Annotated in this window: 49 protein-coding genes, 1 riboswitch and 1 other annotated feature (2 of these 51 only partly in view); of the genes, 8 read left to right on the top strand and 41 right to left on the bottom strand. The window is 29.5% G+C overall.

Annotated elements, in window-relative coordinates:
- The 6 genes from H8S20_RS02640 to H8S20_RS02665 form a co-directional block, all read right to left on the bottom strand.
- Nucleotides 1–656 carry the start of an efflux RND transporter permease subunit gene (locus H8S20_RS02640; RefSeq protein WP_032119752.1) on the bottom strand. 1,423 nt of this gene lie to the left of the window's left edge, so the window shows 656 of its 2,079 coding nt (coding positions 1–656); its start codon is at nucleotides 654–656; the stop codon falls past the left edge of the window.
- A 321-nt stretch (nucleotides 657–977) separates the two neighbouring features.
- Nucleotides 978–1,811 (bottom strand): NAD(+) diphosphatase, encoded by an 834-nt coding sequence (nudC, locus tag H8S20_RS02645; RefSeq protein WP_032119753.1) that lies wholly within the window; start codon nucleotides 1,809–1,811, stop codon nucleotides 978–980.
- Between the two features lie 88 nt (nucleotides 1,812–1,899).
- Entirely contained in the window at nucleotides 1,900–2,730 is an 831-nt protein-coding gene (locus H8S20_RS02650) for a Cof-type HAD-IIB family hydrolase (RefSeq protein ID WP_186859227.1), read from the bottom strand.
- A 280-nt stretch (nucleotides 2,731–3,010) separates the two neighbouring features.
- Nucleotides 3,011–3,634 carry a DUF47 domain-containing protein gene (locus tag H8S20_RS02655; RefSeq protein ID WP_032119755.1) on the bottom strand — a complete coding sequence of 208 codons (624 nt, stop codon included), beginning with the start codon at nucleotides 3,632–3,634 and terminating at the stop codon, nucleotides 3,011–3,013.
- A gap of 48 nt (nucleotides 3,635–3,682) precedes the next feature.
- Nucleotides 3,683–4,735 (bottom strand): inorganic phosphate transporter, encoded by a 1,053-nt coding sequence (locus H8S20_RS02660; protein WP_032119756.1) that lies wholly within the window; start codon nucleotides 4,733–4,735, stop codon nucleotides 3,683–3,685.
- Between the two features lie 117 nt (nucleotides 4,736–4,852).
- The gene (locus H8S20_RS02665) at nucleotides 4,853–5,734 is read right to left on the bottom strand and encodes a LysR family transcriptional regulator (protein ID WP_032119757.1); all 882 of its coding nucleotides are present in this window, start codon (nucleotides 5,732–5,734) and stop codon (nucleotides 4,853–4,855) included.
- Between the two features lie 112 nt (nucleotides 5,735–5,846).
- Between H8S20_RS02665 and H8S20_RS02670 the strand changes: the two genes are divergently transcribed.
- On the top strand, nucleotides 5,847–7,040 hold the full coding sequence (locus H8S20_RS02670; RefSeq protein WP_032119758.1) for a coenzyme F420-0:L-glutamate ligase: 1,194 nt from the start codon (nucleotides 5,847–5,849) through the stop codon (nucleotides 7,038–7,040).
- Between the two features lie 73 nt (nucleotides 7,041–7,113).
- Here H8S20_RS02670 and ade (H8S20_RS02675) read toward each other — a convergent pair whose 3' ends face one another.
- The 5 genes from ade (H8S20_RS02675) to H8S20_RS02695 form a co-directional block, all read right to left on the bottom strand.
- Entirely contained in the window at nucleotides 7,114–8,910 is a 1,797-nt protein-coding gene (gene ade, locus H8S20_RS02675; protein WP_032119759.1) for an adenine deaminase, read from the bottom strand.
- A 153-nt stretch (nucleotides 8,911–9,063) separates the two neighbouring features.
- Nucleotides 9,064–10,851 carry an adenine deaminase gene (gene ade, locus H8S20_RS02680; protein ID WP_051986964.1) on the bottom strand — a complete coding sequence of 596 codons (1,788 nt, stop codon included), beginning with the start codon at nucleotides 10,849–10,851 and terminating at the stop codon, nucleotides 9,064–9,066.
- Between the two features lie 83 nt (nucleotides 10,852–10,934).
- A complete protein-coding gene (locus tag H8S20_RS02685) occupies nucleotides 10,935–12,221 on the bottom strand; it encodes an NCS2 family permease (protein WP_032119761.1) in 1,287 nt (428 codons plus the stop codon).
- 271 nt (nucleotides 12,222–12,492) lie between these two features.
- Complete coding sequence (locus tag H8S20_RS02690) at nucleotides 12,493–13,122, bottom strand: YczE/YyaS/YitT family protein (protein WP_032119762.1); 630 nt, start codon at nucleotides 13,120–13,122, stop codon at nucleotides 12,493–12,495.
- A gap of 212 nt (nucleotides 13,123–13,334) precedes the next feature.
- Nucleotides 13,335–14,738, bottom strand: a complete 1,404-nt coding sequence (locus H8S20_RS02695) for an NAD(P)/FAD-dependent oxidoreductase (RefSeq protein WP_186859413.1) — start codon at nucleotides 14,736–14,738, stop codon at nucleotides 13,335–13,337.
- Nucleotides 14,739–14,742: 4 nt separating this feature from the next.
- Nucleotides 14,743–14,844: riboswitch (purine riboswitch) on the bottom strand.
- A 161-nt stretch (nucleotides 14,845–15,005) separates the two neighbouring features.
- On the opposite strand from H8S20_RS02695, the gene H8S20_RS02700 reads away from it, so the two are divergent.
- Together H8S20_RS02700 and H8S20_RS02705 are read left to right on the top strand one after the other, a co-directional pair.
- Nucleotides 15,006–15,470 (top strand): GreA/GreB family elongation factor, encoded by a 465-nt coding sequence (locus H8S20_RS02700; RefSeq protein WP_032119763.1) that lies wholly within the window; start codon nucleotides 15,006–15,008, stop codon nucleotides 15,468–15,470.
- 146 nt (nucleotides 15,471–15,616) lie between these two features.
- Entirely contained in the window at nucleotides 15,617–16,120 is a 504-nt protein-coding gene (locus tag H8S20_RS02705) for a thioredoxin family protein (RefSeq protein WP_032119764.1), read from the top strand.
- A gap of 43 nt (nucleotides 16,121–16,163) precedes the next feature.
- On the opposite strand, the gene cplR is transcribed toward H8S20_RS02705, so the two are convergent.
- The 8 genes from cplR to H8S20_RS02745 all read right to left on the bottom strand — a co-directional run bounded on the left by cplR (nucleotide 16,164) and on the right by H8S20_RS02745 (nucleotide 26,634).
- Nucleotides 16,164–17,819 carry an ABC-F type ribosomal protection protein CplR gene (gene cplR, locus H8S20_RS02710; RefSeq protein ID WP_032119765.1) on the bottom strand — a complete coding sequence of 552 codons (1,656 nt, stop codon included), beginning with the start codon at nucleotides 17,817–17,819 and terminating at the stop codon, nucleotides 16,164–16,166.
- Between the two features lie 126 nt (nucleotides 17,820–17,945).
- The gene (gene fsa, locus H8S20_RS02715) at nucleotides 17,946–18,593 is read right to left on the bottom strand and encodes a fructose-6-phosphate aldolase (RefSeq protein ID WP_032119766.1); all 648 of its coding nucleotides are present in this window, start codon (nucleotides 18,591–18,593) and stop codon (nucleotides 17,946–17,948) included.
- 147 nt (nucleotides 18,594–18,740) lie between these two features.
- A complete protein-coding gene (thrS, locus tag H8S20_RS02720; RefSeq protein ID WP_032119767.1) occupies nucleotides 18,741–20,651 on the bottom strand; it encodes a threonine--tRNA ligase in 1,911 nt (636 codons plus the stop codon).
- Between the two features lie 100 nt (nucleotides 20,652–20,751).
- Nucleotides 20,752–20,981: a binding site (T-box leader), on the bottom strand.
- 197 nt (nucleotides 20,982–21,178) lie between these two features.
- Nucleotides 21,179–21,973, bottom strand: a complete 795-nt coding sequence (locus tag H8S20_RS02725; RefSeq protein WP_051986965.1) for a metallophosphoesterase family protein — start codon at nucleotides 21,971–21,973, stop codon at nucleotides 21,179–21,181.
- Nucleotides 21,974–21,982: 9 nt separating this feature from the next.
- Complete coding sequence (locus H8S20_RS02730) at nucleotides 21,983–22,894, bottom strand: ABC transporter permease (protein WP_032119768.1); 912 nt, start codon at nucleotides 22,892–22,894, stop codon at nucleotides 21,983–21,985.
- Nucleotides 22,894–23,985: an ABC transporter permease gene (locus tag H8S20_RS02735; RefSeq protein ID WP_042282109.1), complete on the bottom strand. Its 1,092-nt coding sequence runs from the start codon at nucleotides 23,983–23,985 to the stop codon at nucleotides 22,894–22,896. The genes H8S20_RS02730 and H8S20_RS02735 overlap by 1 nt, the downstream gene beginning before the upstream one ends.
- Entirely contained in the window at nucleotides 23,975–25,471 is a 1,497-nt protein-coding gene (locus tag H8S20_RS02740; protein WP_243177481.1) for an ABC transporter ATP-binding protein, read from the bottom strand. Before H8S20_RS02740 ends, H8S20_RS02735 begins: the two co-directional genes overlap by 11 nt.
- A 104-nt stretch (nucleotides 25,472–25,575) precedes the next feature.
- On the bottom strand, nucleotides 25,576–26,634 hold the full coding sequence (locus tag H8S20_RS02745) for a BMP family lipoprotein (protein ID WP_032119770.1): 1,059 nt from the start codon (nucleotides 26,632–26,634) through the stop codon (nucleotides 25,576–25,578).
- Nucleotides 26,635–26,980: 346 nt separating this feature from the next.
- Between H8S20_RS02745 and H8S20_RS02750 the strand changes: the two genes are divergently transcribed.
- Nucleotides 26,981–27,640 (top strand): cyclic nucleotide-binding domain-containing protein, encoded by a 660-nt coding sequence (locus H8S20_RS02750; protein WP_032119771.1) that lies wholly within the window; start codon nucleotides 26,981–26,983, stop codon nucleotides 27,638–27,640.
- 100 nt (nucleotides 27,641–27,740) lie between these two features.
- On the opposite strand, the gene H8S20_RS02755 is transcribed toward H8S20_RS02750, so the two are convergent.
- Together H8S20_RS02755 and H8S20_RS20765 are read right to left on the bottom strand one after the other, a co-directional pair.
- Nucleotides 27,741–28,613, bottom strand: coding sequence for a ComEC/Rec2 family competence protein (locus H8S20_RS02755; protein ID WP_032119772.1), 873 nt, complete (start codon nucleotides 28,611–28,613; stop codon nucleotides 27,741–27,743).
- Nucleotides 28,614–28,643: 30 nt separating this feature from the next.
- Complete coding sequence (locus tag H8S20_RS20765) at nucleotides 28,644–29,519, bottom strand: helix-turn-helix transcriptional regulator (RefSeq protein WP_032119773.1); 876 nt, start codon at nucleotides 29,517–29,519, stop codon at nucleotides 28,644–28,646.
- 253 nt (nucleotides 29,520–29,772) lie between these two features.
- On the opposite strand from H8S20_RS20765, the gene H8S20_RS02765 reads away from it, so the two are divergent.
- Nucleotides 29,773–31,674: an FAD-dependent oxidoreductase gene (locus H8S20_RS02765; protein ID WP_186859228.1), complete on the top strand. Its 1,902-nt coding sequence runs from the start codon at nucleotides 29,773–29,775 to the stop codon at nucleotides 31,672–31,674.
- Between the two features lie 117 nt (nucleotides 31,675–31,791).
- Here H8S20_RS02765 and H8S20_RS02770 read toward each other — a convergent pair whose 3' ends face one another.
- The 4 genes from H8S20_RS02770 to fliB form a co-directional block, all read right to left on the bottom strand.
- Nucleotides 31,792–32,619, bottom strand: a complete 828-nt coding sequence (locus H8S20_RS02770) for an aldo/keto reductase (RefSeq protein ID WP_186859229.1) — start codon at nucleotides 32,617–32,619, stop codon at nucleotides 31,792–31,794.
- 1 nt (nucleotide 32,620) lies between these two features.
- Nucleotides 32,621–33,295 carry a ribose 5-phosphate isomerase A gene (gene rpiA, locus H8S20_RS02775; RefSeq protein WP_032119775.1) on the bottom strand — a complete coding sequence of 225 codons (675 nt, stop codon included), beginning with the start codon at nucleotides 33,293–33,295 and terminating at the stop codon, nucleotides 32,621–32,623.
- 16 nt (nucleotides 33,296–33,311) lie between these two features.
- The gene (locus H8S20_RS02780) at nucleotides 33,312–34,163 is read right to left on the bottom strand and encodes a MurR/RpiR family transcriptional regulator (protein ID WP_186859230.1); all 852 of its coding nucleotides are present in this window, start codon (nucleotides 34,161–34,163) and stop codon (nucleotides 33,312–33,314) included.
- A 225-nt stretch (nucleotides 34,164–34,388) separates the two neighbouring features.
- Nucleotides 34,389–35,600: a flagellin lysine-N-methylase gene (gene fliB, locus H8S20_RS02785; RefSeq protein ID WP_186859231.1), complete on the bottom strand. Its 1,212-nt coding sequence runs from the start codon at nucleotides 35,598–35,600 to the stop codon at nucleotides 34,389–34,391.
- A 270-nt stretch (nucleotides 35,601–35,870) separates the two neighbouring features.
- Here fliB and H8S20_RS02790 point away from each other — a divergent pair, with 270 nt between their 5' ends.
- The 3 genes from H8S20_RS02790 to H8S20_RS02800 are packed head-to-tail and all read left to right on the top strand — an operon-like array spanning nucleotide 35,871 to nucleotide 38,409.
- Nucleotides 35,871–37,304, top strand: coding sequence for an NAD(P)/FAD-dependent oxidoreductase (locus H8S20_RS02790; RefSeq protein ID WP_186859232.1), 1,434 nt, complete (start codon nucleotides 35,871–35,873; stop codon nucleotides 37,302–37,304).
- Between the two features lie 5 nt (nucleotides 37,305–37,309).
- On the top strand, nucleotides 37,310–38,206 hold the full coding sequence (locus H8S20_RS02795) for an NAD(P)/FAD-dependent oxidoreductase (RefSeq protein WP_032119779.1): 897 nt from the start codon (nucleotides 37,310–37,312) through the stop codon (nucleotides 38,204–38,206).
- A 53-nt stretch (nucleotides 38,207–38,259) separates the two neighbouring features.
- Nucleotides 38,260–38,409, top strand: a complete 150-nt coding sequence (locus H8S20_RS02800; protein WP_186859233.1) for a hypothetical protein — start codon at nucleotides 38,260–38,262, stop codon at nucleotides 38,407–38,409.
- Between the two features lie 78 nt (nucleotides 38,410–38,487).
- Here the strand turns inward: H8S20_RS02800 and H8S20_RS02805 are convergent, their stop codons facing one another.
- The 16 genes from H8S20_RS02805 to hcp form a co-directional block, all read right to left on the bottom strand.
- Entirely contained in the window at nucleotides 38,488–39,339 is an 852-nt protein-coding gene (locus tag H8S20_RS02805) for a phosphatase PAP2 family protein (protein WP_032119780.1), read from the bottom strand.
- 48 nt (nucleotides 39,340–39,387) lie between these two features.
- Nucleotides 39,388–40,497, bottom strand: a complete 1,110-nt coding sequence (locus H8S20_RS02810) for an alpha/beta hydrolase (RefSeq protein WP_186859234.1) — start codon at nucleotides 40,495–40,497, stop codon at nucleotides 39,388–39,390.
- A gap of 108 nt (nucleotides 40,498–40,605) precedes the next feature.
- Nucleotides 40,606–41,517, bottom strand: coding sequence for an AraC family transcriptional regulator (locus H8S20_RS02815; protein WP_051986966.1), 912 nt, complete (start codon nucleotides 41,515–41,517; stop codon nucleotides 40,606–40,608).
- Between the two features lie 49 nt (nucleotides 41,518–41,566).
- Complete coding sequence (locus H8S20_RS02820; RefSeq protein WP_051986967.1) at nucleotides 41,567–43,630, bottom strand: DUF5301 domain-containing protein; 2,064 nt, start codon at nucleotides 43,628–43,630, stop codon at nucleotides 41,567–41,569.
- 2 nt (nucleotides 43,631–43,632) lie between these two features.
- Nucleotides 43,633–43,995 (bottom strand): BlaI/MecI/CopY family transcriptional regulator, encoded by a 363-nt coding sequence (locus H8S20_RS02825; protein WP_032119782.1) that lies wholly within the window; start codon nucleotides 43,993–43,995, stop codon nucleotides 43,633–43,635.
- A gap of 184 nt (nucleotides 43,996–44,179) precedes the next feature.
- Nucleotides 44,180–45,313 (bottom strand): deaminase domain-containing protein, encoded by a 1,134-nt coding sequence (locus H8S20_RS02830; protein ID WP_032119783.1) that lies wholly within the window; start codon nucleotides 45,311–45,313, stop codon nucleotides 44,180–44,182.
- A gap of 131 nt (nucleotides 45,314–45,444) precedes the next feature.
- Nucleotides 45,445–46,116 carry a Crp/Fnr family transcriptional regulator gene (locus tag H8S20_RS02835; RefSeq protein WP_032119784.1) on the bottom strand — a complete coding sequence of 224 codons (672 nt, stop codon included), beginning with the start codon at nucleotides 46,114–46,116 and terminating at the stop codon, nucleotides 45,445–45,447.
- 107 nt (nucleotides 46,117–46,223) lie between these two features.
- Nucleotides 46,224–47,123, bottom strand: a complete 900-nt coding sequence (locus tag H8S20_RS02840; RefSeq protein WP_032119785.1) for a sensor histidine kinase — start codon at nucleotides 47,121–47,123, stop codon at nucleotides 46,224–46,226.
- 42 nt (nucleotides 47,124–47,165) lie between these two features.
- Nucleotides 47,166–47,942 (bottom strand): hypothetical protein, encoded by a 777-nt coding sequence (locus H8S20_RS02845; protein WP_032119786.1) that lies wholly within the window; start codon nucleotides 47,940–47,942, stop codon nucleotides 47,166–47,168.
- The gene (locus tag H8S20_RS02850) at nucleotides 47,935–48,852 is read right to left on the bottom strand and encodes an ABC transporter ATP-binding protein (protein WP_032119787.1); all 918 of its coding nucleotides are present in this window, start codon (nucleotides 48,850–48,852) and stop codon (nucleotides 47,935–47,937) included. Before H8S20_RS02850 ends, H8S20_RS02845 begins: the two co-directional genes overlap by 8 nt.
- Before the next feature lie 76 nt (nucleotides 48,853–48,928).
- A complete protein-coding gene (locus tag H8S20_RS02855; RefSeq protein ID WP_032119788.1) occupies nucleotides 48,929–49,615 on the bottom strand; it encodes a response regulator transcription factor in 687 nt (228 codons plus the stop codon).
- A gap of 173 nt (nucleotides 49,616–49,788) precedes the next feature.
- Nucleotides 49,789–51,417 carry a glycoside hydrolase family 13 protein gene (locus H8S20_RS02860; protein WP_186859235.1) on the bottom strand — a complete coding sequence of 543 codons (1,629 nt, stop codon included), beginning with the start codon at nucleotides 51,415–51,417 and terminating at the stop codon, nucleotides 49,789–49,791.
- A 295-nt stretch (nucleotides 51,418–51,712) separates the two neighbouring features.
- The gene (locus H8S20_RS02865) at nucleotides 51,713–53,140 is read right to left on the bottom strand and encodes a 6-phospho-beta-glucosidase (protein ID WP_032119790.1); all 1,428 of its coding nucleotides are present in this window, start codon (nucleotides 53,138–53,140) and stop codon (nucleotides 51,713–51,715) included.
- 22 nt (nucleotides 53,141–53,162) lie between these two features.
- The gene (locus H8S20_RS02870) at nucleotides 53,163–55,007 is read right to left on the bottom strand and encodes a beta-glucoside-specific PTS transporter subunit IIABC (RefSeq protein ID WP_032119791.1); all 1,845 of its coding nucleotides are present in this window, start codon (nucleotides 55,005–55,007) and stop codon (nucleotides 53,163–53,165) included.
- Nucleotides 55,008–55,142: 135 nt separating this feature from the next.
- Nucleotides 55,143–55,979, bottom strand: coding sequence for a BglG family transcription antiterminator LicT (licT, locus tag H8S20_RS20770; protein WP_032119792.1), 837 nt, complete (start codon nucleotides 55,977–55,979; stop codon nucleotides 55,143–55,145).
- Between the two features lie 309 nt (nucleotides 55,980–56,288).
- Nucleotides 56,289–57,671, bottom strand: the 3' portion of a protein-coding gene (hcp, locus tag H8S20_RS02880) for a hydroxylamine reductase (protein ID WP_032119793.1). Its footprint extends 345 nt past the window's final position; only the last 1,383 of its 1,728 coding nucleotides appear in the window; the start codon falls outside the window, past its right edge; it ends in the stop codon at nucleotides 56,289–56,291.

Here is a 57,671-nt window from a genome sequence, read left to right on the forward strand (position 1 = left end):
CATATATTAGTTCCCATATTATATGCAATTGCAATTCCTATACTTAGTAAGAATATTACTGGCGTTAAGAAAGATTCCATAGTTAGCGCTAAAACTATCAACGAAAGAATTACAGCTATTAATATATATATTGGTGCTTCCTTATCAGCTAAATCCTTAGTATCTTTTATAACTCCTGCTATCCCACTTAAAAAAGCTTGTTTTCCAGTTATATCTCTTATTTCTTGTACAGCCTTTTGAGTATCTATATCTGCATCACTTTCACTTAATTTAACTATCATAAGAGTTGAATTATCTGAAAAGAGCATGTCCTTGACACTAGAAGGTAAAATCTCCATAGGTACTGAGATATCTAAAGCATCATTTATCCATATAACTTCATTTACCCCCTGTACCTCTTCTACCTTTTCCTTTAACTTTTCTACATCTTTATTGTCCATGTCATCTACTATAAGCATGGCTAAGGAACCACAACCAAACTGTTCTTTTAAAATTGCTTGTGCTTGTCTTGTTTCCAGATCACTTGGTAAATAGCTTAATATATCATAATTTACTTTTGTGTTAAAATAACCAAAGGCTGAAGGTATTAACAAAATGAATGCCAACACTAGTATAACTACTCTATTTTTAGCTATCATCTGTGATAATTTTTTCATAAATGTTTCCCCCTTTCTTTTACTTTTAACTGATTTTATAACACTTGTTATGTTTTTACAATTTTGATTTTTACCATTCCAGCCTCAATTATTGGTTCATTATTCCATTTTCTCTTTTCCATAACACCCGTTCTTTTTTTTACTTCAATTCCCTCCTATTTTCTTTTTCTCTTCTTTTAAGTTGGCTATTTTACTATATTTTATCTTTCGACATTTTTTCATTTTTATTTAAAGTTAATAATTTTTTCAGAAATTATGTGAAATTTTATTATTTATCAAGAAAATTAAATAATAAAAAAGAGCCGTTATAAAACGACTCTACTATATTTCACCTTTTTTAAACATCTCTATCATTTCTTTTGTTAAACTAATTCTCAATTCTGGTTCTGGTATCTCTTCTCTTTTAAGCCATACAGCTTCTGCTAATTCATCTTGGTCTAGTGTTATCTTTGAATCCCCATCTAGATCAACAAAAAATCCTGATAAAACAGACCCAGAAAGTCCCCAAGGTTGACTTTTATAATATCTAATATTTTTCACCTTAAGACCTACTTCTTCCATAACCTCTCTTCTTACCGTTTCCTCTAATGATTCCCCTATCTCATTATATCCTGCTACTAAAGCATAATTTTTATAAGGTCCTTTAGCATACCTAGTCAAAAGCATCTTATCACGGTCTATTATTCCAACTATTACTCCTGGTGATATTCTTGGGTATCTTATATTATTGCATTTAGTGCATTCTAAAGCTCGTTCTTTATGGCTATGCTTCATATTACTTCCACATCTACCACAATATCTATTAGAATCATACCACATATAAAGATGATATGATGTAAATCCAGCAAAGGCCATCCATTGAGGGTTAATAGTTCTAAATGCTTGTATACTATCCCTTACAAAAATTTCATTTTCTTTAAGATTTACATTTAGTGCTAAGAAAAACCTTTTTTCATCTATATTAAACATGTATATTAAATGTTCCAAATCATCTAATACTCCCATTACTTCTTTATACTTAGGTATTCTTTTTGCATTACCATCTTTTATTAATATGGCCTTGTTTTCTTTAAAAGCTACTATGTAATCATCATTTCTAACTTTAAACTTTCCATAAGTACTATCATACTTATGTGGTTCTATATCCTGTATCATAAACTTCCAACCCTTCCCTTAATGTTATTTCTGCTACTAAAAAATTAGCTCTGTTATACTATTAAGTATAACAGAGCTAATTTTATTTTTAATCTATATTTTTTTCTAAAATAAATTTTTCAATAAGTTCTGCAACTACGCCTTCATTGTTAGTAGCCTTTGTTGTATAATCACAAGCTTCTTTTACATATTCAACTGCATTTTGAGCAGCTACCGAAAGACCGGCCACCTTAAGCATAGCCATATCATTATAATTATCCCCTACAGCAATAGTATCTTTAATATCTATATTTAAAAGATTAGCTAAATCTATTAAACCTTGTCCTTTATCTACGCCTAGTGTATTAAACTCCATATATCTATTAGATGAATAACTTACCGAACATTGCCCTTCTGTTATACTCTTCATATCCTCTTCTAAAGACATTAAATAGTCAATATCAACATTTTGATAAATAACTTTAGATATCTCCTCATTTTCTAAGAAATCTACTGTATTATTCTCCATTCTAATATGATTTATTCTACTTAATCTTTCTTCTTCACTATCAGAAATATTATAAACATATAAATCTTTTTTGGTATAAACATGAATACATATATCTTTTTTTAATCCATACTCAAAAAGCTCTTTCATCTTACTAAAGCTTAATCCCTTAAACTGTAATATTCTATTTCCTTTATTCTCTGTTAAAGCTCCACCATTAAAAGAAAGCACATATTCATCTTCCTTATTATGAAGTTCTAATGTTTTAAGTTCCTTTTGGATTAATTCATATCCACGTCCTGTTGCAGGAACAAACTTAACACCATATTCTTCCCTTGCTTTCTTTATTAACTCGATGTTTTTTTGACATATCTCATGATTATCACTTAATAAAGTTTCATCCATATCACAAGCTATTAGTTTATAACCCATTATCTACACCTACCTCCCCTTTATTGTGTATAATTGCATTTTTAGACTGTCTACTTATATTATATAATTAATTACTATCATTAATTTTCTTTTTCTGAAAAACATCTGAAATATTCGCTAGATAAACAACAAAAAGAAGAGAAACCTTTATCTTCGAATTTTTTAATATTATTTTCCCATATAATCAAAAATATCTACGTCATTTCTGTCGTAGATATTTTTGATGCTTATTTTCTTTTTTCATTTGCCATAATCAACTTTTATCACTTGCATAACAAACCTAACTATTTTTCATCATTACACTTTCAATTCCATCCGCTACATGTTCACAAGCATCACAGCACTTTTCAAAATACTCAAAAGTTTCCTTCCAAGTTATAAACCTAATAGGATCCATTATAGATGTATAAAAGCCTTTTATGCTTTTAGTATAAATCCTATCTCCTTCTTCTTCTAAATCATTAATGTTTATTATAATCTTACTAATTTCAGATGATTTCTTAAAATTACGAAATTCTTTAATTAAAGCACTAGTTTCATTACATATTCTAACTATTAGGTTACTAAATTCTAATGCCTCTTCTCTCATAACGCTTATATTAAACATATAAATCCTAACTAAAACATCTTCTATAGCATCAGTTACATTATCTATTTCATTAGCAAGTTCTATAATATCCCCTCTCTCAATAGGAGTTATAAATTCTTTTGATAGCTTATTAAGCATCTCGTGTTTTTTAATATCTGCACTATGTTCAATCTCATGCATCTCTTTTACATTACTATCTATTTGGCTCATTCTAAAATTACTTATAGTTTTATCTAATAACGAAGCAGCCTCACACGAATATCCTATCAAGTCTACCAGCATTTCAAAATAGTCATTACTTTTCTTAACTGCCATTTAATCAATACTCCCTTCAACCTTTTTAAGATCTTAAATTATACATAGTTAGAAAACTTGAATAAATAACTTAGCCATAAAAAAACCTATAACTCCACATCCTGGAAATGTAAGAACCCACGTCAGTACCATCTCTTTAACTACTCCCCAATTTACAGAGCTTAATCTCTTAGCTGCGCCAACACCCATTATTGCAGTAGTCTTAGTATGTGTAGTGCTTACAGGCATACCCACTACCGAAGAAATTAAAAGACATCCTGCACCTGCTAGATCTGCCGAAAAACCTTGATATTTCTCAAGTTTAACCATATCCATACCTACAGCCTTTATAATCTTATATCCTCCTATAGAAGTTCCAAGAGCCATAACAGCAGAACTTAATACCATAAGCCATATAGGAATAATAAAATTATTAACATTCGCTTCTCCTCTTGCTAAGAACATACCTAGCATGAAAACCCCCATGAACTTTTGTCCATCTTGAGCACCATGCATAAAAGCCATAGCTGCTCCTCCTAACACTTGAGCATCATTAAAAAATTCGCTAGTTTTTTTTCTATCAAAGCCTTTAAATAAAAACTCTACTGTCTTCACCGTAATCCACCCTAAAGCAAAACCTAATATTGTAGATAATACTAACCCATAAATAACCTTCATCCATTCGTTTCCGTTTATTCCTTTAAGTCCCCCTTGAAGCGCTATAGCTGCACCTGATATTCCAGCTATTAAAGCATGGCTTTCACTTGTTGGAATACCAAAATACCATGCAGCTGTAGACCATAATACAATTGCAAACAAAGCAGCGCATAATGCAATTAACGCCTCGCCTGAATCTCCTCCAAAATCAACCATATTATATATAGTTTCAGCTACATTAGCATTTATTATAGTCATTACAAATACACCTAAAAAGTTAAATACAGCAGCCATCAATATAGCCGCTTTTGGTGTTATAGCCCTTGTTGATACACATGTTGCAATAGCATTAGGAGCATCTGTCCATCCATTAACCAAGATAACTCCTAAAGTTAAAATTACAGTTATTAATAAAGGTATATTATGTGTTAGTCCATATATAAAATCTATAAATGAAATAGTCATTAAGTACAGCTCCCCATCTTTAATATAATTTATTACTAATTAAAAATATTTAGATACTTAATTCTATTTTTCAACTTTATCTTTAATACATTTTTATTAATATATTTTTTATAAATCTTATTCCTTCATTATTTTTAAAAACTCTATTGCCCCTAACGATAATGGTACTTTTTTTAAATAACATGCCCCTATGCTTCTTTTAGGAATCTTCTCCATGGTATCAATTTCGTATACATAATTTTTTTCTAAAAACTCCTTAGAAAACTCCTTAATTACACAAGCGATTCCTAAGTTTATTTTTGCGAATTCTAAAAGCAAATCATATGAACCTAACTCAAAATCTGGCGATATATTAACTCCCTTAGATATCATAAAACCTTCTACATACTTCCTTGAATTTGATGACTTTTCTAAAAATATTAAAGGTAATTTTGTTAACTCTTCATAAGAAACTTTATCGCTTATTAATTTCTTATACCTTTCTCCACAAACAAATATATCCTGTATTTCTGCACAAGGTATTAACTCTAAAGAATCATCTTCTATAGGAAAATTACATATTGCAATATCTATATCTCCAGATTTTATATATGAACAAAGCTCTATTGTTGTACTATTTATGATTTTCAATTTTATGTTTGGATATTTATTATGAAACTTCTCTAAAAAGGGTATTAAGTAATATTTTGATATGGTATCTCCTACACCTATTTTTAATTCACCTGTAGAAAGATTTCTAAATTCTAATATCTTTTCCTCCCCTGCTTCAATAAGGGTTATTGCTGAATTTACATAATCAAAAAGATTATTTCCTTCAGTAGTAAATGTTACACCTTTACGAGTTCTATTAAAAAGACGAATATTCAATTCATTCTCTAATTGCATTATTGATTGACTAACTGCAGGCTGAGTCATATACAATTCTTCTGCTGCCTTTGAAAAACTACCACTCTTCCCTACTTGTCTAAAAACTTTATATAAATCTAATTTACTTATCATATAACTCCTCCTTATATCAACTATACAAATTATTTATTTTACTTATATTATATCTAATAGTATATTATAGGTATAGGAATTTTTTTGAATTTTACACAAGGGAGAGATTATTTTGGAAAGAGTTATAGGAACAGTTGTTAGAGGGCTTAGATGTCCAATTATCAAAGAAGGAGATAACATTGAGCAAATAGTTGTCGATTCAGTTTTAAAGGCAGTTGAAACAGAGAACTTAACTTTAAATGATAAAGATATAGTAACAGTAACAGAATCAATAGTTGCACGTGCTCAAGGAAACTACGCTACTATCGATCAAATAGGACAAGATGTTAGTTCTAAATTCGGCGATGATACAATAGGTGTTATATTCCCAATCTTAAGCCGTAATAGATTTGCTATATGCTTAAGAGGTATTGCTAAAGGTGCTGCTAAAAAAATAGTATTAATGTTAAGCTACCCTTCAGACGAAGTTGGTAATCACTTAGTTGATTTAGATCTTTTAGATGAAAAAGGTGTTAATCCTTGGACTGATGTTTTAACAGAGTCTGAATTCCGTAACCTTTTTGGATATAATAAACATACCTTCACAGGTGTTGATTACATAGAATACTATAAATCTCTTATTGAAGAGTACGGAATAGAGTGTGAAGTTATTTTCTCAAACGACTGTAAAACTATCTTAAATTACACTAAGAGCGTTCTTACTTGTGACATCCACTCAAGATTTAGAACTAAAAGATTATTAAGAGCTAATGGAGCCGAAAAAGTTTATGGCTTAGATGATATAATGACTGAATCTATAGATGGTAGTGGTTCTAATAAAAGCTATGGATTACTTGGTTCTAATAAATCAACAGAAGAAGCAGTTAAACTTTTCCCAACTAACTGTCAAGTAGTAGTAGATAATATTCAAGCTATTTTATACGAAAAAACAGGCAAAAATATTGAAGTTATGATTTACGGAGATGGTGCATTTAAAGATCCGGTAGGTAAGATTTGGGAATTGGCCGATCCGGTTGTTTCACCTGCTTATACTGCTGGTTTAGAAGGAACACCAAACGAAGTAAAAATTAAATATCTTGCAGATAATAATTTTGCTAACCTAGAAGGCGAAGAGTTAAAGAAGGCTATATCTCAATATATTGAGCATAAAGATACTGATTTAACTGGTAACATGGTTTCTCAAGGAACTACACCTAGAAGACTTACTGATCTTATAGGATCATTATCAGACTTAACTTCTGGTAGTGGAGATAAGGGAACACCAATCATCTTTATCCAAGGTTACTTTGATAATTATACAAAATAGTTTACCCATTAAATAATATACAAATATAAAAAATAAAGACTGTGCTATATGCCAGTCTTTATTTTTATTAAAGTTATTCAACAAATAAAGATACAAATTCAAACTTATTACAATCAACTAAACCTCTATTGGTTAATCTTAATTCAGGTAAACAAGCTAAAGGTATAAGTGCCATAGTCATGAATGGCGATACTATATCACAGCCAATTTCTTTCCATGCCTTATCTAATCTTTCAACCTTTTCTGCCATTTCTTCTAGTGGTCTATCACTCATAAGTCCTGCAATTGGTAGTGGAACCAAGCCCAAAACTTGACCATTTCTTACTACTACCATTCCTCCACCACACTCAACTAAAGTGTTTGCAGCTAAAGCCATATCTTCATCATTAGTACCTACAACTAGTAAGTTATGTGCATCATGGGCAACAGTTGCGGCCATAGCTCCTTCCTTTATTCCAAAGCCTTTAACAAATCCATATCCTATCTTTCCAGTTTCATGATGTCTTTCAAACACAGCAGCTTTCAATACATCTTTGCTTGTATCACATTGAACTTTACCATCAATAACCTCTAACTCTATATGTCTTTCATAAGTTCCAACTCTAGCAGGAATTATCTCCATAACTCTAGCTGTTACCTTATCTTTTTCTTCAGCTAATATATTAAATGACTCTACTGTTATCTTATCTTTTATATGCATTGAATTCATAGCATCTTCTGGATATTGATATTTTTCTATAGTTGTTGTCATCTTTCCGTTTTCAGCTACTAAATTACCATCTATAATAACCTTTGTTACATTTACTTTATTTAAATCATCAATAAATACTATATCTGCGCATTTTCCAGGAGTTATAGAACCTAGCTCATGATCCATTCTAAAACATTGAGCACAGTTTATAGTTACCATTTGTATTGCAACTAAAGGATCTATTCCTTCTACTATCGCACGTCTAATTATATGATCTAAATGTCCATCTTTAAGTAAAGTATGAGGATGTGTATCATCAGAAATTAAAACTGCGAATCTGCTATCAACTTCATTTTCAGTTATAGATTTACTTACTTCCTTTAAGTCATGCCATGCAGAACCTTCTCTAAACATAGCATACATTCCAAGTCTCATTTTGGCTAATGCATCTTCCGCTCTAGTAGATTCGTGGCAACATCTTACCCCTGATGCAATATATCCATTTAACCCTTTTCCTGTCTCAGGTAATGAATAATGTCCTGTAACTACTTTATTAGCCTTTAAAGTTTCACCTACAACTCCATGAGCATGATCAGTTGAAAATAAAATTCCTGGGAAGTTCATCATTTCACCAAGTCCTACAACAGAATCCCACTCCATAGTTTCTGCTACATCCTTAGGTCCAACTGAAGCTCCTGTATCTTCAAATCCTGGCATTGCAGGAACACAAGATGGTGTAGTTACCATATTTTTAAGAGGAGTTCCCTTACCATCTTCAATCATATACTTAACACCATTTAATCCAAGTACATTACAAATTTCATGAGGGTCCATATATATTCCCACTGTTCCATGAGGAACTACTGAGCGGGCATATTCACTTACACTTAACATAGATGATTCCACATGAATATGACCATCTAAAAATCCTGGTGCTATATATTGACCATTTGCATCAATTACTTTAGTTTCATCACCTATACAGTGCTTTGCATCTCCAACTAAAGCTATTCTACCCATACTAATTGCTACATCAGTATTGTCCATAACCTCTCTTGTACAAACATTTATAAGCTTCGCATTTGTAATTACTATATCAGCTGGCTTAAATCCTTGTGCCACTGCTGATAATGTTTTACTAGTCTCCCATAATGGCTTAATATTAAATTTATTAAACATTTTTATCCCTCACCTTTTTATAGTATTTAAAAATAGCAACTTATAATTTACCAAAAAACTTTTGAACATTTACGAAGTAAATATCTTGGACCGCCGTAGGCACTCTTGGTCTCGGCAAAGTCGACTTTTCACCTCCGAGCCTTAGCTCGAACTTTATTTAATAACTTCTATAATCTCTTTCTTTAAAACATCTATAACTCCAAGGTCTGACATCTTTGCCTTAGGAATTACCGGTAATGCTAAAGTTACAATTCTTAATAACGGATTTTTTATTTCTGTAAGTCCCATTTCTCTTAAAGACTTTTTCATCGTTTCTGCTTGTACAGATATTTCTTCTGCTGGTCTTGTAGACATTAATCCTGCTACAGATAGTTGTAAATTATTTTTTATCTTTCCATCTATAGAACAGCTTAATCCTCCACCTAGCTTTATCAAATCTTCTGCTACTAACATACCTTCTTCTGCATTATCAAAAACTATAGTTAAATTATGACTATCATGAGATACAGTACTTCCAACAGCACCTTTTCTTATTCCAAATCCTTTTACTAAAGCTATTGATTTAGTATATAATTTCCCATGTCTATTTATAACCACAACGAATTTTGTGTCTCCATTCTCAGGAAGCTTAACCCTTCCATTTTCAACTTCAAACTCTTCTTCTATAATTTCTGTTGAGGAAGAAGTTTGAGCTAAGTATTTTATTACATTAGCTTTAACTTTTCCTGACTCAACACCAGCTTTTAAAATAAAATCTTCAATAGATAAGTCTTTTACATGAACTGAATTTTTATTTTCTATATCAAACTCTTTATCTTCTATTTGAACTAATAATTTTCCATCCTCGGCAACTACCTCTCCATTATAGATAACAGCTTTAACATTCATCTCTTCTAAATTCTCTACTAATACTAAATCCGCAACAAAGTTTGGTGCAATTCCACCTAAATTTATTATTCCTAATTCCCTAGCATTATTTAAAGTTGCAGATCTTATAGCATCAATTGGATTCATACCGGCTTTAATAGCTGTTCTAACAACAGCATTCATATGACCGAACTCTAATATTTCATCAGCTTCTCTATCATCAGTACAAAGAGTTAAGTTTGTCTTATATCTAAAATCTTCAACTCCCTTTACTAAGCTAGCTACATCTTTAGAAATCGAACTTTCTCTAGCATCAACGTACATTCCATTTCTAATCTTATCTCTTGCTTCATTTGCAGTTCTACTTTCATGGCAAGAAACAGCTCCGCCACATAGGTATGCTGATAATCCTCTTCCACTTAAGAAAGGTGCATGTCCTTGTATAAATAATCCTCTCTTTTCAGCTGCTTCTAATATTTCAACCATTCTTGTATCGTTATCTATTACACCTACGTAATCCATAACTTCTCCAAGACCTATAACTCTATCTAATTCGAACATTCTCTCAATATCTTCATAATTAAATTCTGCTCCAGCATTTTCTAGTCCTAGTACTGCTGGTACACAAGAAGGTGCTAATACATACTGTCTCATTGGTAACCCCTCACTTGAGTTATGCATATATTCTACTCCAGCTATTCCATACACATTTGCAATTTCGTGAGGATCAGTTACTACTGTAGTTGTCCCGTGAGGAATTACAGCCTTTGCAAAATTTCTAGGAGTCATTAAAGTACTCTCTATGTGAATATGAGCATCAATTAACCCTGGAATTATATACTTTCCTTTTGCATCATAATATTTTTTAGCTTTAATTCTATCTTCATTTATATCTAAATTATCTGGGTTGCATTTTATATGAGCTATAAAGCCACCATATATCCCTACGTCACCTTCATATATTTCACCTGAAAAAACATTAACTACCTTACAATTTTCAATAGCTAAATCACATTCTCTTCTGCCTATTGCAGCCTCAATTAATCCCTTTTTATCCTTTGGTATTATCTTCATAATTTCCTCCTATACCTTATAAAACTAGCTCCTACCAATAAATAATTGATAAGAGCCATTATTTTTTATTTTCAATTTAAATATTAGATTACAAAATATAATAATAAAGGTATTGCTAACACATATATTCCCCAATTTAATTCTTTGAACTTTCCAGCTAAAACTTTAGTAAATAAGTAAGCTAAAATACCAATACTTATTCCGTTAGATATGCTTGATGTAAATATAGTAAATACTATAGTTGCAAAAGCTGGGAATGATTCTGTAAAATCATTAAAATCAATATCCTTAACTCCAGTTATCATTAATAATCCTATAAGAATTAATGCTGGTGCTGTTGCTTCACTTGGTATCATTGCTGCTATTGGTGTAATAAATAGTGTTAATGCAAAACAAATACCTGTAGTCACTGCTGTAAGTCCTGTTCTACCACCTTCTTCAACACCTGCTGCTGATTCAATGTATGTAGTTACAACTGTTGATCCAAATAATGCACCTACTATTGTTGCTATAGCATCTACTAAGAAAGGCTTGTTTATGTTTGGTAAATTACCATTTTCGTCTAAAAGGTTAGCTTTAGCAGATACACCTAATAACGTTCCTAAAGTTGAGAAGAAATCACCAACAAAGAATGTAAATGCTAGTGGGAAGAAACTCCACTTTAATGCTCCCATTATGTCTAACTTAAATGCTATTGGTGCAATTGATGGTGGCATTGTTACTAAGCTTTCTGGTACTTGAGTAACTCCTAGTGGAATACCTATTATTGTAGTTACTACAATTCCTATTAATATTGCGCCCTTAACTTTTCTAGCAGTTAAAAATACTACTACTAATAATCCTATTAAAGTAAGAATAACTCCTTTTGATGTTAAATCACCCATTGCTATTTTCCCTGCTGATGTATCCATTAATCCACCATTAGAAAAACCAAGTGATACTATGTAAAAACCTATTGCTACTCCAATTGCGTACTTAACATTCTTTGGGATTAAGTTAACTATAACTTCTCTTAAACCAAGAACTGTTAAAATTAAAAATGCTACTCCTGAAATAAATACTATTCCAAGACCTGTTTCCCATGTTACTACTCCGGCTGAAACTAATGTGTATGCAAAGAATGCATTACTTCCCATAGCTGGTGCTAAAGCAAAAGGTAGATTTGTATATATCCCCATAAATATACTAAATACTGCTCCTAATATTGCAGTTACAACCGTTACCGCACCTACATCCATTCCTGCTGCTCCCATGAACATAGGTTGTACAACCAAAATATATGCCATTGTCATAAAAGTAGTTATCCCAGCAGTTACTTCTGTTCTAACGCTGGTATTATTTTCTTTTAATTTAAATAATTTTTCTATCATCATTAGCTCCCCTTTAATTTATACTCTTCTTATTGTTTATTAATTACGAACTATATTTTATATATTATATTTATTATTCGTATATGTCAACATTTTTTCGAATATTTATCGTAAATTTCTTTATATTTTTTCGTTATATAACGTACTATTAATTATATTTAACGTTAAATATTCACATCAATAAAACATTAAATAATAACAATTTCACTATTAATATTTTCAGGCAACAAAAAAACTCCCGAAGGAGTTCTATCATAATTTTAGCCATTAACTAGCTTAACCCTTTTATTATAGATTTATGTTCTACTTTTGATGCATCAAAATTTCTTAACCTAAATACTAACTGAATACTATATCCTAAAAATACAGCCGAAATTATTGTTCCTAATCCAACAGTTCCTCCCAGTATTATTCCTAAAATAAGCACTAATATTTCCATACCAGCTCTAATATACTTAATAGGTTTCTTTAATAATTCATTTAAAACTAACATTACTCCATCTCTTGGTCCACATCCTAACCCACAACTAATATACAAGTAACAACCATATCCCATAAGTAACATTCCAATTATCATCATTATAATTCCAGTTATCATATTGGAAGCTACAGGTATTATATTTAAATACATTATTAAATCAATAAACTGCCCTATTAAAAGCATATTTAGTATAGTTCCAATTCCTAGCTTTTGCCCAAAGCACATTCCAACAATTACAAATAATACTCCAATTATAATATTAGCTTGGCCAATAGTTATACCTGTTATTCTTGATAAGCCTTGGTGAAATACATCCCAAGGAGATAATCCTAAATTAGAATTTAACATAAAAATAGTTGAACTTGCACAGAATATAAATCCTGCAATTAACCTAAAAAACTTATATATTTTACTTTTCATAATGCCACACTCTTTTCTTCTATTCTCTTTTATACTTTATTCATCCTCTTTAAAGCGTAATACTAAGCAAACTACAAAGCAACTTATTTAAGTTAATTGTTAAGATTATAGAGTTTAGAGCTTATAAATAAAGTCAGCCTAAGCTGACTTTAAAACATTATAATTTTAGAAACTGCAATGCAGCATTCTCCTCAACTATTATCTGTTAACTATTAACTTTTAGCTAAGTTTCTTCCCATCATAACTCCCATAGCTGAAGCCATCATTAGACCTCTTGTCCAACCTGAAGAATCCCCTAAACAATATAATCCTTTTATATTAGTTTCAAAGCTCTTATCAAGTTCAATCTTATTGCTATAGAACTTAATCTCTGGTCCGTAAAGAAGAGTTTCTCTACTTGCAAATCCAGGAACTACAGCATCCATAGATTCTATAAAGTTTAAAATATTTGTCATTGTTCTATATGGTATAGCTGAAGTTAAATCTCCTGCTTCAGCATCTGGAAGAGTATGTTTTATATTTGATTGATATAACTCATAATCCCATGTTCTCTTACCATCTAAAATATCACCATATCTTTGAACAATAATACTTCCATTTCCAAGCATATTTACAAGTTCAGCAACCTTCTTTCCATATTCTATAGGTTTATTGAAAGGCTCACAGAAATTATGAGAACTTAATATTGCTAAGTTAGTGTTTTCTGACTTTTTATTTTTATATGAATGTCCATTTACTATAGCTAAATCATTATCGTAATTTTCTTGACTAACAAATCCACCTGGATTTTGACAGAAAGTTCTTACCTTATCTTGGAATGGAGCTGGATAACCAATAAGTTTTGATTCGTATAAAACATCATTTACACTTTCCATAACTTCATTTCTAAGCTCAACTCTAACCCCGATATCAACAGTGCCTGCTCTATGGTCAATATTATGTTCTAAGCACATATCCTTTAACCAGTCAGCACCTTTTCTACCAGTAGCCACAACTACTTTATCAGCATAAACCTTTTCTTCTATCTTTTTAGTTCTTGAATCTGCTATTAATACCCCTTTAATAGTATCACCATCTACTATTAAATCTTTAGCTACTGTATCAAATTTTATTTCAACACCTAACTCTAAAAGGTGATTTTGAATCTTTAAATATATTTGTTGTGCCATTTCAGTACCTAAGTGTCTTATAGGACAATCTACAAGCTTTAAGTTACCTTTAATAGCCTTTCTTCTTATTTCCTTTACTGCTTCATTATTTCCTACACCTTCAACTTTAGTATCTGCACCAAAATCAAGATATATTTTATCAGTATAATCAATAAACTCTTGAACTAGGTTTGGTCCCATAAGATCTGGTAAATCTCCACCAACCTCATAGTTTAATGAAAGCTTTCCATCAGAGAAAGCACCTGCTCCTGAAAAACCAGTAGTTATATGACAGTAAGGTTTGCATGATACACATACGTTAGTTTTTTCCTTAGGACAAGATCTCTTATCAATTCTTCTCCCTGCCTCTATAAGTAAAATATTCTTTTCTGGGTTTAATGTTTTCGCTTCTAATGCTGTGAAAATTCCAGATGGACCTGCTCCTACAATTATTACATCATAATTCATCATAAAATACCTCCAACTAGCTTATAGTTCAGCTTTTTACGGTAGCTGAGTAGAAACATCCAGACCTTATTACCAGAAATATATAAGCGAATATTATTAAGTTTTGTTTAAAATTTATTCGGTTTTATTATATTGTATTTTACGAACAAAATCAATATATTTAAAAATAATATTTGTATTTTATAATAATTATTAATTACTCTTTAATTTTTTTCTATATATTATATAATATTAAGATAATCATTTATATTTTGAGAGGTAATTTTTATGAATAATATATTGACTGAAGAAAATATTAAGAAGCTAAGAGAAGAACTAGATTATAGAATGACTGTAAAGAGAGCTGAAATTGCTAAAGATAAACTTATCGCCGCTGCTCATGGTGATCGTTCAGAAAATGCAGAATATAAAGCAGCTTGCGAAAACTATAGGGAAAATGATAACAGAATACAATACTTATTAACTATGATTTCTACAGCAACAGTAGTTGATGATGCATCATTAGACAAATCAGTATTAGGAATAAACAGTAAAGCAAGAATCAGATTTGTTGAATTTGACGACGAAGATACAATAACTCTTACTACTACTCTTGATGCCAATCCAGAAGATATGCTTATAAGTATTGAATCTGACTTAGGAAAAGCATTAGCAGGTAAAAAAGTTGGAGATATCGTAGAAGTTAATGCTCCTGCTGAAAATTATTCAGTTGAAATATTAGAAATACTATAAGTCTCAAAATCTTCGATTTGGTTAGAAAAACATGATTAAGATTCCAAATTGAAATTTGGAATCTTAAAGTTAAATTATAAATGTACACCTACTAACATATGTGAGTAGGTTATTTTATTAAAAAATAAAATTTGAGAGGTTTTACTATGGTTGAAATGAATATTAAAGAATTATATGAAGTTGGTACTACTTTTGAAACAGCAATTGGTCAAGGAACTAAAAGTGAACGAGCTAGAATTCCTAAAAATTATTCTAGAATTAACTTTCCTGAAGATATGATTAATACTTTAGTTAATTATGACAAAGAAATTAACTTTCTAGTTGCTGGCGAGATTTGGTGTCCTGACTTTCAATTAAACTCTACAGTATTAAAGAAATTTACAGAACTTAATAATAATTTTGATATGTCCATAATTTCTATGGGAAGAGGTAAAAAATTTGTATTTCCTATTTTAGGAGTAGAGAATATGAAGTTTCCTTTAATACTAGTGTTAGATAAGGAATTTAATATATTAGGTATCTTCGAAGAAAGACCTAATGTAGTTCATGAGGTATCTAATTTTGAAGATATAAAATTAGATTATTATAAAGGTAGATACTTAATAGATTCTGCATATGAATTTATAGATATTATGAATAAAGCAAAATAAATACTTACTTGCCACCTACACTTTTACGTAGGTGGCTCTCTAATTACTCTAATTCAGCTTTTATTTTTTTTATTTTATCCATTAATTCAAAGTATTCCTCATCTAATTTCTTCTTGTTATCATCATTGCTTTCTATTGATAAAAGCGTAATTACTTCTGATAATCTATTTTCAAGGAGTAATAACTCATCATCCTTATGCTTCTTATCAACAGTACTTATATTTTTATTTAAGCTTTCCATATAATCAGCATACTTACCTTCAAATTCAGTTATTTTATTATCCTTAATTTCAATTATGTAATTACATACATTTGATAAAAATCGTATATCATGAGAAACCACTATTACGGTTTTATTGGTATTAATCAACGCATCTTCAAGAGCTTCCATAGTTTTAATATCTAAATAATTTGTAGGTTCATCTAATATTAATAAATTATTATTAGAAAGTATTATCTTACATATAGCTACTTTTACTCTCTCGCCACCTGATAACTCTTCTATTTTTTTATTTACAGAATTATTTTTAAATCCAAACTCACTTAAATTAATCCTTATAAAGCTTTCATCCCATTTAGAATCTTCTTTAATATTCTCTAAAATAGTTTTTTTGTACTCTAAAATATTTTGGCTTTGATCGAAATAACCAATCTTAACGCTTTTAGATATATTAATTCCTTCTACATCATTAGCAATAATCTTATTTAATAAAGTTGTTTTGCCACATCCATTTTCACCTATAATAGCAACCTTATATCCGTTCTTTATATTGAAACTAATATCCCCAACTAAATTTTTATCTCCTACAGACAATGTAAAATCTTTAATTTCAATTAAATTTTTAGCTGATACTTCTGTTCCCTCATTTATATTAATGATTATCTTCTCTTTTTCCTTAGGTGATGATTTAACCTCTAAATGTTCTATCCTCTTTTCTACTGACTTTATATTATTCTCTATATTCTTTTTCCCTCTTTGATCTCCCATTTTTATTGTCTTCGCCTCAGATTTTCCCATACCTTTTGGAGCCTTATGTATTCTATCCCTTAAAACCTCTTTTTCAGTTATAACACTTTCTAATCTAGCCTTTTCATGAATATACTTTTCATACTCGCGCTTTTTAACCTTAATATCTTCTTCTTTTTGATTTAAATAATCACTGTACCCACCTTTAAAGCAAGTTAATTTTCCATCATTTATTTCTATTATTTTATTACAAATTTTATCTAAGAAATCTCTATCATGAGAAACTAATAAAACTGCCCCTTTATACTTCTTAAACATTTCTTCAAGTATATTAATGCTCTCTCTATCTAAATTTGACGTAGGCTCATCAGCTATTATAAGGCTCCTATTTTCACTTAATGCATTTACTACTCTAATTTTAACCTTTTCTCCACCAGATAAATAATCTTCATATCTATCTGGAGCCTTAAAGATACTCTTCACTTTACTATTTCCGCAATCTTCATAATCATCTTCATTCTGACTTATATACGAATAACTATCAGTTAAATTTATACTTCCTTCATCAGCTTTAACCTTCCCCATTATTATCTTTATTAAAGTAGTTTTACCAACTCCATTTTCTCCTACAATTCCTACTCTATCTTTTTCTGCCAATTCAAACTTATCTATATCTAACAATAACCTATCTCCATAATATTTTTTTAATTTTTTTATAGTAATAAGCTTCATAGAATACACCTCCTTAATTACCTCTTTATCAAGTTTGTGTAAAAATCCACTTATATATTAGATTTTATATTGTAAAATAAAAGAAGCCAAAAGTTCATATATCTTCTAGCTTCTTTTATTCTTATATTATTTCTTAGGAACATCTTCCCAATCTTTTAAAAATTTTTCTATTCCCGCATCTGTTAGAGGATGCTTAGTCATTTGAATTATTACTTTATAAGGAACTGTTGCTATATGAGCTCCGCATCTTGCTGCTTTAGTAACATGAATTGGATTTCTTATACTTGCCGCAATTATTTCTGTTTTTATATCATGTATCTCAAATATCTCAACAATTTCTTTTATTAAATCCATTCCATCCATACCAATATCATCTAATCTTCCTAGGAAAGGACTCACATAAGTAGCTCCTGCCCTTGCCGCAAGTAATGCTTGTGCTGCAGAAAAAATAAGAGTTACATTTGTTTTTATCCCTTTAGATGATAATATTTTTGTAGCCTTTAACCCCTCTTGTGTCATTGGAATCTTAATTACTATATTTTTATGAATTTTTACAAGTTCATCTGCTTCTTTAACCATTCCTTCTGCTTCAGTACTTATAACCTCCGCACTAATAGGTCCATCAACTATATTAGTTATTTCTGTAATAACCTCTTTAAAATCTCTTCCTGATTTTGCAATTAAGGATGGATTTGTAGTTACTCCACATATAACTCCCATATCATTAGCCTTTTTAATCTCTTCAACTATGGCCGTATCTATAAATAACTTCATTCTAACTCCTCCCTAGAATCAAATTTACTAGTTTAATTACAATATATGCAAATACAACAACTTTATACTGTCTTATTGAGTTTATGAGTTAATCGATATCCTTATACATAATAATTAATCAGGTTAATTATAAAAATTTTTAAAGTTTTAATCCATATCATATAATTTTATTTCACTTTTAATTCTTCTTATAAAATCTTCTAATTCTACTGAGCCTTCATCTCCATTTTTTCTACTTCTTAAAGCTATATTTTGATCTTCTACTTCTTTTTCTCCAACTATAACTATATATGGTACTCTTTCATTTCTTGCTTCTCTTATCTTATAGCCTATTTTTTCAGCACGTAAATCCTCTTCAACTCTTATATCATTATCTAATAATTTGTTCTTTACCTCATTTACATAATCATTAAACTTATCTGATATAGGCAAAATCTTAACTTGCACTGGAGCAAGCCATGTTGGGAATTTACCTGCAAAATGCTCAATTAATATTCCTATAAACCTTTCTATACTTCCAAATATAACTCTATGGATAACTATAGGTCTATGCTTTTCTCCATCACTACCTATATAATCAAGTTCAAATCTTTGTGGCAACTGGAAGTCTAATTGTATTGTTCCACATTGCCATGTTCTACCTAAGCTATCTTGAAGATGGAAATCTATCTTTGGTCCATAAAAGGCTCCATCACCTTCATTTATTTTATATGGTAAATTTAATTCATCTAGAGCTCCTTTTAATGACTCTTCAGCCATATTCCAGTCTTCATCACTTCCCATTGAGTCTTCTGGCCTTGTAGAAAGCTCAATATTATATTTAAATCCAAATTTTGAATATACTTCATCAATAAGCTCTACGACACCTTTTATCTCAAATTTAATTTGTTCAGGTAACATAAAAATATGCGCATCATCTTGAGTAAAAGCTCTAACTCTCATAAGTCCATGTAAAGCACCTGAAAGTTCATGTCTATGAACTCTTCCTAGTTCACCTAATCTCATTGGAAAATCTCTATATGAATGAACTTCTGATTTATAGACAAGCATTCCACCTGGACAATTCATTGGCTTTAATGCAAATTCTTCTTCATCGATAATAGAAGTATACATATTTTCTTTATAGTGATACCAATGTCCTGATGTTTCCCAAAGCTTTTTGTTTAACATTATTGGAGTTTCAATTTCTACATACCCAGCTTTTTGATGGACACCTCTCCAATAATTTATTAAAGTATTTTTTAAAACAACCCCTTTAGGTAAGAAAATTGGAAATCCTGGCCCCTCTTCTACAAAAGTAAATAGTTTTAAATCTTTACCTAACTTTCTATGATCTCTCTTTTTTGCTTCCTCTAAATTATGAAGATAAGTTTTTAGCTCATCTTTGCTTGCAAAGGCCACCCCATAAACCCTTTGAAGCATTTTATTTTTTTCATTTCCTCTCCAATAAGCACCGGCTACTGAAGTTAATTTAAATGCTTTTATATACTTAGTTGAATAAATATGAGGACCCCTACAAAGGTCAATAAATTCACCTTGTCTATATAAAGATATTTTTTCTCCCTCTGGTAAATCATTTATAAGTTCTACTTTGTAACCTTCACCTCTATCTTCCATAAGCTTTAAAGCTTCTTCTCTTGATATATCCATTCTTTCAAAACTTAAATTTTCAGAAATAATATTATTAATTTCTTTTTCAATCTTGTTTAAATCTTCTGTTGTTAACGGTTCTTCTATATCAAAATCATAATAAAATCCATTATCTATTGATGGTCCTATTGCTAATTTTACATCCTTAAATACTCTCTTAACAGCTTGAGCCATAACATGTGAAGTAGAATGTCTCATAACTTCAACAGCTTTCTCATCTTCAAATGTTAAAATATTTACCTCATCATTATTTTTTAACTTATAACTTAAATCAACTAGCGTTCCATTTACTTCACCTACTACTGCTGATTTAGCTAGATTTTTACTTAGTAATTTTGCAAGTTCATAAATATTAGAACCTTCTTCGATTTCTCTTACTGAGCCATCATTTAATTTTACGTTAATCATACTTCTACCTCCTTGTTATACTGCTAATTGATAATTAACATAGAATAATTAATAATTATTCTTTATTAATTTTTAAATATAAAAAAACATCCATCCCTAACCTTGGGACGAATGTTTACATACGTGGTTCCACCCAAATTGAATTAATACAATTCAATTCATCTCTTTAAGTTTAACGATTTTCACCGATAGCATTTCACTTAAATTAAGCTACTAAACCATAACTCCAGGGTAGTTTTCTTATAGTCATATTTAAGAATGCTTACAGCCGGTGACATTCTCTCTCTTAAAACTGTACTCTATAGTACTCTTCCCTTTCTTTGTCTATAAATATTAAAACTAATATTATCACTCTTACAATATTTTGTAAATATATCTTTTTAAATATTTTACATTCTAATACTAAAATCTGTTCCAACCTACTTTTTATATTTTTCTCAACATCTAAAACTTATTAAAAAATATAAAGCCCAAACTTTTTCACTATACTACAAAAAAGAAGTCGCACCTTTAATGCGACTTCTCTATTAAAACTTAACATAACCTAATATTTTTCTTTCTTCTAAAACATCTATAGCATCTATAGATATATTACCATCAGTATAAGTACACAAGTTAAAACCCGCAGCTTCTTCAAATCTTACAGTTCCATCTTCTTCATTTATTCCAATAAAAGAAAGACTTCTTGCTGTAAAATATGGTTTACCCGCAAATACTCCATTATAAGGATGATGAGTATGTCCTGAAAATACTCCAATTACTGAGCTGCTTTTTATTATTTCTTCAAACTCTTCATCTACTTCTACAGAAGGTGTAACAAATTGTTCTTTTAAAATATGATGATGAAGCATTAAGATTGTATCTTTATTAGTATCTTTACTTAACTCTTTTTTTAACCATTTCTTTTGTTTTTCTGAAATCATGCCATTACTATTCTTATATTGAGAGTTATCAAAACTTACAATTCTTACTCCTGCAATTTCCTCAACATGATTATATGCTTCTTCATTTGCTTCTTTATCAAACCAACCTTTATAAAAAGCTTCCTTATTATCATGATTACCTAATGTAACTATATATGGAGTATCTCCAAAAATTTCGTTAAGATTTTCTCTTAATACCTTATAATCTTCAAAGTCACCTGATTCAACTAAATCACCAGTTATTATAATAAACTCTATCTCTTTTAAGTCAATTCTGTCTATGCATCTTTTAATTTGTGTTAGAGGACTTGTTATATTATTAAAAATAGAATTATATCCAGATTCAGCCTTAGGATAATTCCTTAAGAAGTGAATATCTGATAAATGTAAAAACCTCATCTTATTCACCTACTTATTTTTCTTTTTTCTTCTTGTTTGTATGCTAAATAATATAAGTGCAACTATAGTTGCTACATAAGGGATAGAGGCAGTAATTTGAGTTTTTAATGATGTATTTTGAAGTACATTTCCAGCCGCTTGTGAAAATCCAAAGAATAAACTTGAGAAAAGAACTCCTAATGGATGAGATTTTCCTAAGTTATTTGCAGCCATAGCAATATATCCACGTCCCGAAGTCATATTTTGCATAAATAGAGTTACAGTTCCCATTGAAAGAAGAACTCCACCTAATCCACTTAATATTCCTGATAAACTTATTGTAAGGAATTGATATTTCTCTACTGGAGTACCAAGACTTCTTGCAGCTTCTTTGTTTATTCCTATAGCACGTAATCTATATCCTAAAACCGTTTTGTATAAGAATATGTACATAGCTATAGCTAAAATAAATGCTAAATAGTCAACAAAAGTTAACCCTGAGAAAATAGTTCCTATAACAGGAATATCCTTTATAATCGGTAAATCAATCTTAGGAAGACTCACTAAGCTTGGGTCAGTAAATACCCCTTTTGTTTTAAAGATTATATATAATAAGTAAGTTGTAACTCCCCCCATCATAGTATTAGTAGCCATACCTACTACTACTGGAGATGCCTTTAGTTTAATTATACAAAAACCTACTATAGCTGAAACTATCATCCCACTAATAGCACCTGCTAAAACAGATAAGATCACATTATTAGTATAGTAATTAGCAACAATGCTAAAAAATGCTCCTGTTAGCATCGTTCCTTCCATTGCTATATTAAAAATCTTTACTTTAGAACATATAGCTGCAGCTAAAGTTACTAATAAAATAGGTGTCATCATACGAAGAGTTGAATTAGCAACTACCGCTAAATAATCTACACTTAATTCCATTATTGAGCTCCTCCTTTATTTTCTGCATTTTGCTGTTTCTTGTACCATTTTACAACGAATCTTGCAGTTATTAATAAAGTAATAATACCTTGAATAATTGTCGTTACTTCAGATGGAACTCCCATACTACGCTCTATAGTACTTCCCCCTGTAGTAATACCTGCTAAGAAAATAGCACTAACTAATATACCGACTGGGTGATTGCTAGACATTAATGATGCTATGATACCACTCCATGCGAACCCTGGAGATGTAATCATGCTATCTACATAACGGTATCTTGTACCTAAAACCTCTATAGCACCACCAAGTCCTGCTAAAGCACCACTTAGCATTAATACATAGTACATCATCTTAGTACTATTAACTCCACCATAATTAGCAAAGTTAGGATTTAATCCACCCATTTTAGCTTTATATCCAAAGCTTGTCTTCTTCATTATGAAAAGTACTATTAAAACACATATAATAGCAATTATAAATCCCCAATGCAGTGAATATCCTTCAAACATCTTAGGTAAAATATTATCTGTTAGCTTTTGAGTTTGGATAGCTGATGAGTCAACAGCTAGAGGATCTTTAAAAACATAAGTAGTAAAATAAGATGCAATATAGTCTGCAACATAATTCATCATAAGAGTTATGATAAGTAAATCTAACTTAAATCTTTCGCTTACATATGCAGATACAAGCGAATATAATACTCCTACTAATGCTCCACTAATAAGCGCAGCTGTTACAACAACTACTGGAGGTCCTGGACAAATTACTGCTACAACTGATGAAGTAAATGCTCCTAAAACCATTTGCCCAGCAGCACCTAAGCTTGAATATCCTGATCCCCAAGCTAAAGCACCTGCAAGACCAGCAAATATAATAGGAATCGCACGAGTTAATGTAGTTGTTAAATAGTACGCTGAACCAAATCCACCTTTGAACATCCCAATTATCGCTTCGAAAGGATTAAATCCAGAAAGTGCTATAATAACTCCACCTAATAGCAATCCAACTACAACAGCTTGTAGTGGATGCTTTAAAGGAGCATACCAACTAGCAATTTTACTTTTTGCAATAGTACTCTTACTTTTCATTTTCTTTACCTCCTACCATCAATAGACCTAATTCCTTCTCATCAATACTTCCTCTTATAAATTCTCCAACTATTTCCCCTTCATAAATAACATATATTCTGTCACTTAAATCCATAATTTCACTTAGTTCAGAAGAAACTAATAATACGCTATCTCCGCTATTTCTCTTAGCTACAAGTTGATCATGAATAAATTCCATTGCTCCAATATCTATCCCTCTTGTAGGCTCACATGCTATAAGGAGTGGTGTATTCATAGCCATTTCTCTTGCAACTATAAGCTTCTGAGCGTTACCACCTGAAAGCTCCTTTATCTTTTGATATGGTGAATCTGCTTTAACTAAGAATTTAGTTATTAATTCTGATGCATGAGATACAACTTTCTTAATATCTAAGATTCCTCTTTTAGAAAATCCTTCCTTATCCTCAAATCCCATTAATGCATTTTCTGCAAGAGTGGCTTCTGGAGCACTTCCCCACATATAACGATCTTCTGGAATATGAGCTATACCAGCCTCTCTAATATTCATTACAGTTTTATTGGTAATATCAGATTTATCTAGAATAACTTCTCCTCCATCAACCTTTTCTAATCCAGTTATACACCTTATTAATTCAGATTGACCATTGCCTGATACTCCTGCAATACCTACTATTTCACCTTTTTTAATATGTAAATTAACATTATTTAAAATATTTTTATTATGTTCACCTTTTAAAACTAAGTCTTTTACTTCTAAAAGATTTTCAGCAGTTTCTTTTTTAGGAATTACTCTATTAGCAATTTGTCTTCCAACCATTAAATAAGATAATTCCTCAACACTTGTATCTTTTTTTAATCTTTCAGCAACAACTTCTCCAAGCCTCATAACTACAACTCTATCTGCAACTTCCATTACTTCATGTAGTTTATGAGTTATGATTATTATGCTCTTACCTAACTTAGCTAACTGTTTCATAGTCTTTAATAATTCATCAACCTCTATAGGTGTAAGAACTGCCGATGGCTCATCGAAGATAATAATATCAGCATTTTGATAAAGTATTTTTAATATTTCTACACGTTGTTGAAGTCCAACTGGACATTCTTCTACGATAGCCTTTGGATCAACATGTAGCATATATTTTTTAGAAAGCTCTTCAACAACTTCTATATTCTTTTTGTAGTCGAAGAATATTCCTTTTTTCACTTCATTCTTGTAAACTATATTTTCCGCTACAGTCATTGATTCAAAAAGCATAAAATGCTGTTGAACCATTCCGATACCTTGAGCCATAGCATCTGATGGATTATGAAAGTCCATCTTCTTACCATTTATAAATATTTCTCCTGAATCTGGTCTTTCTAAGCCATAAAGTATTTTCATTATAGTAGACTTTCCAGCACCATTTTCACCAACAACAGCAAGTATTTCCCCTTTATTAAGATTTATATTAACCTTATTATTAGCGGTTACATTACCATATGTTTTAACAATATTTTTCATTTCTAAAAGCATGTTAAACTTACTCCTTTTCTAAGTGAATTTTGAGCATAAAAGAAGGGTTGAAGCAAATCTTGCTACAGCCCCTCTTAAAATTTATCTATATACTAATTTGCAGATTCTTCTGGAACTTCAATTACTAGTTCCCCTGATATTATTTTGTCTGCTGCTTTCTTTCCTGCTTCAATAACCTCGTCAGTTATTATATCAGTATTTCTATAGTTCATAGTTTCAGGTGTAACACCTACAACTCCGAATGCACCTTCTTTTAATCCAAGAACTTGTGCTCCACCTTCTAATTCTCCAGCTAAGAACTTATCAACTATATTATTAACTACTGCCCCTGTGTTTTTTAATAATCCACCGATTATATATGGATTTTCTTCAGTAGTTTGGTCAATACTTAAACCTGTTGTGTATATTGGTGTACCTTTTTTAGCTAATTCTTGTGCTGCTTGATATATTCCAGAGTTTGCACTTGCAGATACTCCTCCGAATATAAAGTTAGCCCCAGCAGCTTTTTGTTGTAATGCATATTCATAAGCTAAGTTTGTATCATTGTATGAGTTTATGTAGTTGTACATAAATTTAGCATCTGGTTTAACAGACTTTACACCCTCTGAGAACCCATATCTATACTTATAAGTAGCTTGAGTTTGGAATGAAGCAATATATCCATATAAACTTTCATTAGGGAAAGCTGTTCCTACCATTGCTCCTTGAACATATGCACCTTGTGCTTCATCGAATCCAAAGCTTGCAACTTTTTCATTAGAAGCAGTTGTATCAATTACAGCATATTTAGTATTTGGGAATGCATCTGCAGCTTCACTAAATGGGTCAGCAGCTTGCCAGCCCACACCTATAATTAAGTCATATCCTTCATTAGATGCAGCTCTTGTATTTTCTTCCCAAGCAGCAGTATCTGTACATTCAATAGATGTCCATTTAAATCCATATTTATCTGCAGCATCTTTTAATGCATTGTATGCTTGAAGGATAAATTGCTCTGTACCAATTGTATCTGAAATTAAAGCTATATTTAATTTTGAATAATCTCCATTTGCTCCTTCATTTCCTGATTGTCCTTTACTTGAAGAACTAGAACATCCAGCGAAAAGAAGAGTTGTCATAATAAGTAATAAAGAAGTTACTATCTTTTTCATAATCTCATCTCCTAAAATTCATTTGTTGACTTAATTATAATAATTAATTCGACAAAAAAATATGACCTATGTCCTATTTCCACAAAAAATCTGTATATTTTCATTTTTATCAAATAAATTATTCGTATTTTTAACTTAAAATTAACATTTTTTAATATAATTAAAATAATAACCTTAACCTTATCGTTTTCATTATACCTTATATTAAATAAATATTTATTTAGTAAAATAATACATATCCCTTGTGAATAGCAACTTGTGTTGTACCTATTCTATAGTTATGCTAAAATAAAAACACTATATACGAACATTAACTCTAATAAACATACTTACTCTGGAGGATATTATGATAAAAGTAGATGATAAGTCTTTGTTAGATAAATATATTACTAACAGTGGTATTCTTGATATATTTTCAACTGATATCAATCCATATATAGACCTTTTTCATTTTAACAAGGGAGAGTTTCTAATAAATGAAGGTGAGTGCTCAAACTATCTTTATTTTTTAGTTCACGGAAAATTAAAAGTATTTTCCCATTCTAGTTCTGGAAAAATAATGTCTTTATCACACTTTAACTCCTTTGAAATTATAGGGGAAACATGTAGCCTTTGGGATAAGCCTCCTACGGCTTTTGTCCAGACTACATCAGCTTGTTACTGTATAGGAATTTCTATGAAACATAGAAATATTTTATTAAATGATATTAATTTTTTAAGATATACCTGTAAAAACCTTGGTGAAAGACTAAGCTATATGAATAATAATACTTGTATTAATCTTTATGACTCACTTGAAAGCCGTCTTGCGTCATTTATTTTAAGAAGAGAAAAAGATGGTATTTTTAGTTATAATTTAACTGAGTGTGCCGAACTACTATGCACTAGCTATAGACATTTACTTAGAGTTATTAATTCATTTTGTGCTTCAGGAAAATTAGAGAAAAATAAGAAAAGCTATAAAATCTTAGACAGAGGTTTTTTTGAAAAAATTTCATCATATTAGTAGAAAATCCACGCTTTTTTAGAACTCGCTATTGCCTATTAGACATAATGTAGTTCATTAAGCATGGATTTTTTTAACTATATCCGATTTATTACTAATATTAAAACTCTGCTATCTCTACCTTTCCATCTTTTAATACTTTAAATGTTATTCCCCTCTCATAGTCTTCAGTTATATAAATCTCTGAATTACTTAAGGCATTTCTAACTCTCTTACTAGCAGAATTAGTATCTACTGCAGTATCTGTTGTGATAACTGAATACTTAGGAGAAACAGCTATAGCAAATTCATCTGACGTAGCATCTTTATTTCCATGATTTCCAACCTTTAATATATCACTAGAAAGGTCTACCCCTGCATCCATAAGTGTCTTCTCCTCTGCGAACTGCATATCACCAGTAAATAAAAATTTTACTCCATTCACTTCAAGGTTCATAACTAGAGAATTATCATTATCATCATCTCGGTTTAACACTAAAGGACCAATTACATCAAAACTAATTGCATCTGTTATTTCAACTTTATCGCCTGAACTTAACTTAGTTAAAGGTATAGAAAGTTCTTCTGATAAATTATCTATCTTATTTTCACCATTCTTTTTATTTTCAGATATTTCAGCTCTATACATCATATCTATATCGTAAGCTGCAGCTAACTCTCCCATTCCCCCAATATGATCTTTATGAGTGTGAGTTAAAAATACTCCATCTAAATTATCTACATCTTTTGCTTTTAGACCATCTATAAGCATTTGTGAATTCTCTTCTAATCCAGTATCTATAAGATAATTTTTATCTTCAACTTGAATTAAAATAGCATCTCCTTTACCTACGTTTATATACGAAACACTAACCTCGTTACCTTCATTGGTTATATTTGAAGAATCACTATCTTTACCTTTTCCACAACCAACTAAGATAAATATAATAAATATACTACTTAATACTTTTAATATATTCTTTCTATCCTTCATCACTATTCTCCTAACTAAATTTATATTAATTTATTTTTCATAAGCTAACTTACAATATTTTCGATACTGAAGTGGAGTCATCTTATATTTTTTCTTAAATACCCTATAAAAATAGCTTTTCTCTTTAAACCCAATAATCTCAACAATATTTTGTACAGTTAAATTTGTGGTTACAAGAAGCCATTTAGCTTTTTCTAATTTTATTTCTAATAACTTTTCTGAAAACTGACAATTAGCTAAAGCTTTAAACCGTACTGAAAAATATGTAGGATTAAAATTAAAATGTTCTGCCATAGATTTAAGTGTGACTGTTGAATAATTGTCTACCATATACTTAAGCCATTTTCCAATATCATAATCCTTCATCATACTAGATTCACTTATAATTAAAGCTTCTTGATGAACACTATGTAAATTACTTAAAAACAATATTAAAGCAGCTATTACCAATTTATCATTTTTTTCATTAGAATTGCTTAACTCATATAATAATACCTTTAAATAAGTTTTCACTACCTCTTGCATAGTAATATCAAATAATAAATATTCTATTCTAGATGTATCCAACCTAAAAAAATCATATAAAATAGGGCAATCTGCCATTTGCGCTATTAATTGAGTTGTTATAAACTCCCTTTTTAAGTTAATAAAGCAGATTTTACTTGCCTCTTCAACATAATATTTTATCTCTTTTACTTGCTTTAATAATACTACATTCCCACTAAACAACTTAATGCTCTTAGAATCTAAATTAATAGTTCCTTTGCCAAAGGCTGCTATTAAAACTATATCACCTTTTTCATTTAAGACTTTACCTTCTTCACCTTCTATTAATTTTATATTATATATGCTATCTTTAATTTCTTTTTTACTTCTTATCTTATTAAAAATATTTTGAATTTTCACAGTTTCTCTTACCACTTTCTACATTAAACTTATTTTCAAATACACTAAATCTATTTTAATCCTATTAACTTAATGTTACCTTAATCATTTTATTACCATACCATAACTACCATGTTATTAAAATACGCTCTCTTTTAGTTCATAAAATAAACCACTTTTTCTGTAAAGTGTATCATCTTCTTTTAATTTTTCTATACTGTTATACTCTTTCTTGTTAGTTAAATATATAACAATGAATGGGGGATACACTATAATGATAAGAAAAAAATTAAGTATGTTATTAGCAACAACTTTAGTTTTTGCTATGAGTACAAGCCTTTTTGTTGGATGTAGTTCAAATAACAATTCATCTAACTCAACTGCAAAAGCTGGTAAATATACAGCAACAGAAAAAGGGTTTGGTGGAGATGTAACTGTAAATGTAACTATAGCTGAAAATGGTAACATCGAAAGCATTGACGTTACTGCTGATTCTGAAACTCCCGATATAGGTGGTAAAGCTGCTCCTCAACTAGCTGAAACTATTGTAACTAATCAAAGCTTAGCTGTTGATACAGTAAGTGGTGCTACAGTTACAAGTACAGCTGTACTTACAGCTATAACTAATGCTTTGACAGAAGCTGGTGCTGATATTGATGCTTTAAAAAATGCCGAAACAGCTAAAAAGGGTGAAAATGAAGAAGCTACTGTTGATGTTGTTGTAGTTGGTGCTGGTGGTTCTGGTACTGCTGCTGCTTTAGCTGCTGCTGAAGCTGGTCTTAACGTAATGGTTATAGAAAAAACTGCATCTGCCGGTGGTAATACAAAAATATCTTCAGGATTCTTTGCTGTTGATACAGAGCTATTAAAGGAAGATGGACATGATCTTTCTGTTGATAAGGCAGTTCAAGACTTAATGGAATTTAACCAATACTTATCTAACGGTACAATCGTAAGAAAGATTGTTGAAAATGCCGGTGATACAGTTGAATGGTTACAAGGATATGGAGTTGATTTCTATATTCCAGAAACTACAACTCAATTAGCTCACGAAGATGACGTATATAAGTGGAAAACTTATCACAAATATAAAGATAACGCTGCGGCATATGAAAATATGTATGCTAATTTAGATACTATGGGTGCTGATGTTCGTTACAATACTTCTCTTGAATCTATAATCAAGAATGATGAAGGTGTTGTAACTGGTATCACAGCTACTAAAGCTGATGGTGGTACTTTAACTGTTAATGCTAAAGCAACTATCATTGCTACTGGGGGTTATGGTGCAGACGCTGAAAAAACTGCCAAAGCTTTAAACTCTGAGTTATTTAACTCTCTTGGTATGCCAAATGCTGGAGAAGGTATAGAGGCTATAGAAGCTGTTGGTGGTTATGACTTAGATGCAACCCCACTTTTACATGCTTGCCAATTTGCAGCATCAGAAGTAAAACAAGATTCAGCTGGTGAAAACCTTGCTGGTTTCTCTGACACAAGCTTAACACAAGTTTTAAACACACCACTATTATGGGTTGACCAAACAGGTAGCCGTTTCACTAATGAAGACGTTGTTTATGATACAGCATTCTGGGCAAATGCAGCTTATACTGTTGGTGGAAAGTACTATATCATAGTTGATGAAGCTACATTAAAATCTTTCTCTGAAGGAACTAAGCTAACAGTTTCTCAAGCTGGTCCTGGTGCAAAGATGGATCTTGATGATTTCATTGCATTAGCTGATGCATCTGTTGAAGCTGGTACTGCTTTCAAAGGAGCTACTTTAGAAGAGTTAGCTGAAGCAGCTGGTATGGATGCAGAAGACTTAAAAGCTACTGTTGAAAGATACAATACCATGGTTAAAAAAGGAGAAGATACAGACTTTGGTAAAGCAAGTGAATCTTTAGCATACTCTGTAGAATCAGGAAACTTCTACGCGTTAGATGTTAGAGGAGTATTCCTTGGAACTATCGGTGGAGTTAAGGTTGATGAAAACATGCAAGTTATGACTGATAACTATGAATTCATTCCTGGTTTATATGCAGCTGGAGCAACTGCTGGTGGATATTACACTGGAGTTGGATACCCTCCATATGAAGGTTTAGCATCTGGATTTGCTTATACTTCTGGAAGAATTGCTGGAATGAGTGCAGTAGATTATGTTAACTCAATAAAATAGTTAAAAACTATAATTTTGACCCCTAAAATATAGTTTTAAATAAATGATCCCCAAATCACTTAATTTAATGATTTGGGGATCATCACCATTTGAGATATAGCTTATAATTAAAATATCTTATAAATCTAAATACGTTGTGTTATCTGGAACTCCTGATACATCTTCATTACTATTTAAACTATCAATCTTTTTCATATCTTCATTTGATAAATTAAAATCGAATATATCTATATTAGCTTTTATTCTTTCCTCATTAGATGACTTTGGTATTGGAATTACTCCATTTTGTATATGCCATCTTAGGGTAATCTGAGCTATACTTTTATTATATTTCTCTGCTAAATCCAACATTAATGGTAAAGAGAATATTTTCCCTCTCATTATAGGTCCCCATGCAACTACCTGAATATTATTTTCCTTGCAGTACTCAATAATATCCTTTTGAGTTTTACAAGGATGTATCTCTATTTGGTTTACCATTGGCATAATTTTAGCTATTTTCTTTAACTCCTCTAAGTGCCCAATTTTAAAATTACATACACCTATTGCCCTAACTTTTCCTTCTTTATAAAGGTCTTCAAAAGCTCTCCAAGTCTCACTATTTAATTTATTTGGCCAATGAATTAAATATAAATCTAAATAATCAATTCCAAGCTTCTTTATAGATTTATTAAATGCATTGATTGTCTCTTCATATCCATGGTCATCATTCCAAAGCTTAGTTACTAAAAATATATCCTTTCTATCAACACCACTTTGAGCAATTCCTTTACCAACGCCTTCTTCATTACCATAAAAGGAAGCTGTATCAATCTGCCTATATCCGATTTCCAATGCCAGTTTAACTCTATCTATAACATCTTGTTCTTCCCCAAGCTTATATGTCCCAAACCCAATTGAAGACATATTAACTCCATTAGATAATTTTCTAACCATACTTTCCATATTAATTCACCTTTCTTTCAATTACTTTTATTTCTTCATTGCTAGCTACTATTACTTTAGTAGCAATGTTATAAAATAATGATGTATCTACAATACCTACAATAGAATTTAAATCTTGATTTAATTTTTCTATACTGCTGATTTTATTCTTATCAAAAAAGGCATCAATTAAAAATAGTCCATTGTCTGTTATTGTAATTCCATCCTTAGCTTCACTACTTCTCATCTTAGGCTCTCCACCTAAGTCTCTTATAATCAACTCTACATACCCCTTACTTTCAGGTATTATTTCTAATACTACAGGATGATTAAATTCTAATTCCCTTACAAATTTACTTTCATCTACAAGAAGAATATATTCTCTAGACATACTTGCAATAATCTTTTCTTTAGTATGAATTCCACCACCACTTTTTAATGCATTTAATTCTTCATCAACTTCATCACATCCATCAAAGGCAATATCTATATTACTAACTGACCATGTTGGCACAACTTGAAGTCCATTTTCAATGCAAAGACTTGCAGTCTTAAAAGATGGAGTAACCACTTTTACATTTAATTCAGATTCCTTTATATAAGAAATTAGATATCCAATAGTACTTCCCCCTCCAAGTCCTATTGTCATATTATCCTTTATATACTTTAAAGCTTCTTTCGCACACCTTCTTTTCACTTCTCATCTCTCCTATCTATAACTTATCATCAGCAATTGATTGTTCATGCCTACTTAAATTGTCATATACATCTTTCTTCCCTACAGTTAGAAATAAATACAATATCTCAATTACTGTCATTGCTGATATTCTTGAAAAATAATATTCATCTAAAAATAATTTTTCTCTAGTTGCAGTTGTGATGTGATAGTCACTTATTTTCGATAATGGAGAATTAGCACTGTTAGTAATTGAAATTACTTTAGCTCCACATTTATTAGCTGCTTCTACAACATCTACTAATCTCTTGGAAGCTCCTGAGTTTGAAATAACTATTACTACATCTTCCTTTGTTAAGTTATAAGTATATGCAATTTGTGTTTCCCATATTGTATTAGCTACTGATGGAATACCAATTTGATTAAACTTATAAGCTCCATCCATCGCAACTGGTATTGTATTTCCTACAGCGGCAAATTGAATACTTCTAGCATTATTTAATAAAGAAATAATCTCCCTTAAATTTTCTTCATCTATCATAGATACAGTTTGATTTAATTCTTCTACTTTATTAGCTAAAATATTCTGTAATGACTGTTTAATATTATTTTCATTAACATCCCCAGAAGCAGTTACTTCTGATTCATTAGCTTCAACTAGCTCCTTTGCAAGAGTAATCTTTAGGTGATGAAACCCCTTCACATTGCATCTTTTGCAAAACCTCGAAACTGTTGCCTCACTAGTACCAGCTGCTTCTGCCAGCTCTGCAATTGTCAACTCGACCACTTTAGCGGAATTATTTAAAATATAATTGGCAATTTTCTTTTCTGCATCAAAGAAGTTATCATATTCAGCAAAAATTATATCTCTAATCGTTCTATTATCCATACATAATTTCCTTTCATACCTTATCATATTTTCAGTGTATCAAAGAAATTAAATTTCGTAAATATTTTTACCAAGAAATTTAATTTCTTATGGTATTGTCTTTATTTAATATTCTTTAAAAGCTAATCAAATAATCAATCAATTCTTTATGCAAAGTAAAATAGGTATGAGTAAAACTATGTCGTTTCTCATACCTATTTTTATATTTGCATAACATCAGCTATACTACAATAGTGTTTTTGCAAATTCTATATTATTAAACTCTTTCTCTTTTATATGCCTCATAGATTTAGTTAAATAACTTCTATGATGTTCAATAGTTTTAGAGAATATCTGAATAAATCTAACTATATCCTCTTTAGAATCTTTCCTCTCTTCTATATATTTCCCTACTAAATAAAATCTCATAAATGAATATCTCATTAAAAGCATTATATATCCATCAAAAATAGATTCTTTCTCATTAAACGGGAACATATTATTATAAATAAAATTAACTAAATAATTTTCAAAAATATATGTATACTCATCCATATATTTTTTATTGTATTCTTCAAAAATTTTTATATACTTTCTTGGTTCAACTTCTTCTTTGTCTAAATTAAAAGATTTAATTATCTGCTTAGTATATTCTTTAAATAAAGCACTATCTACTTCTTTATCAACATTTAACAAAGATATCATCTTCTTAAAGAAATCTATCTGAAGCATAAAATATAAGCTATTTTTTTCATAAAAACCTTCAGCTGTATTTATATCATAATTTTTTATAAATTTACTTATATTATTGAAATTACTTTCGCTTTCATCTTCTAAACCGTTAATAAACTCACCTAATATATAAAGTCTTTCGCTTAAATCTAAATTCCTATTTTGAATTATTTTAATACTTACTTCTCTTATTTCTTTAAAATATTTTGCTAATGAATTTTTAAGCTCCTTAGCCTTAGTATCAACTTGATTTGATATTATATGTTTTCCTATCACTTCTTCGCTTTCTTTGAATTTTATGCCATCTTCTTTCAACAATAAAATCCTTGCTGCTTCGGGACAAGCAACATCAAGTGATCTTTCATAACATCCATCAACTAAATTTGTTATCCTCGGAAAGCATGTGCAGACGTTTGAAAGATAATCTTCTCCAAGCTTAGAATGTATTACACAATAATTATCACAATCTAAGAAAGGACATCTTTTATCACTTTTTAATTTTACCTTTCCATAATCAACATCATCGCTAAAGCTTTCCTCATTATTATGTACATTTTTTTGAAACATTCTTTTCATTTCTGAATCTTGAACCTTATAATATTTTCTAAACGTAATTTTATCTATGTCTATATCCCATCCAACACAACAACTGTCTTCGCAAGAACCACCTATGCATTTAAATTCATCATAATATTCTGGATATAAACTCTTAAACTTCTTCCCCATAGTATATTCCTCTTCTTAATAAATAAATATAAATTCATTTTACTATAATGAAAATTTAAAATCTATCCCTAAAGATTTCTTGTGTTTAATTCAAACTTTCATAATAAAGTAACTCAATACTAATAATAAATTAGAATTGCTATTTTATTAATAACTATTTACCTATAATATTAATAAAAAAATACAATTTTACTTATATTTAATACAGACCTATAATGAAATGGTAGTAAAGATAGTTAAGTTCAGTTAACTTCACTTGGAGGGAATTTTATGAAAAAAGATGTTGTTATTATAGGTGCTGGCATAGTTGGATGTGCTATAGCTAGAGAGCTATCAAAATATGATCTAAAAATTACAGTTATTGAAAAAGAAAATGATGTTGCAACCGGTATTTCAAAAGCTAATAGTGGAATAATACACGCTGGTTTTAACGAAAAGAAAGGTACATTAAAGGCTGAACTTAATATTAAAGGAAATCAAATGTATGATTCCTTAGCTAAAGATTTAGATTTTAATTTTAACAGAAATGGTGCACTTGTATTAGGTTTTAATGATGATGATATGTATAAATTAAACACATTAAAATGCAACGGTACAGTTTTAGGTGTTAAAGATTTAGAGATTCTATCTAAGGAAGAGTTAAGAGAGATTGAACCTAATCTATCTACAGATGTTGTAGGTGCATTATATGCAAAAACTTCAGGAATAGTTAGCCCATATGAAGTAACTATTGCCCTAGCGGAAAACGCTTGTGAAAATGGCGTTGAATTTATTCTTAATTCTGAAGTTATAGATATAGAAAATACAGATCCAGGATATACTATTGTCTTAAAAGATGGAAGATGTGTAAATAGTACGATAGTTATAAACTCTGCTGGTATAAATAGTGATGAAATAAATAATATGATAAATAAAAATAAATATACCTTACACCCTGTAAAAGGTGAATATCTTTTACTTGATAAAGTAGCAGGAAAAATAATAAATAAAACTATATTTCAAGTACCAAGTAAAATTTCAAAAGGTGTCTTAGTAACCCCTACATCTGATGGTAACTTATTAATTGGTCCAACAGCTAAAGGAATAGATAGTAAATCTTCTTTAGACAGTACCAAAGTTAGTTTAGATGAAATATTAGATAAGTCAAAGAAAAGTGTTACTACCATTCCTACTGGAAGAATATTAACAACATTTGCAGGGTTACGACCTCGTCTAGATTATGGTGATTTTATAATTGAAGAGGCTATTGATAATGAAAACTTTATATCATTAGTTGGTATTGAATCACCTGGATTAACAGCTGCTCCTGCAATAGCTGTATACATAAAAGATATAATTTCTAAAAAGCTAAACTTAAAAGAAAATATCTATTTTTATCCTTACAGAAAAAGAATTATAAAATTTACTGACTTATCCCTTGAAGAAAAAAATGAATTAATCTCAAAGAATCCTGAATATGGACGTATGATATGTAAATGTGAATTAATAACTGAAGGAGAAATAATAGATTCTATAAATAGACCTTTAGGTGCTAGAACTGTAGACGGAGTAAAACGAAGAACTAGAGCTACTATGGGCGGGTGCCAAGGTATTGGATGCCTTTTACCTATAAGCAAAATAATAAGTAGAGAGCTGGGTATAGATATTACTGAAGTTACTAAAAATTCTAAGTGTTCACCAGTTATAGGTTTTAAGGAGGTTTAATTTATATGAGTATTTATGATTTAATAATTATAGGTGGCGGTGCATCTGGTATGCTATGTGCCATTAAAGCAAAGAAAAATGGTATAAAAAATATTCTTGTAATAGAAAAAAATTCCTCTCTAGGTGGAGCACTGAATCTCGCAAATTATAATATAAGCTCTACAAGAAATCTAACTGGTCAAGAATACTTAAAAGATTTATTTGATCAATATTCCAAATTAAATATTGATACTTATTTCAATACGATGGTTATTAATATAAATGATTCTGGAAAAATTGTTTGCTTAAGTCCCGAACGAGGAATGGAAGATCTATCTGCCAAAAATATAATATTAACTAATGGAGCTAAAGAAAAAGGCAAAAATGCTTTAAATATACCTGGTGATAGATGTGCTGGTGTACTAACTCTTGGAACTGCCAAAAATATTTTAAATATTGATGGTATTGTACCAGGAAAGAATATAGTTATTTACGGAACTGAAAACCTACATTTAATTTTAGAGGACTTGAAAAAACATAATCTTAATATCACTGCAATAATATGTGAAAATTCTAATGATGAAGCATTTAAAATAACTAATAATATATATGAAAAATATCATATTACAAGCATATTAGGTTTTGATAGAGTTAACTCAATTAAAATCTCTAATGGTTCTAATGAAAAAGAAATTAAATGTGATACTGTAATATTAGCTCTAGGAATGTTATCTGACGGATTAGTATCACTTAGAAGTAATATAGCCTTAAATCCTGAAACTACAGGTCCTAAAGTTGACCAAAATCTTGAGACATCAAGAAAAAATATTTTTGCCTGTGGTAACGGAATTTATATACACAACTCTATTGAAGAAATTGAACTTGAAGTTAATAAGTTAATAGATTACATATCTAACTTATAATACTTCTATCCTCTAGATTTTATATAGTTTTTTTTAAAATTGCTATTAAGATTGTGGGCAATTTAGAAAAAAGAATGACCATAAATCAGAAAGTTGAAAATAAAAAAGATCCAGATAATATTATATTACTAAGGGAAATAAGAGATTTGCTTAAAATAAATATTGATAACTTTACACATACAGATAACAAACCTAACAGTTAAAATCTTCTTTAATTTAAAAGTATATAAAATTAAGCCGTACATAATTATACGGCTTAATGAATGCAATTTTTTATTATATTAAGTATTTATACTACTAATCTTTTCCTTATCTTTTATATTCTCTTTTTTTATATACTTTTCTTTTAATAACGTAAATATTACTAAAGTTACAGTTACCCCCATAGTAACATCTGAGGCAAAGTGAGCTCCAACTATAATTCTACTTATTGGAACTAAAACTATCCACAATGTAGCAAAACCTATAAACCAATTTTTCTTATCTTTCAAACTAGTTACAAATGTTGGTATTAAGGTAATCCAAATCATAATTGCTGCATTTGCACTATGTCCTGAAGGAAATGACATAAACTCATTATTAGTTGTAAATCTTTGAGGAATAAACCACATTGAAAATCCTTCAAATGCCCCTGTAGCAACCATGTTTCTATAACGTTCTCTTCCCCAACCCATCTTGATTAAGTTAAAAGCTATTGTTACAAATACAAAAGTTAGTAATCCTACAATAGCAGCTTTACGTAATTCTTCTCTATTAGTTTTAGTATACTTCTTAGCAATTATATAAAAAAGTCCAACATATAAAATAGCAAGCAAAGGAATTAACAACGTAGGTCCACTTAAATATTTTACTGGTAACATTGCTGCCATTAACGCAAATAAAACCACTAAAACTGAATATCCTATCGTTCCTAAAATGTATTTTACTGACCTATCTTTATTCCTAGTTATCATTAAGCTCATACTGCAAAATGATGCAATTAACGCAGCTGGAAACTCCCCAATAGCTTCAAAGATAAACCCAAATGTACTTTGCTGATTATAAATTGCCTTTGAAATCTGCAAATCTGTAAATGCAAATATCACCAATAAAGATCCAATAATTAATAGACCGATTTTATAACTTTTTTTCATACCCTCATACATCCTTTTATTTAAAATATTTAAGCTTAAATTTACCCGTTATTTAGAATATTTTAGAATAAAATTACCCATTTCTATAGCACAATCTTCACTTTGAGGATATACCCCTATATTGTCTCCATATGCATGTCCAAATCCTTTATATAACACAGTTGTTGTATCAACTCCAGCTTTAGCTAGCTTTGCCGCATAAGCTAGACATTCTACCTTTAAATAATCATGTTCACCAACAGTTATAAATGTTGGAGGTAATCCTTTTGGATCTCTAATGTATGGAGTTAAATACTGGTTGCTAGCATCTGAAGTACCTAAAATATCCTCTAATCCTCCTGTCATACCACTAAACATACCTAACATCATCTCAAGTCCTGCTCTATGCTTTGGAGCCATCTCATATTCATCCATACTCCACTTCTTAAAGAATTCATCCTCAGCACCAATCATATTTACAGTAGGATATAATAATAATTGTCCTTTAACCATACCTGTTTTAGCTTCGAAATCTCTTGTAGTGCAATATTGTGTTAAGTTTCCACCTGCACTATCTCCAGCTACAAATATATTCTTATTATCTCCACCTAGTTTCTCTGCATTTTCATAAATCCATTCTAATACTGAGTAACAATCCTCGTGTCCAGTTGGATATGGATTTTCTGGTGCTAAACGATAATCTACTGAAAATGCTAATATATCAGTCTTTTCAACTATTAATTTTACTAATTCCTCAACAACATCTGGAGATCCTCCAAAGAATCCACCACCATGAATGAAATAAAGTATTGGCGCATTTTCTTTCATAGTTTCAGATTTATAAATACGTACTGGAACTTTATATCCATCAGCGGCTGCAACGCTCTCACGAATAATATCAATTTTCTTTTCAACAATTGGAGTGCTCTTAATTTCTCCAAACATTTTTCTTAATTTTTCAATACCTTTTGGAGATGTATCCATCTTCATCATACTTTTAGGCATAAACTTCATTAATGTAAGTTGCTTTTTCATATCCCTATAAAGACGAGGATCCATTGCTCCTTTTTCATCACTATCAGGTAAATTCTTAATCAATACCTTAGCTCCTTTAATATGAACCACTTCTTGTCTTTCAACTATTTTATTTAATAGCTCTTGTGAATATCTTCTACTCATTTTTCACTCTCCATCCTTATTCATTTCAATTATTTAAACCTTTTCAAAAGAATTTAAAAGTTAAGCGCACATTTTGCTCTTTCCAAATATGTGCGCTTAATTTCTCATCTAAATTTTATCATTTTTAATACCCTTATAGTTGTAATTTATTGTCCACTTTTCTGCCATTTCTTGACTCTTTATAAATTGACGATATCTAGATGGAGTAATATTATATTTTTCTTTAAATATAGTTATAAAGGATTTTACATTAGAAAATCCATGTGTACTCGCTATATCCTGAATATTATTATTACTATTAATTAACTCTTCATAAGCCTTAGAAAATCTATAGTTTGCTAAGTATACTTTATAAGTTGTTCCAAACCATTCGTGAAACTTTCTTGAGAAATATTCACTACTCATATAAAATTGTTTGGAAATTCTGTCTAATGTTAATTCTTCTCTATAGTTTTCACCTATATACATTAGAATTTCCTTTTGTTTATCTCTATATTTAAAATAATTTTCTAAGTTAGAATTATTCTCTTCAACTGTAAAATCTGATAATAGAATATATAGTATTTCATATAGATATGAGTTAATCTTAATATAATCTAATTCTTTAGGATTCAAATATATATCTTTAATCTCTAAAAAAATATCTACCATTCTTGACTTACTACTACTATCTTTTGAAATATCAAATCTAATATTATCAATATTAGGATATACATTTTTTATAAAGTCATAAGACAAAACTAAAATAATTCCACCACAGGATTTACCTTGTTTTTTCTCTATTTCATGTACATCCCCACTATTTACAAAAATAAATTCACCGCTATTAACTTTAATCTTTTTACCATTTATAAAACCTTCTACTTCACCTTCAACTAAAAATGTTATCTCGATACTTCTATGCCAATGCGCTCCTATATAGAAAGCACCTTTCGCATCAAAATTTTCTTTTCCTAAATAACCCAACATAGCCGGTAAATTAGGATTTAAATTTACTTTTTCATATGTAACTCCATTCATAATATCCTCCCCTTTTTCACTAATACCATTTAATATTGCTACTATTTATTTAATTTGTTAAGGGAATAAGTTTATCTGGTTCATCATCTTTCCTCTCTAATAAAGATATTCCTTTCAAATTATTATCTTTAAGATATTGAATTAATTTTTCTCTTTCTAGCTGAATTATATCGCTATAATCCATATTATAATCTAGTATTTTATCAGCCAAACCTTCTATCTCTTTACCTGATACTGGCATAGTGCAAAACTCTCTTATAGATGATACTAACAACCCACCATCTAAGGCTCGTTTAAGTTCTTCTAAAACATATGCTCCATTTTCATCGTTACCATAAGTTATAGCATATGATGACATTCCTCCACTTTCAAACTCTAAAATATTATCATTTAAACTATAATTACTAATAAAAACAGTGGCAAATATCTTTAGCTTATTTTCCTCTGAATAATATCCAAATATCTTTGGGGTTACTATTAAAATATCTTCTTTTATATAACCTCCCCCATCTTCCTCTATTGTTTTGCATACTAATTCTTCAATTAAATCTTCATCTATAGTATCACTTTTATTTTCTTGTGGCTCTTTAAAATACTTCTTTGCACTTTCATAATCTTCTTTTTTAATTTCATAAATTGCTACATATGGTATCTCTAAGTAATATTTATTTTTATCTTTATAAATGTAATATCTAGTATTAAGTATATTTAATTCTAAATAATCTGTATAATAAGGAGAATCATTATAGCTTGTTTTATTTGTTTTTCTTCCATTAGTTATAATCTTTACTACCTCTTCTTCAAGATAATAGCTGCTTAAGGATTTTACAAAAAGAGCAGCATCATAAGCATTAACCTCTGTTTTATAATACTTAATATTATTATCACAGCTTACCTTAACAGTCTGTGGCATCTCCTTATAAAATCCTAGCTTATATTCATTTTGACCATCGCTATAAACTGTTATATCCTCTGTAACATCATCTGGTAGTTTAATATTATCTTCACTCCAATTTTCTATTCCCTTTTTTATATTTTTACTAAAAACATCCCCTGGTAAGATATATGCTCCTTTTTCATTTCCACTTATAATAACCTTTGAAGATATTGATATTTCTTCTAATACTTTATTAATATCTAAAAGTGATTCATCAGCTTTTATCGGATTAAACATTAAACCTACACCTACAATTATTACAACTACAATTGATATTATGGTAATCCAAAATCTTGGCTTCTTATAATTAAGAACATTTTTTATTCTGCTCTTAACCTCTCCTTCTCCAAATGCTATAGGGGTTATACCAAATGCCTTCTTTTCAGTTGCAAATGCTAATAAAGACATAGAGTATTCTTTTTTTATTTCACTTCCTATTTCTTTTATTACTGCTTCATCACATGCCATTTCCATATCCTTTGACATTAATATAAACGAAAGCCATACCAGTGGATTAAAACAGTGAATAATTAAAGCTATATATGCTATTATCTTTATTAGATAATCATTTCTCTTTATATGAATTCTTTCATGAGCTAATATATATTGCTCTTCAGACGTTGAAAGTCCTTTAGGAATATATATTTTAGGATTTATTATTCCTAATACAAACGCTGTATCAATATCGCTATTTTCATATATATTTTCTCTAATTAATCTAGAGCATTTTAAATGTTTCTTTAACTTTATAAATGAATAACTACTATAAAAAATAATAATGGAAATTGCCATAATCCAAACTTTAGATGCTACAGATATGATGTGTATTGGATTTTTAGCATTATTAGATGTATTTATTTGATTTGTTTTTATATTATCAGTTGAATTCTCTTCTTCGTAAGTATACTTTGATAAATTCTCTGAGGAATAATCTATATAATTAATTAGTGGTTTATTTATGTTTATACTTCCATCTGATATTGAATTATTAGGTATAAAGCTTAACTTACTTTCAAAAGAAATAGGACATAGTAATCTAAATAATACTACTCCCCATAACATATAAGAAAAAATCTTAGGACATCTCTTTAAAAGTAACCTTGCAATTAATACAAATACTATTACATACGAAGAGGTTATACTCATTTTTAATACAGTTAAAAATATATTACTCATCACTAATCCTCCTCATATTTATCTATTAATTCTTTTAGCTCATCTGCCTGCTTTTTGCTTAATCTTTTATTTCCCATAAACGCTGCTAAAAACTTAGGTAATGAACCTCCGAAGGTATCTTCAACAAACTCTTCACTTTTGTATTTAAGATATTCTTCCTTAGAAATAATAGAAGTAACTATTGAATTATTATTTTCTAGTACCCCTCTTAAACATAACTTTTTTAATACTGTATATGTAGTTGATTTCTTCCAATTAAATCTCTCTTCACATAAATCAACAAGTTCTCCTGATTTTATAGGCTCATTCCCCCATATAATCTCAGCAAACTTCATTTCACCTTCTGCTAATTTATACTGTTTCATCCCCTTCACCTCCTAGGTCTATTATCAATAGACTTCCATTACCTTTAGTCTATCATCAGTAGACCTAATTGTAAATATATAACTTAACTAATTTGGTATTAAATTGAATAAAAAAATACGAAGCAATTTTTCAGATGAAATATTAGCTTTCTCTAAAATACTTTCATCTAAACTGCTTCGTAATTTATTCTCCATACTTTTTATCATATTTAACTTTTACTTTTATCTTAGGATATTTTTCACAAAACTGACTAATTACATAATAACAGCTTGGACACGGTTCCCACTTACTATACAAAGTAAGTTCTCCCTCATCTTTTAATACCTTACTTTCAATTTGTTTATTTATCTCTTCAAATATCTTCTTTTCACTATCATTAACTCTTTTATATCCAATCCCAAGCTTTCCTAGTTTATTAACCTTACAAGCTTCAAAAGCAGCCTTTTCTATATCAGGTGAATCACAATATCCAATTACATTATTTTTACCACTTATAGATTTGAATTCTTTATTATCAAAGGTTACAATAGCAATATTTATAGTATCTTGAAGCGCTTGGCTTTGATCTATTTTAACATCATTTTCTTTGCTTCCACATGATTTCATATACTTATTTAAATTCTTTATTAGCCTTTCCATCCTTGGAATATTATTATTCAAATGCTGATGATATTCTATTGTACCTTTTACAGGCTTAATATAATTCTTATCAATTTCTTTAGGTAATTCTATAGATAAAGTTTTAACTCTTTTCTCTAAATTGTATTTTTCATATATTCTATCATTATTGTTAGATACCATATTTTTTAATAGCTCTATATCTTTAGCATAAACATGTTGATCACTTAATTCTTTTTCAATATCACATATTTTCTCTTTTTCACTTTGGCTCATAGAACTAAAGACCTTGGGCTTTAAATCTTCAATAATATTTATTATCTCATCTACATCATCTTGAATACTTGGCTCCCTTTCGTATTCCTCTCTGTCTATATGTAATGTTCTTATTCCACTTATTTGACTACACAGCTTGTCATGGCTCTCTTCAAATAATATTATCTTTTCAACGTAATCAATAAATCCATTTATATTATCAACTCTAAATGTATGCTCTTCACCTTTAATTAACCTATATAACTTATCAACTATATTTTTTTCTATATTAAACATTTCTGATATTTCTTTTTTTAAATCCTCTTCTTCAATTTTACTTAATATATATCCTTCTTTTATAGAAGCTTCTTTAAAATCTCTTATGTTACATATATCTATTCTTGATTTCTTTCTCTTCTTTAAGGCTATATTCTCTTCTATCATATCTACCTCTCATCTTTTGATTAATTAAAATTACATTTTATTATATCAAGAACTATCATTTTAAAATAGGTTATTTATTAGAAGTACTAGTTATATATAGCAAAAAGCCTACAAAATAAAATGTAGACTTTTTAATCAAATAACTTTTCTTCTAACTCATGAAATTTTAAGATAGTTATGCTATTTCTATCAAAATCTATAATATTTTCATCTCTTAACTTTATTAGCTCCCTTGATAATGAAGGCCTTGGTATTCCTAAGTATGCTGCTATATCTTCTTTGCTTTCATTAATCATAATAACATTGGAGTTTGCTACATTACTTTTTTCTAATATATAGTCAACTACCTTATGCTTAACAGATTTTAATGATGTGCTTTTAACTTTTTTATTTAGCATAATCACTTTATCACTTAAAAGCGTAACAAAATTTTCTAATATCCTTTCATTGCTAGAACATAATTTCATTATTTCTTTTTTATTTATAAAAATAATCTTACAATTACTTTTAGCAATAACTGTAGCTGGATATAAAGCTGTACTTGATATAACAAGTGCTTCGCCAAAAACATCCCCTGCCGATAACTTAGCTAAAACTATACTCTTTCCACTTGAGTAAATTCTCTCAAGCTGAATACTTCCCGCTTCTATTATTCCAATATTTTTGCAAGCATCACCTTCTTGGAATAATATTTGTCCCTTATTGTAACTTACTTCTGAATATTTTATATAAGAGAATATTTCTTCTATTTTCTCATCACTTACTCCCTTAAAAAGAAAATTATTATTTAATTTATTTTTCATAATAAACTCCTACACTATTATATTGTAAAATAAGCCAATGAATTATCTATATCATTAGCTTATTCTTATATTTTAATTATAAATATTTATATATTCAAATTTAATATTTATTCTAGATTCCATTCACAGGTAATATATAGCTTATTGTCTATCTGCTCAGCCGTTATAATTCCATTCATTTTTTCCATCAATGTTTTTACTATAGCTAGTCCAAGTCCAGTACTTTTAGTTGTTCTACTCTTATCACTACTTTTATAAAATTTATCAAATATTTTTTTAGTATCTATTCTTTTATTATCTTCTAAAGAATTCATTATACTTAGAGTAACTTTATTATCTTTTTGTGTTAAATCAATAGCTACTTCATTACTAGAATATTTTAAAACATTGCTCATTAAATTTTCTATTACTCTTACTATGCTCTTTTTATCTGCAACTATATCGTCTACTTTTTCTAAATTAATCTTAGGTTCTATATTTCTTTTTTCTAACCTTTCATAAAATTCTACTAAAGTATCACATACTATATCATTTATATTTACATACTCAAGGCATAAACTATATTCAGAACTTTGAGCTACTGAAAGAGCAAAAAAGTCATCTAGCATTATTTCTAAATCTTTTGCTTTATTTTCTACCCTACGGAGATATTCCATATTTTTATCATCAATATTAGATTTTACCTTTATCATTTGTATATAACCAACTATAGACGTTAATGGTGTTCTTAGGTCATGAGATATATTGGCTATCATCTCTTTTAAATCCTCTTTTGATTTTATTTCCTTTAATCTAAGTTCATTTCCTATTTCAATATGTCTATTTATACTTTCTGCTAAAGCTTCCACTTCTTTATTTATAAGATTAACATCTATCTTTTTTTCTGTTTTAAAATCATTATAATCATTTAATTGCCTAGCAATACTAGTCATTTCTCTTTTCATATAAAAAATATAGGTAAGTAAAAATGCTATAAAAATTATAAGCCCCCATACTAAAAATATCATTTTTACTTACCTCCTAAGTTAAAATCTAAATTTATAATTTAATTACTTAATCTCTTTTTTACTAAATATAATTATTCCCAAAAATGTAGATATTATGATTATTAAGAATACTTTTATCAAATATGATATAAAATCAACACTTTCCGGTACCTGAGCTAAAGTTCTTATCATTGAGTATGGTATAAAGCTAGTAATTTTAATTGACAATGCTGGTTCTAACATAGTTAATCCTAATATTTCAGCTATAGCTATAGCTGATATAACTTCTGAGTTTTGAATCAATGTAGATAAAAATCCATATACACTTACAGTAGCTGCCACTACACTTATATATAATATCAAGACTTTAACTATTAGCAATAATTCTATATTATATATTTTAAATACAATACATGTTATTGATAATATAGATAAAAATACTATAATTATTAATATTGATATACCTACTATTAATGAAATTACTTGTGATAAATATATCTTCCATCTTTCATATCCATAAGCAACAGTAGCTTTCATTATTCCACTTCTTTTTCTTGAAATTATAGCAGTAGAAGTTAATACTATTGCAATAATATAAAGACCTGCTCCTGAACCTAAAGCATTTATAAGTAAATCCCTAAATGCAGCGCCTTGCTCCAAGCCTATCATAAAGCCTCTTCTTACTCCATTACTTGTAAAAGCCATTATCCACAGCTCTGCATCTGTAAAAATAGCAAGTGATAAAACAAAAATAGTTACTCCTAAAGCTCCAATTGCACAACTTTTATATGTTTTACTTCTAAATAATCTATATAAATCTGATTTTATTAAATTAACCATTACAGTTACCCTCCATTACATTCACTACATAATCTTCTAAGCTCTCGCCTCTTGTAACCATATGACTAATTAAAACATCTTCTTTAGCTAATTCCTTTGTTATAATACTAGCTTTATCTAAATCTTCATATATGTTAATAATATTATCATTAAGAACTTTATAATCATTAATACTTAATATATTTTCTAAAACCCACGTGCATTTTTCTCTATTATCTACCTTTATTTCAAGAACCATTTTTGATTTTTCTTTTAATTCTTCCATAGATAATTCTTCAACTAACCTTCCGCTATTCATTATTCCATAAGTAGTTGATAATTGACTTAATTCACTTAATATATGACTTGAAATAAGGATTGTTATCCCCTTTTCTCTATTAAGCTTTTTAAGTAACTCTCTCATTTTAACTATTCCCACTGGGTCTAATCCATTAGTTGGTTCATCTAAAATTAAAAACTCTGGATCTCCTAAAAGTGCCATAGCTAGCCCAAGCTTTTGCTTCATACCTAGTGAGTAATCTTTTATAAGCTTTCCTTCAACACTTTCTAACCCAACTAGCTTTAATTTTTCCTCTACACAGCTCTCCCCTGGTATTCCTTTATATATCCTTAAATACTCTAAGTTGTTATAAGCATCCATATCATCAAAAAATGCTGGTGTTTCTATTAAAACCCCAATTCTTTTTCTATTTTTTATTTTAGACTTATTTTCTTCAAATAGCTCTAAATCTCCACTTGTTTCTGAAATAAGTCCTGCTATTATTCTCATCAAAGTTGTTTTTCCTGCACCATTTTTACCTATAAGCCCATAAATATCTCCTTTTTTAATATTTATACTTACATCTTTTAGTACAAAGTTACTTTTATATTTTTTACATATCTTATTTGTTTTTACAATGTAGTTTTTCATTAAAACTCCCCCTTCGCTATGCTTTTATGATAAACATAGAACTCTAAGTAACTTCTAAAAAAGTCTTAAGAAAGTCTTAATTCGTATTTAATTTATATCCTATTCCCCATATGGTTTTTATATAGCTTTCCTTAGCACCAGCTTTTTTAATTTTATTTCTTAAATTACTTATGTGTACTGTTATTGTATTATCATCACAAAGGAAATCTTCTCCCCAAACGCTCCTAAAAAGATTGTTTTTAGAAAATACTTTGTCAGGATACTTAACCATAAGCTCTAATATATCAAACTCAATACTAGTAAGAGTTAGTTCTTGTCCATTCACTTTAACTACTCTACTTTCAGGAAATATCTCTATTTCTTTATACTTATTATCATTTTTAATTTCTATATTACCTGAATACCTTCTCATATTAACTTCAATTCTAGCTAATACTTCATCTATATCAAAGGGCTTACTTATAAAATCATCTGCACCAGCTCTTAAAATTTTAGCCTTTAACCCCTTTTCTTCCTTTGCTGATATTATTATAATTGGCATATTACTCTTTTCTCTAATTATGCTCAAAAGCTCGTCCCCTGATTTCCCTGGCAACATTAAATCTAGTAGCACCAAATCATATTTATCATTTTCTAAATATATTAAAGCTTCTGTTCCTGAATATGCTGATTTAGCTTTATATCCATCATCCGTCACCATATCGTATAGTAAGGCATTTATATCATTATCATCTTCAACGATTAAAATATTTCCTTTGCACATATAATACTCATCCCTTTTCTCTCCTATAATACATTTATTTTACATAACTTTTCAAAGTTAATAAATATTAATCTTTATATAAAAGAAAAAAATAGTAGTTTCAACTCTTAAAATATAAACTATTAAATAAAATATAGTTTATATGAAATCTACTCCTACTACTTTTTATATTATTATTTTAATCTATACATTATAGCTTCGTATGGTCTTAACTTTAAATTCTCTAGTAATGTACTAGAATCACTATAGTTACTTAATAAAATTTCTGCAAAATTAGAATCATGATTTAATTTAAAATTTACTTCATCACAATAGAAATTACAAACTACTAATATCTTATCCTCATTTAATTCTCTTATATAAGCAAAAATATTCTTATCCTCTGGGCATAATAACTTATAATCTCCATAAATTATCGTATCATTATGCTTTCTTATATCTATAAGCTTCTTATAATGATGGAATATTGAGTTTTTGTCTTCTAATGCTTTTTTTGCATTTATATCTTTATAATTTCTATTAACTGCAAGCCATGGTTTTCCTGTTGTAAATCCTGAATTTTCTGAGTCATCCCATTGCATTGGAGTTCTAGCATTATCTCTTCCTTTAATATAAATAGAATTCATTATGTCATCATGAGCATATCCCTTTGAAATTCTATCCTTATACATATTTAAAGTTTCAATATCATTATATTCATTAATATTTTCAAGTCTTATATTTGTCATTCCAAGTTCTTCACCTTGGTAAATATAAGGGGTTCCCTTCATTCCATGAAGAAGAGTTGCAAGCATTTTAGCACTTTCTACTCTGTACTCTTTATCATTTCCCCACCTTGAAACTATTCTTGGAAGGTCATGATTATTCCAGAATAAACTATTCCAACCTTCACCATCAAGCTCTGTTTGCCACTTAGATAATACTTTCTTTAAATCTAATAAATCTAAAGGTTTCACATCCCACTTTTCTTTACCTTCAATTTGATCTAAGCCTATATGTTCAAATTGGAATACCATGCTCAATTCATTTCTTTCTGGATTTGAATAAAGCTTAGCTACTTCTGGAGTAGCTCCCCATGTTTCTCCAACAGTTAATAAATCATTTCCTTCTAAGGCAGCTTTATTCATTTCTTGTAAGTATTCATGTAGTTTGGGACCGTTTCCGGTAATGCTATCATCTGGTACCTTACCTATAAGATCTATAACATCCATTCTAAACCCACCAATACCTTTATCAACCCAGAAATTCATCATATTATAAACTTCTTTTCTAACCTTTTCATTTTCCCAATTTAAATCTGGTTGCTTCTTACTAAATAAATGTAAATAATATTGTCCTGATTCTTCATCATATTGCCATGCACTACCACTGAAACATGATCCTAAATCATTTGGCTCTTTTCCATTAACAGGATCTCTCCAAATATAATAATCCCTATATTCATTATCCTTAGACTTTTTAGCCTCTATAAACCACTTATGTTCATCAGATGTATGATTAACAACTAAATCCATAACAATCTTAATATTTCTATTCTTAGCTTCACTTAAAAGTTTGTCCATATCTTCCATAGTTCCAAACTCATCCATGATATCGCAATAATCACTTATATCATATCCATTATCATCATTTGGAGATTTATAAACAGGACTAAGCCATATTACATCTATTCCTAACTCCTTAAGATAATCTAATTTTTCTATTATTCCGTTTATATCTCCTATCCCATCCCCATTGCTGTCATTAAAGCTTCGTGGATATATTTGATATACTACTGAACTATGCCACCATTTTCTTTCCATAATTCTCTCCTCCGCTTAAATAAATATAATTATTTACAATAATTTATTAAGGAAACTCACTACTCACATACCTTCGTATGAGTAACTTTAAGTCGCCAAATTTGAAGTTGGACTTTCAGTTATTGTTAAGTTAATTCCTTATAGTAATTATACATAAAAACTCTACCTATGTGTAAAATTTTTCTATTATTTATAAATTATAAATAATATATATACCATCTATACTCATCCAAATAATATTAACAAGATCATTTTTCACAAAAAAGGAACAAGAATAAACTTGTTCCACTTATTTTTATAGTATTTCTCCATTAGATTCAATAACTTTTTTATACCAATAAAATGATTTTTTTCTCCTTCTTTCAAGAGTTCCATTACCTTCATTATCTTTATCAACATAGATAAATCCATATCTCTTTTTCATTTCTCCTGTCCCAGCACTGATCAAATCAATACATCCCCAAGGAGTATATCCTATCATTTCTACTCCATCAATTGTTATAGCTTTTTTCATTTCAGATATATGCTGTTTTAAATAATCAATTCTATAGTCATCATTAATTGAACCATCCTCTTCTATTGTATCAACAGCTCCAAATCCATTTTCTACACAGAATAATGGTATTTCATATCTGTTATAAAGATTGTTTAATGATATTCTAAATCCAACTGGATCTACTTGCCATCCCCAATCTGAAGCTTTAAGATAAGGATTTTTTATACCTTTCATCATATTACCACCAGTAAGTTTTTTACCATTATTTTCTCCACTTACAACGAATGTCATATAATAGCTAAATCCGATGAAATCTACTGTTCCTTCTTTTAGTATTTCTTCATCTTTATCTTCCATCTTTATTTCAATATTATTTTTTTTGAAATATTGTTTCATATATTGTGGATAACGTCCTTTTGCTTGAACATCACTGAAGAAATAATGTCTATTCATAAAATTATTTGCAGCTAAAACATCATCTGGATTACAAGTTTCAGCATATGCTAGTGGATAAAGAAGCATACATCCAATTTTGAAATCAGGATTTATTTCATGCCCTAGTTTAACAGCTTTTGCACTAGCAATAAATTGATGATGTGCCGCTTGGTAAACTACTTGTTCTTTTTTTTCATTTTCTTTTATCTTAATTCCAGCTGACATAAATGGATGAAGTGTTATTACATTTATCTCATTAAAAGTCATCCAATGTTTAACTTTATTTTTATATCTATTGAATATTACATTGCAATAATTCACATAAAAATCAACTAATCTTCTATCTCTCCATGAACCATACTTTTCAACTAACCCATAAGGCATTTCATAGTGTGAAATTGTTACGATAGGTTCTATTCCATTTTTTAAACATTCATCAAATAAATCATCATAATACTTTAAACCTTCTTCATTAGGCTCTAATTCATCACCTTGGGGAAATATTCTAGTCCAAGCTATTGATGTTCTAAAACACTTAAAGCCCATTTCCGCAAATAATGCTATATCTTCTTTATATCTATGATAAAAATCTATAGCTTCATGGGATGGATAATACTTACCTTCTAAAATACCATCTGTAAATTCTCTTGGAACACCTAAAGCACCTGCTGTTGTAACATCTGAAGTGCTAATTCCCTTACCGCCAACATTCCATGCTCCTTCACATTGATTAGCTGCTACGGCTCCGCCCCATAAAAAGTTTTCTGGAAATTTATCTATATTAATATTCATAACTAATTCCTCCAGCTTCTAATTATAATACTGTTATTATCTCATCACCTTGTTTTACTGACTCTACATTGCTCGCCATAACTTCTAAGTAATCCATCGTATTAGTAACAATTATTGGTGTTATAACATCATATCCTTTGTTTTTTATAGCGTCCTTATCAAATTCTACTAACTTGTCTCCTACATTAACTCTATCTCCATTTTTAACAAAGACATTAAAATGTTCTCCTTCAAGTTTTACTGTATCTAAACCTATATGAATTAAAATTTCGGCACCATCATCTGATTTTAAACCTATTGCATGTTTAGTATTAAATACCATTTCAACTGTACCATTTATAGGTGAAACCACTTTACCTTCTGTTGGTATTATAGCAATACCTTTTCCCATGATTTCCTCTGCAAAAGTTAAGTCATTTACTGAAGATAATGGAACTGCTTCACCATTTATAGGACTCATTATAGAAATTTTATTTTTTAAAGGTTTAATATCTGTATTTTCTTCTAATTCTTCTGTCTCTTCAACCTCGTCTTCAAAACCTAAAATCCAAGTTAATGCAAAAGTAACAACAAACCCTATAGCAGAAGCAATTAATATATTAATAATGTTAGAAATTTCTGGTCCTATGTACGCTGGAACTCCTACTAAAGCAGCACCACCTGGAGTAAATACTTTTACTCCTGTTATACCTGCATAAAGACCACCAATTGCCCCACCAGCTAACACTGCATAAAAAGGCTTTTTAAGTTTTAAATTGACACCATACATAGCAGGTTCAGTAATTCCAATTACAGCTGTTGCACCAGTTGATGCTGCTAATTGTTTAAGATCTGAATTTTTACTCTTTACGCTAACACATAATGCTGCTGCACCTTGGCAAACATTAGCTACTAACATCCCTGGAAAAATTGTTTGATATCCTGAAGTAGCTAATTGAGTAAATATAGCTGGGTAAAGGCTATAATGCATACCTGTCATTACTAATAATGGTGATAATCCACCCATAATTAATGGAAGCGCCCAAGTTGCTTTACTATCAATAGTCATTATTATATTAGCTAATACACCACCAATAATATCTCCTAAAGGTCCAATAGCAATTAATCCAATTGGTGCAGTAACAACAATAACTAAAAGTGGTACAAATACTACTCTTAAGGCCTTAGGTACTATCTTAATTACAACTCTTTCAACATAAGACATTAACCAAACTATAAGTATTATCGGAATAACTGATGAGCCATATTTAACAAGCCTAACTGGTAATCCAAAAAAGGCAACCGGGTCTCCAGCACTTACTAATGCTGAAAAATTCGGATGTAATAACACTGCCCCCATAACCATTGCTAAGTATGGTGAAGCCTTAAATTTAATGGCTGCTGTATATGCTAATAAAATTGGTAAAAAGAAGAATGCCGCATCTCCTATAAAGTTTAAAATATAATAAGTTTGTGTTTCTGTTGAAATCCATCCAAAGGCCACAAATAAACTTAAGAATGCCTTTATCATAGCACAACCAGCAATAGCAGGTATAACTGGGGTAAATATTCCTGCTATAGTATCCATTGCAGATGTCATAATACCCTTTTTAGGACCTTTAACATCTTCGTTTGTTGATTTAAAATTTCCTAACTTCATAAGCTCTTTGTAAACATCTGATACATTATTTCCAATAATAACTTGGAACTGACCACCTTGGTTTACATTTCCCATTACTCCCTTGATCTTCTTAATCTTGTCAACATTAGCTTTAGATTCATCTTTTAGATTAAATCTTAACCTTGTTACACAGTGGGTAACGTGAGCAACATTCTCTTTGCCCCCAACATTTTCCAACACTTCTTTTGCTATTTGTTCAAATTTCATTTTTTCTCCTCCAATATGTTTTTTTATCGAAGGTTTTGCCTGCATTACCAGTAACAATCCTGAATTTTCGTACCAGATATTTCTCTGATACTTTAATCACCCCTTTAAAATAATATTTATATCTTGATAATAATCCTAATTATTACTTATTAACTTTTGAATATGGATTATTAAATATAGCATTTCTTCTTTAGATAAATCATATTTATATCTTTCTAATATAAACTTTTGAATTTTTATTACACATTTATACGCTTCACAATACTTATCTTTTACCATCTCAAATAAATCATTTTCTTCGTTATTATCATTTATTTTATTATTGAAAAGTCTTTGTGCAAAAAACTTTAAATGAGTAACAAATCTATAATAGCTTAAAGAATCTAAATCAAATTCTATATTAAAATTATATTTAACTATATTTAATATTTCTTGAATCAATTTAGTAATCCCCATAAGTATAGGCATCTCTTCATTAAGGTTTGCATTTACAAAGTGTAATGCTATAAAAGCTGCCTCATCTTCCGCTAAATTAATATCAAATTCTTTTTTTATAATTTCTAAAGCTTCTAACCCTACCTCATACTCTTCTGAGTATAATCTTTTAGTTTCCCAACTTAATCCATTAGTAACTATAATACCTTGTCTATGTCTTTCAATAGCGTTATATATATGATCAGTTAAAGATATGTATATACTTTCATTAAATTTTTTTCCCGTTTTCTCTTTTGCATATCTTATTATCTTTTCAGAAATTACAGTATACTCTAAAGGTATATTGCTTACTAGATCAATAAATTTATTATTTATATTAGGATTAGATAATGTAAATATCTTTTCAATATTTTCTTCCACAATTATGTCTTTTACTTTCTTTTTGAAAGCAATACCTTTTCCCATAACAATTATTTCTTCATTATTATCATTTATAGACGTAACAACATTATTATTTAAGATTTTTTCTATTCTAATTTAAATAACCTCCTTTACATCAAAAAAAGCAAACAAAACAATAACTAATGATAGTATACATCTATTTAAAGCCTATATACTAAAAGTTAAAGTTTTGCCTGCTTAACCAGTAACAATCTAACAATATTCAAATCATGTTTATGTTTACATACTATCATATAAAATATATTCTGACAATAATATTTTTAAATTATTATTTTTTATTAAATAAAAATACTATATTAACTAAAAAATTACTTAGCCTTAAGAACTTAATATAAGTTACCTAAGGCTAAAAATCAAATTATTTGTTATTTCCTATAGTATTAATTATTCTAAAAACATTTTTAAATCATCTTCAACGTTTGTTATTCCACCAATTCCAAAGTTTTCAACAAGTACTTTAGCTACATTTGGTGATAGGAATGCTGGTAAAGTTGGTCCTAAATGAATATTCTTAACTCCTAAATATAGTAGTGATAATAATACTATTACAGCTTTTTGTTCATACCATGCAATGTTAAAAGCTATTGGTAATTCATTTATGTCTTGTAACTCAAATACTTCTTTTAGCTTTAAAGCTATTAAAGCTAGTGAGTATGAATCGTTACATTGTCCAGCATCTAATACTCTTGGAATTCCATTTATATCTCCAAGATCTAACTTGTTATATTTATATTTTGCACATCCTGCTGTTAATATTACTGTATCTTTTGGAAGTGCCTTAGCAAAATCTGTATAGTAGTTTCTTGATTTAGCTCTTCCGTCACATCCAGCCATAACAAAGAATTTCTTTATAGCTCCAGTTTTAACAGCTTCAACAACCTGATCTGCTAATGCTAATACTTGTGCATGAGCAAATCCACCTATAATTTCACCTTGCTCAATTTCTGTTGGAGGATTACACTTTTTCGCTTGTTCAATTATTGCTGAGAAATCTTTTTTACCATTTTCATCAGCTTCTATATGAACACAACCTTCAAATCCAGCAGCACCTGTTGTATACATTCTTTCTTTATAGCTTTCATTCTTTGGTGGTACTATACAGTTAGTAGTCATTAAAATTGGTCCGTTAAAGCTTTCAAATTCTTCTCTTTGTTTCCACCATGCATTTCCATAGTTACCTACTAAATGCTTGTACTTCTTTAAGTTTGGATAGTAGTGAGCTGGTAACATTTCAGAATGAGTATAAACATCTACTCCTGTTCCTTCAGTTTGAATTAATAACTCTTCTATATCCTTTAAGTCATGTCCTGATACTAATATACCTGGATTTTTTCCTACCCCTATATTAACCTTAGTTATTTCTGGGTTTCCATAAGTTTCAGTATTAGCTTTATCTAATAAAGCCATACCATCTACCCCTACTTTACCTGTCTCTAAAGTTAAAGCAATAAGTTCATTAATAGTTAATGAGTCATCTAAAAGCTTAGCTAAAGTTTCTTGCATAAATGCATCTACTGTTTCATCCTCATAACCTAAAACATTAGCATGTTTAGAATATGCTGATAATCCCTTTAATCCATAAGTTATAAGTTCTCTTAAGCTTCTTATATCTTCATCCTTAGTTGCAAGAACTCCAACTTCACCACTATTTGACTTTTCTTTTAATATCAATTCTAATGATTTAACTTCTTTAGTTCCACTTACTACATTTTTTATCTTTTCTAATAAGCCAGCCTTCTTATCCATTTCTTCATTTGAATAAGCATC

It is taken from the genome of Clostridium hominis (assembly GCF_014287825.1).
Classification (GTDB): domain Bacteria; phylum Bacillota; class Clostridia; order Clostridiales; family Clostridiaceae; genus Clostridium; species Clostridium hominis.

Bases quoted from the DNA above. Each gene is read 5' to 3' on its own strand.
- nudC (WP_032119753.1), bottom strand. From the start codon at position 1,811: ATGATACAGGATATAGAACCACATAAGTATGATAGTACTTATGGAAAG.
- H8S20_RS02650 (WP_186859227.1), bottom strand. From the start codon at position 2,730: ATGGGTTATAAACTAATAGCTTGTGATATGGATGAAACTTTATTAAGT.
- H8S20_RS02655 (WP_032119755.1), bottom strand. From the start codon at position 3,634: ATGGCAGTTAAGAAAAGTAATGACTATTTTGAAATGCTGGTAGACTTG.
- H8S20_RS02660 (WP_032119756.1), bottom strand. From the start codon at position 4,735: ATGACTATTTCATTTATAGATTTTATATATGGACTAACACATAATATA.
- H8S20_RS02665 (WP_032119757.1), bottom strand. From the start codon at position 5,734: ATGATAAGTAAATTAGATTTATATAAAGTTTTTAGACAAGTAGGGAAG.
- ade (WP_032119759.1), bottom strand. From the start codon at position 8,910: ATGTTTAATAAATTTAATATTAAGCCATTATGGGAGACTAGTAAAACA.
- ade (WP_051986964.1), bottom strand. From the start codon at position 10,851: ATGAAGATAATACCAAAGGATAAAAAGGGATTAATTGAGGCTGCAATA.
- H8S20_RS02685 (WP_032119761.1), bottom strand. From the start codon at position 12,221: ATGATAGAAAAATTATTTAAATTAAAAGAAAATAATACCAGCGTTAGA.
- H8S20_RS02690 (WP_032119762.1), bottom strand. From the start codon at position 13,122: ATGAAAAGTAAAATATATAAGTTTTTTAGGTTAATTGCAGGATTTATA.
- H8S20_RS02695 (WP_186859413.1), bottom strand. From the start codon at position 14,738: ATGAATTATGATGTAATAATTGTAGGAGCAGGTCCATCTGGAATTTTC.
- H8S20_RS02700 (WP_032119763.1), top strand. From the start codon at position 15,006: ATGAATAATATATTGACTGAAGAAAATATTAAGAAGCTAAGAGAAGAA.
- H8S20_RS02705 (WP_032119764.1), top strand. From the start codon at position 15,617: ATGGTTGAAATGAATATTAAAGAATTATATGAAGTTGGTACTACTTTT.
- cplR (WP_032119765.1), bottom strand. From the start codon at position 17,819: ATGAAGCTTATTACTATAAAAAAATTAAAAAAATATTATGGAGATAGG.
- fsa (WP_032119766.1), bottom strand. From the start codon at position 18,593: ATGAAGTTATTTATAGATACGGCCATAGTTGAAGAGATTAAAAAGGCT.
- thrS (WP_032119767.1), bottom strand. From the start codon at position 20,651: ATGATTAACGTAAAATTAAATGATGGCTCAGTAAGAGAAATCGAAGAA.
- H8S20_RS02725 (WP_051986965.1), bottom strand. From the start codon at position 21,973: ATGAGGTTTTTACATTTATCAGATATTCACTTCTTAAGGAATTATCCT.
- H8S20_RS02730 (WP_032119768.1), bottom strand. From the start codon at position 22,894: ATGGAATTAAGTGTAGATTATTTAGCGGTAGTTGCTAATTCAACTCTT.
- H8S20_RS02735 (WP_042282109.1), bottom strand. From the start codon at position 23,985: ATGAAAAGTAAGAGTACTATTGCAAAAAGTAAAATTGCTAGTTGGTAT.
- H8S20_RS02740 (WP_243177481.1), bottom strand. From the start codon at position 25,471: ATGAAAAATATTGTTAAAACATATGGTAATGTAACCGCTAATAATAAG.
- H8S20_RS02745 (WP_032119770.1), bottom strand. From the start codon at position 26,634: ATGAAAAAGATAGTAACTTCTTTATTACTTATTATGACAACTCTTCTT.
- H8S20_RS02750 (WP_032119771.1), top strand. From the start codon at position 26,981: ATGATAAAAGTAGATGATAAGTCTTTGTTAGATAAATATATTACTAAC.
- H8S20_RS02755 (WP_032119772.1), bottom strand. From the start codon at position 28,613: ATGAAGGATAGAAAGAATATATTAAAAGTATTAAGTAGTATATTTATT.
- H8S20_RS02765 (WP_186859228.1), top strand. From the start codon at position 29,773: ATGATAAGAAAAAAATTAAGTATGTTATTAGCAACAACTTTAGTTTTT.
- H8S20_RS02770 (WP_186859229.1), bottom strand. From the start codon at position 32,619: ATGGAAAGTATGGTTAGAAAATTATCTAATGGAGTTAATATGTCTTCA.
- H8S20_RS02780 (WP_186859230.1), bottom strand. From the start codon at position 34,163: ATGGATAATAGAACGATTAGAGATATAATTTTTGCTGAATATGATAAC.
- fliB (WP_186859231.1), bottom strand. From the start codon at position 35,600: ATGGGGAAGAAGTTTAAGAGTTTATATCCAGAATATTATGATGAATTT.
- H8S20_RS02790 (WP_186859232.1), top strand. From the start codon at position 35,871: ATGAAAAAAGATGTTGTTATTATAGGTGCTGGCATAGTTGGATGTGCT.
- H8S20_RS02795 (WP_032119779.1), top strand. From the start codon at position 37,310: ATGAGTATTTATGATTTAATAATTATAGGTGGCGGTGCATCTGGTATG.
- H8S20_RS02805 (WP_032119780.1), bottom strand. From the start codon at position 39,339: ATGAAAAAAAGTTATAAAATCGGTCTATTAATTATTGGATCTTTATTG.
- H8S20_RS02810 (WP_186859234.1), bottom strand. From the start codon at position 40,497: ATGAGTAGAAGATATTCACAAGAGCTATTAAATAAAATAGTTGAAAGA.
- H8S20_RS02815 (WP_051986966.1), bottom strand. From the start codon at position 41,517: ATGAATGGAGTTACATATGAAAAAGTAAATTTAAATCCTAATTTACCG.
- H8S20_RS02820 (WP_051986967.1), bottom strand. From the start codon at position 43,630: ATGAGTAATATATTTTTAACTGTATTAAAAATGAGTATAACCTCTTCG.
- H8S20_RS02825 (WP_032119782.1), bottom strand. From the start codon at position 43,995: ATGAAACAGTATAAATTAGCAGAAGGTGAAATGAAGTTTGCTGAGATT.
- H8S20_RS02830 (WP_032119783.1), bottom strand. From the start codon at position 45,313: ATGATAGAAGAGAATATAGCCTTAAAGAAGAGAAAGAAATCAAGAATA.
- H8S20_RS02835 (WP_032119784.1), bottom strand. From the start codon at position 46,116: ATGAAAAATAAATTAAATAATAATTTTCTTTTTAAGGGAGTAAGTGAT.
- H8S20_RS02840 (WP_032119785.1), bottom strand. From the start codon at position 47,123: ATGATATTTTTAGTATGGGGGCTTATAATTTTTATAGCATTTTTACTT.
- H8S20_RS02845 (WP_032119786.1), bottom strand. From the start codon at position 47,942: ATGGTTAATTTAATAAAATCAGATTTATATAGATTATTTAGAAGTAAA.
- H8S20_RS02850 (WP_032119787.1), bottom strand. From the start codon at position 48,852: ATGAAAAACTACATTGTAAAAACAAATAAGATATGTAAAAAATATAAA.
- H8S20_RS02855 (WP_032119788.1), bottom strand. From the start codon at position 49,615: ATGTGCAAAGGAAATATTTTAATCGTTGAAGATGATAATGATATAAAT.
- H8S20_RS02860 (WP_186859235.1), bottom strand. From the start codon at position 51,417: ATGGAAAGAAAATGGTGGCATAGTTCAGTAGTATATCAAATATATCCA.
- H8S20_RS02865 (WP_032119790.1), bottom strand. From the start codon at position 53,140: ATGAATATTAATATAGATAAATTTCCAGAAAACTTTTTATGGGGCGGA.
- H8S20_RS02870 (WP_032119791.1), bottom strand. From the start codon at position 55,007: ATGAAATTTGAACAAATAGCAAAAGAAGTGTTGGAAAATGTTGGGGGC.